At 64.0% G+C, this 56,944-nt stretch carries 51 protein-coding genes, 1 tRNA gene and 1 pseudogene (1 of these 53 cut by a window edge); 30 read left to right on the top strand and 23 right to left on the bottom strand.

Annotated elements, in window-relative coordinates:
• The 5 genes from ACP69Z_RS01555 to ACP69Z_RS01535 all read left to right on the top strand — a co-directional run.
• Positions 1–1,171, top strand: partial view of a hypothetical protein gene (locus tag ACP69Z_RS01555; protein ID WP_426265795.1) — the 3' portion only. It extends 230 nt beyond the left edge of the window; the window shows 1,171 of its 1,401 coding nt (coding positions 231–1,401); its start codon lies off the left edge, out of view; its stop codon occupies positions 1,169–1,171.
• Entirely contained in the window at positions 1,168–1,569 is a 402-nt protein-coding gene (locus ACP69Z_RS01550) for an acyl-CoA thioesterase (RefSeq protein WP_426265794.1), read from the top strand. Before ACP69Z_RS01555 ends, ACP69Z_RS01550 begins: the two co-directional genes overlap by 4 nt.
• Positions 1,570–1,785: 216 nt before the next feature.
• Positions 1,786–2,427, top strand: a complete 642-nt coding sequence (gene maiA, locus ACP69Z_RS01545; protein ID WP_426265793.1) for a maleylacetoacetate isomerase — start codon at positions 1,786–1,788, stop codon at positions 2,425–2,427.
• Positions 2,428–2,495: 68 nt separating this feature from the next.
• The gene (locus ACP69Z_RS01540) at positions 2,496–3,239 is read left to right on the top strand and encodes a class II aldolase/adducin family protein (RefSeq protein WP_426268023.1); all 744 of its coding nucleotides are present in this window, start codon (positions 2,496–2,498) and stop codon (positions 3,237–3,239) included.
• A 43-nt stretch (positions 3,240–3,282) separates the two neighbouring features.
• Positions 3,283–3,358 (top strand) — tRNA-Thr (locus ACP69Z_RS01535).
• A gap of 1,002 nt (positions 3,359–4,360) precedes the next feature.
• Here the strand turns inward: ACP69Z_RS01535 and ACP69Z_RS01530 are convergent.
• Both ACP69Z_RS01530 and ACP69Z_RS01525 read right to left on the bottom strand, forming a co-directional pair.
• Positions 4,361–4,489, bottom strand: a complete 129-nt coding sequence (locus tag ACP69Z_RS01530; protein WP_426265792.1) for a recombinase family protein — start codon at positions 4,487–4,489, stop codon at positions 4,361–4,363.
• 154 nt (positions 4,490–4,643) lie between these two features.
• A pseudogene (locus tag ACP69Z_RS01525) lies at positions 4,644–4,820 on the bottom strand (DUF3489 domain-containing protein); the annotation flags it as partial.
• A 925-nt stretch (positions 4,821–5,745) separates the two neighbouring features.
• Here ACP69Z_RS01525 and ACP69Z_RS01520 point away from each other — a divergent pair.
• On the top strand, positions 5,746–6,123 hold the full coding sequence (locus ACP69Z_RS01520) for a hypothetical protein (RefSeq protein WP_426265791.1): 378 nt from the start codon (positions 5,746–5,748) through the stop codon (positions 6,121–6,123).
• Between the two features lie 123 nt (positions 6,124–6,246).
• Here the strand turns inward: ACP69Z_RS01520 and ACP69Z_RS01515 are convergent, their stop codons facing one another.
• The 14 genes from ACP69Z_RS01515 to ACP69Z_RS01450 all read right to left on the bottom strand — a co-directional run bounded on the left by ACP69Z_RS01515 (position 6,247) and on the right by ACP69Z_RS01450 (position 18,248).
• Positions 6,247–7,218, bottom strand: coding sequence for a radical SAM protein (locus ACP69Z_RS01515; protein ID WP_426265790.1), 972 nt, complete (start codon positions 7,216–7,218; stop codon positions 6,247–6,249).
• Positions 7,219–7,739: 521 nt separating this feature from the next.
• Positions 7,740–8,309, bottom strand: a complete 570-nt coding sequence (locus ACP69Z_RS01510) for a hypothetical protein (protein WP_426265789.1) — start codon at positions 8,307–8,309, stop codon at positions 7,740–7,742.
• Positions 8,306–8,635 carry a hypothetical protein gene (locus ACP69Z_RS01505; RefSeq protein WP_426265788.1) on the bottom strand — a complete coding sequence of 110 codons (330 nt, stop codon included), beginning with the start codon at positions 8,633–8,635 and terminating at the stop codon, positions 8,306–8,308. Before ACP69Z_RS01505 ends, ACP69Z_RS01510 begins: the two co-directional genes overlap by 4 nt.
• A gap of 111 nt (positions 8,636–8,746) precedes the next feature.
• Entirely contained in the window at positions 8,747–9,205 is a 459-nt protein-coding gene (locus tag ACP69Z_RS01500; RefSeq protein ID WP_426265787.1) for a S41 family peptidase, read from the bottom strand.
• 254 nt (positions 9,206–9,459) lie between these two features.
• Positions 9,460–9,744 carry a hypothetical protein gene (locus ACP69Z_RS01495; RefSeq protein WP_426265786.1) on the bottom strand — a complete coding sequence of 95 codons (285 nt, stop codon included), beginning with the start codon at positions 9,742–9,744 and terminating at the stop codon, positions 9,460–9,462.
• Positions 9,741–10,178: a MarR family transcriptional regulator gene (locus ACP69Z_RS01490; RefSeq protein WP_426265785.1), complete on the bottom strand. Its 438-nt coding sequence runs from the start codon at positions 10,176–10,178 to the stop codon at positions 9,741–9,743. The genes ACP69Z_RS01495 and ACP69Z_RS01490 overlap by 4 nt, the downstream gene beginning before the upstream one ends.
• Positions 10,179–10,683: 505 nt before the next feature.
• On the bottom strand, positions 10,684–10,944 hold the full coding sequence (locus ACP69Z_RS01485; RefSeq protein ID WP_426265784.1) for a hypothetical protein: 261 nt from the start codon (positions 10,942–10,944) through the stop codon (positions 10,684–10,686).
• A gap of 610 nt (positions 10,945–11,554) precedes the next feature.
• Positions 11,555–11,821 carry a hypothetical protein gene (locus ACP69Z_RS01480; protein WP_426265783.1) on the bottom strand — a complete coding sequence of 89 codons (267 nt, stop codon included), beginning with the start codon at positions 11,819–11,821 and terminating at the stop codon, positions 11,555–11,557.
• A gap of 1,092 nt (positions 11,822–12,913) precedes the next feature.
• Positions 12,914–13,228: a curli-like amyloid fiber formation chaperone CsgH gene (csgH, locus tag ACP69Z_RS01475; protein WP_426265782.1), complete on the bottom strand. Its 315-nt coding sequence runs from the start codon at positions 13,226–13,228 to the stop codon at positions 12,914–12,916.
• 15 nt (positions 13,229–13,243) lie between these two features.
• Positions 13,244–13,921 (bottom strand): hypothetical protein, encoded by a 678-nt coding sequence (locus ACP69Z_RS01470; RefSeq protein ID WP_426265781.1) that lies wholly within the window; start codon positions 13,919–13,921, stop codon positions 13,244–13,246.
• Positions 13,922–13,948: 27 nt separating this feature from the next.
• On the bottom strand, positions 13,949–14,716 hold the full coding sequence (locus ACP69Z_RS01465) for a hypothetical protein (protein ID WP_426265780.1): 768 nt from the start codon (positions 14,714–14,716) through the stop codon (positions 13,949–13,951).
• A 96-nt stretch (positions 14,717–14,812) separates the two neighbouring features.
• On the bottom strand, positions 14,813–16,603 hold the full coding sequence (locus tag ACP69Z_RS01460; RefSeq protein ID WP_426265779.1) for a beta strand repeat-containing protein: 1,791 nt from the start codon (positions 16,601–16,603) through the stop codon (positions 14,813–14,815).
• A 244-nt stretch (positions 16,604–16,847) separates the two neighbouring features.
• Positions 16,848–17,819 carry a CsgG/HfaB family protein gene (locus ACP69Z_RS01455; protein ID WP_426265778.1) on the bottom strand — a complete coding sequence of 324 codons (972 nt, stop codon included), beginning with the start codon at positions 17,817–17,819 and terminating at the stop codon, positions 16,848–16,850.
• A 3-nt stretch (positions 17,820–17,822) separates the two neighbouring features.
• A complete protein-coding gene (locus ACP69Z_RS01450; RefSeq protein ID WP_426265777.1) occupies positions 17,823–18,248 on the bottom strand; it encodes a curli assembly protein CsgF in 426 nt (141 codons plus the stop codon).
• 398 nt (positions 18,249–18,646) lie between these two features.
• Between ACP69Z_RS01450 and ACP69Z_RS01445 the strand changes: the two genes are divergently transcribed.
• The 16 genes from ACP69Z_RS01445 (at position 18,647) to ACP69Z_RS01370 (ending at position 36,162) form a co-directional block, all read left to right on the top strand.
• Positions 18,647–20,293 (top strand): MASE1 domain-containing protein, encoded by a 1,647-nt coding sequence (locus ACP69Z_RS01445; RefSeq protein ID WP_426265776.1) that lies wholly within the window; start codon positions 18,647–18,649, stop codon positions 20,291–20,293.
• The gene (locus ACP69Z_RS01440) at positions 20,290–20,874 is read left to right on the top strand and encodes a response regulator transcription factor (RefSeq protein WP_426265775.1); all 585 of its coding nucleotides are present in this window, start codon (positions 20,290–20,292) and stop codon (positions 20,872–20,874) included. The genes ACP69Z_RS01445 and ACP69Z_RS01440 overlap by 4 nt, the downstream gene beginning before the upstream one ends.
• Before the next feature lie 1,867 nt (positions 20,875–22,741).
• Positions 22,742–23,506, top strand: a complete 765-nt coding sequence (locus ACP69Z_RS01435) for a DUF2569 domain-containing protein (RefSeq protein WP_426265774.1) — start codon at positions 22,742–22,744, stop codon at positions 23,504–23,506.
• A 392-nt stretch (positions 23,507–23,898) separates the two neighbouring features.
• Positions 23,899–24,117, top strand: coding sequence for a Flp family type IVb pilin (locus ACP69Z_RS01430; protein WP_426265773.1), 219 nt, complete (start codon positions 23,899–23,901; stop codon positions 24,115–24,117).
• Between the two features lie 109 nt (positions 24,118–24,226).
• Entirely contained in the window at positions 24,227–25,177 is a 951-nt protein-coding gene (gene cpaB / locus ACP69Z_RS01425; RefSeq protein WP_426265772.1) for a Flp pilus assembly protein CpaB, read from the top strand.
• On the top strand, positions 25,167–26,651 hold the full coding sequence (locus ACP69Z_RS01420) for a type II and III secretion system protein family protein (RefSeq protein WP_426265771.1): 1,485 nt from the start codon (positions 25,167–25,169) through the stop codon (positions 26,649–26,651). The genes cpaB and ACP69Z_RS01420 overlap by 11 nt, the downstream gene beginning before the upstream one ends.
• Complete coding sequence (locus tag ACP69Z_RS01415) at positions 26,641–26,931, top strand: hypothetical protein (protein ID WP_426265770.1); 291 nt, start codon at positions 26,641–26,643, stop codon at positions 26,929–26,931. Before ACP69Z_RS01420 ends, ACP69Z_RS01415 begins: the two co-directional genes overlap by 11 nt.
• 12 nt (positions 26,932–26,943) lie before the next feature.
• Complete coding sequence (locus tag ACP69Z_RS01410; protein ID WP_426265769.1) at positions 26,944–28,596, top strand: pilus assembly protein TadG-related protein; 1,653 nt, start codon at positions 26,944–26,946, stop codon at positions 28,594–28,596.
• A complete protein-coding gene (locus tag ACP69Z_RS01405; RefSeq protein WP_426265768.1) occupies positions 28,593–29,141 on the top strand; it encodes a TadE family protein in 549 nt (182 codons plus the stop codon). Before ACP69Z_RS01410 ends, ACP69Z_RS01405 begins: the two co-directional genes overlap by 4 nt.
• Positions 29,138–29,782, top strand: coding sequence for a TadE/TadG family type IV pilus assembly protein (locus ACP69Z_RS01400; RefSeq protein ID WP_426265767.1), 645 nt, complete (start codon positions 29,138–29,140; stop codon positions 29,780–29,782). Before ACP69Z_RS01405 ends, ACP69Z_RS01400 begins: the two co-directional genes overlap by 4 nt.
• Positions 29,783–29,802: 20 nt before the next feature.
• Complete coding sequence (locus ACP69Z_RS01395; RefSeq protein ID WP_426265766.1) at positions 29,803–30,999, top strand: AAA family ATPase; 1,197 nt, start codon at positions 29,803–29,805, stop codon at positions 30,997–30,999.
• Positions 31,000–31,104: 105 nt separating this feature from the next.
• Positions 31,105–32,415, top strand: coding sequence for a CpaF family protein (locus tag ACP69Z_RS01390; protein ID WP_426268022.1), 1,311 nt, complete (start codon positions 31,105–31,107; stop codon positions 32,413–32,415).
• Positions 32,412–33,413, top strand: coding sequence for a type II secretion system F family protein (locus ACP69Z_RS01385; protein ID WP_426265765.1), 1,002 nt, complete (start codon positions 32,412–32,414; stop codon positions 33,411–33,413). Before ACP69Z_RS01390 ends, ACP69Z_RS01385 begins: the two co-directional genes overlap by 4 nt.
• A gap of 3 nt (positions 33,414–33,416) precedes the next feature.
• Positions 33,417–34,400 (top strand): type II secretion system F family protein, encoded by a 984-nt coding sequence (locus ACP69Z_RS01380; protein ID WP_426265764.1) that lies wholly within the window; start codon positions 33,417–33,419, stop codon positions 34,398–34,400.
• The gene (locus ACP69Z_RS01375) at positions 34,400–35,359 is read left to right on the top strand and encodes a LytR C-terminal domain-containing protein (RefSeq protein WP_426265763.1); all 960 of its coding nucleotides are present in this window, start codon (positions 34,400–34,402) and stop codon (positions 35,357–35,359) included. The genes ACP69Z_RS01380 and ACP69Z_RS01375 overlap by 1 nt, the downstream gene beginning before the upstream one ends.
• Positions 35,359–36,162: a hypothetical protein gene (locus ACP69Z_RS01370; protein ID WP_426265762.1), complete on the top strand. Its 804-nt coding sequence runs from the start codon at positions 35,359–35,361 to the stop codon at positions 36,160–36,162. The genes ACP69Z_RS01375 and ACP69Z_RS01370 overlap by 1 nt, the downstream gene beginning before the upstream one ends.
• Here ACP69Z_RS01370 and ACP69Z_RS01365 read toward each other — a convergent pair.
• A complete protein-coding gene (locus ACP69Z_RS01365) occupies positions 36,148–36,651 on the bottom strand; it encodes a D-Ala-D-Ala carboxypeptidase family metallohydrolase (RefSeq protein ID WP_426265761.1) in 504 nt (167 codons plus the stop codon). The genes ACP69Z_RS01370 and ACP69Z_RS01365 overlap by 15 nt on opposite strands.
• 218 nt (positions 36,652–36,869) lie before the next feature.
• The gene (locus ACP69Z_RS01360) at positions 36,870–38,930 is read right to left on the bottom strand and encodes a S46 family peptidase (RefSeq protein ID WP_426265760.1); all 2,061 of its coding nucleotides are present in this window, start codon (positions 38,928–38,930) and stop codon (positions 36,870–36,872) included.
• A gap of 110 nt (positions 38,931–39,040) precedes the next feature.
• Between ACP69Z_RS01360 and ACP69Z_RS01355 the strand changes: the two genes are divergently transcribed.
• The gene (locus ACP69Z_RS01355; protein WP_426265759.1) at positions 39,041–40,294 is read left to right on the top strand and encodes an amidohydrolase family protein; all 1,254 of its coding nucleotides are present in this window, start codon (positions 39,041–39,043) and stop codon (positions 40,292–40,294) included.
• On the opposite strand, the gene ACP69Z_RS01350 is transcribed toward ACP69Z_RS01355, so the two are convergent.
• Together ACP69Z_RS01350 and ACP69Z_RS01345 are read right to left on the bottom strand one after the other, a co-directional pair.
• Entirely contained in the window at positions 40,276–42,435 is a 2,160-nt protein-coding gene (locus ACP69Z_RS01350) for a penicillin acylase family protein (RefSeq protein WP_426265758.1), read from the bottom strand. The genes ACP69Z_RS01355 and ACP69Z_RS01350 overlap by 19 nt on opposite strands.
• Positions 42,435–44,201, bottom strand: coding sequence for a M20/M25/M40 family metallo-hydrolase (locus ACP69Z_RS01345; RefSeq protein ID WP_426265757.1), 1,767 nt, complete (start codon positions 44,199–44,201; stop codon positions 42,435–42,437). Before ACP69Z_RS01345 ends, ACP69Z_RS01350 begins: the two co-directional genes overlap by 1 nt.
• A 144-nt stretch (positions 44,202–44,345) precedes the next feature.
• Between ACP69Z_RS01345 and ACP69Z_RS01340 the strand changes: the two genes are divergently transcribed.
• From ACP69Z_RS01340 to ACP69Z_RS01310, 7 genes are all read left to right on the top strand, one after another.
• A complete protein-coding gene (locus ACP69Z_RS01340; protein ID WP_426265756.1) occupies positions 44,346–45,932 on the top strand; it encodes a hypothetical protein in 1,587 nt (528 codons plus the stop codon).
• Between the two features lie 54 nt (positions 45,933–45,986).
• Positions 45,987–47,060: an FAD-dependent oxidoreductase gene (locus ACP69Z_RS01335; protein ID WP_426265755.1), complete on the top strand. Its 1,074-nt coding sequence runs from the start codon at positions 45,987–45,989 to the stop codon at positions 47,058–47,060.
• Complete coding sequence (locus tag ACP69Z_RS01330) at positions 47,051–48,163, top strand: hypothetical protein (protein WP_426265754.1); 1,113 nt, start codon at positions 47,051–47,053, stop codon at positions 48,161–48,163. The genes ACP69Z_RS01335 and ACP69Z_RS01330 overlap by 10 nt, the downstream gene beginning before the upstream one ends.
• Complete coding sequence (locus ACP69Z_RS01325; protein ID WP_426265753.1) at positions 48,145–48,930, top strand: hypothetical protein; 786 nt, start codon at positions 48,145–48,147, stop codon at positions 48,928–48,930. The genes ACP69Z_RS01330 and ACP69Z_RS01325 overlap by 19 nt, the downstream gene beginning before the upstream one ends.
• Positions 48,923–49,729, top strand: a complete 807-nt coding sequence (locus ACP69Z_RS01320; protein WP_426265752.1) for a sugar phosphate isomerase/epimerase family protein — start codon at positions 48,923–48,925, stop codon at positions 49,727–49,729. The genes ACP69Z_RS01325 and ACP69Z_RS01320 overlap by 8 nt, the downstream gene beginning before the upstream one ends.
• Positions 49,726–50,523, top strand: a complete 798-nt coding sequence (locus tag ACP69Z_RS01315) for a glycosyltransferase family 2 protein (protein ID WP_426265751.1) — start codon at positions 49,726–49,728, stop codon at positions 50,521–50,523. The genes ACP69Z_RS01320 and ACP69Z_RS01315 overlap by 4 nt, the downstream gene beginning before the upstream one ends.
• Positions 50,524–50,624: 101 nt before the next feature.
• The gene (locus ACP69Z_RS01310; RefSeq protein WP_426265750.1) at positions 50,625–52,751 is read left to right on the top strand and encodes a S46 family peptidase; all 2,127 of its coding nucleotides are present in this window, start codon (positions 50,625–50,627) and stop codon (positions 52,749–52,751) included.
• A 1-nt stretch (position 52,752) separates the two neighbouring features.
• Here ACP69Z_RS01310 and ACP69Z_RS01305 read toward each other — a convergent pair whose 3' ends face one another.
• From ACP69Z_RS01305 to ACP69Z_RS01295, 3 genes are all read right to left on the bottom strand, one after another.
• A complete protein-coding gene (locus ACP69Z_RS01305) occupies positions 52,753–54,066 on the bottom strand; it encodes an ABC1 kinase family protein (protein WP_426265749.1) in 1,314 nt (437 codons plus the stop codon).
• Positions 54,067–54,189: 123 nt separating this feature from the next.
• On the bottom strand, positions 54,190–54,546 hold the full coding sequence (locus tag ACP69Z_RS01300; RefSeq protein ID WP_426265748.1) for a response regulator: 357 nt from the start codon (positions 54,544–54,546) through the stop codon (positions 54,190–54,192).
• Positions 54,539–56,872 carry a PAS domain S-box protein gene (locus ACP69Z_RS01295; RefSeq protein WP_426265747.1) on the bottom strand — a complete coding sequence of 778 codons (2,334 nt, stop codon included), beginning with the start codon at positions 56,870–56,872 and terminating at the stop codon, positions 54,539–54,541. Before ACP69Z_RS01295 ends, ACP69Z_RS01300 begins: the two co-directional genes overlap by 8 nt.
• Positions 56,873–56,944 lie beyond the last annotated feature (72 nt).

The following is a 56,944-nucleotide window of genomic DNA, read 5'->3' as shown; positions in this document are numbered from 1 at the left end:
CCTGGTGCGCATCGGTAATTACGACGCACTGGTTGCGGCCGGCGGTGGAGCGTTGCCGGCGCGGGTGCGGCTTCAGTTCACGCCCTTCCGCGACGATATCGAGAGCGGCTACGACCCCGCGCTCATCTTCACTGACGGGTCGGTGGCGCTCTACGGCGACCAGTTCTGGGTCACGCCCGCCCGTTCCGCCGCCGAGGTGCGCGCCATGGGTCCGTTCGAAGAAGGGCCCGGAGGGCAGTCGTTCCGCACTCGCATGACCTTCACCGACCGTGCCGGACCCGTGCTCGCCAAGGGGCAGCGCGTGGCACGCGCGCAGATGAACAATGGCGGCACATACGTCCTCTTCGGCAAGGCGGCGCCGGTGGTCGGTCCAGCTATGACAACCCTGTTGGATCCGTCGCTTCCGTCCTGGATTTCCGCCTACCTCAATGCGGAAATGCCCAAGGTTCTCGGACGCTACGCGCAGGAGCTTGGTCCCTCGCCGGTCGGTCAGCCAACGCTGATGGTGACCTGGGGCGGCCTGACACCGGCGCAGCCCGACCATGCGAGCCTCAGCGGCAGTGTGCTCCCCGGCTTGGTGCTGATGGATTTCAGCGGCTCAAAGCTGCAGCAGCCGAGCGACCGTGCTGCGCAATATGCGCGTTGGTTCGTCAGCCACGAAGCAGCGCACTTCTGGCTCGGCCAAGCGGTCAGCTACACGACGCCAGCCGAAAGCTGGATCACCGAAGGCGGCGCCGAACTGCTCGCCTTTCGCGCCACGGCGGCGGCCGATCCCACCTTCAGCATGTCGGCCCGCCTCGGCGAGGCGCGCGCCGAGTGCGCTCCCTTTCTCAAGAACGGCGGGGTGCAAAGCGCCTACCGCCGTGAAGGCGACTTCCGCGCTTATTACGCCTGCGGCGCGTTGATCGCCCTGGCGGCGGAAAAGGCCAACGGGGGCGACTTCGGCGGTTTTGTCAGGGCCCTCATCGCCGGCCCCGGCAAGGATGGCGAGGTCAGCCGCGCCGAATGGCTGCAACTGCTCGACCAGCGTGCGGGCAACAAGCGAAGCAGCGCGGCCATCGCCGACTTGCTCGACCGCGCGCATCCCGATCCCGTAGCGGCGCTAGATCGCTTCGCGGCTGAGACCGGCATCGCCGCCCAGTTTGCCCCCGCTGCCAAGGCAAAGCCATGACCAACCCCAGCTTCACTCTTTCGCTCACCGCCGAGCCGCAGCACATCGACGAGCTTGGCCACGTCAACAATGCGGTGTGGGTGCAGTGGATCCAGACCGTCGCCACCAGCCACTGGTATGCCACCGCGCCCGAACAATATCGCGACGCCTACATCTGGGTCGTGATCCGGCACGAGATCGACTATCTCCGCCCCGCGCTGGTCGGGGACGTCGTGACCGGTCGAACCTGGGTCGATGAAGCGCCCCGCGGCGCCCGCTTCGACCGCTTCATGGAATTCACCAACGCGGACGGCAAGGTGCTGGTCAAAGCGCGCACCACCTGGGCGATGCTCGACAAGGCAACCGGCCGTCCCCAGCGCATCACGACCGAGATCGTGGCGCCATTCCTCGGCCAGTAAGGAAACGAAACTCCTGTCCTACAGCCCGCCCTTCTGACATGGTTTCGCGCTGATGGCCCGCTCTGCATCCCTTTCCGTCTTGCCCTCCACGAGCGCGGGGCTCGCCGCCGCTTCCGCCAAGACCCGCTCCTATGTGAACTTTGAGAACTTCGGGTGTTTCCGGCTCGCCGCCCTATGTGAACTTCGAGAACTTAGCGCCTGCGGAGCCTGCCGCCCGTGACCCGGATCATCCTCCATGACTATTTCCGCTCCTCGGCCAGCTACCGGGTCCGCATCGCCCTCAACTTGAAGGGCCTCGACTACCAGCAGCATCCCGTCAGCCTGGTCGCAAACGAGCAGCAGTCACCCGAATACAAGGCGCTGAACCCGCAGGGCTTCGTGCCGATGCTGGAGATCGATGGCGAGCGCGTGACGCAAAGCCTTGCCATCTTCGACCGCCTCGACGCTTTGGTGGAGGAGCCGCCGTTCGTTCCGTCCGATCCCCCCGGCCGTGCCCATGTCCTCGCGCTGGCGCTGACAATCGCCTGCGACATCCACCCGCTCAACAACCTGCGCGTGCTGCGTTACCTCAAGAACGAGCTTGGCCAGCCGCAGGAGGCGGTCGACAGCTGGTATCGCCACTGGGTCGCCGAAGGCCTCCAAGCGCTGGAAGGGCTATCGGCGCCGCAGGCCGGTACCTTCCTTTACGGTGACCGCATGAGCATGGCAGACATCTGCCTCGTACCGCAGCTCTTCAACGCCCGCCGCTTCGACGTGCCGCTGGACGCTTATCCGACCCTGCTCCGCGCCGAAGCTTCGGCGCTCGCCATTCCCGCTTTCGCCGCCGCCCACCCCGATGCCCAGGAGTCCGCCACATGAACCGCGTCGACAACGTCACCGCCGGCATGGACCGGCTCCGTGCTCTTCAGGACGTCCAGATCCCGAGCATGGAGGGCAAGTGCAGCGAAGAGGAGTGGAAGCTCCGCATCGACCTCGCCGCCGCCTATCGCCTGATCGCGCATTACGGGTGGGACGACCTCATCTTCACCCACATGAGCGTGCGGGTGCCGGGGCCCGAGCATCACTTCCTGCTCAACCCCTACAACCTGATGTTCGAGGAAGTGACCGCATCTTCGCTGGTTAAGGTCGATATGCATGGCAATCCGGTCGATCCGACGCCCTTCATCACCAATCCCGCAGGCTTCACCATCCACTCGGCGGTGCACATGAGCCGCGAGGATGCGAACGCTGTCATCCATCTCCACACGCCGCACGGTCAGGCCGTTGCGGCGCATGGGGAGGGGCTGCTTCCGCTGACGCAGACCGCCATGCTGGTCCGCGGCGATCTTGCCTTTCACGACTACGAAGGCGTCGCGACGGACCATGACGAGCGTGAGCGGATCGTCGCCGATCTTGGGCACAAGAACGCCATGCTGCTGCGCAATCACGGCACCTTGAGCGTCGGCAGCACGGTCGGGGAGGCGTTCATCCGCATCTATTTCCTGGAGCGCGCCTGCCAGGCTCAGATCATGGCGCTGTCGGCGGGCGAGGCGATCAACCACCCGCCCCAGGGCACCCCCGAAATCGCCGCCGAACAAGGCGCCGCCGGCCTCAAGCTCGCCGCCCAGTTCCTCGCCTGGCCCGCGCTGTTGCGAAAGGCCTACCGCCTTGACCCCAACTTCGCCACCTGACGCCTTGTGAGGGGGGCAAGACCCTGTTAGTGGCGCCCTCGCTGCCGCTTTAGCTCAGTTGGTAGAGCACCTCATTCGTAATGAGGGGGTCACAGGTTCGAGTCCTGTAAGCGGCACCAACCTCCTCTGAAGATTTCAGCTTGGCACCATTTGGGGTCGCCTATTCCTGAAACTCCGGCGTGATCTCCGCGAGTTATGGAGCCGCCGCTCGCCCGTCCTTTTAACAGAGACGAGTTTGGCGCCGGGTTTGTCGGTGGAAAGAGGGCCCGGTCTCTGGTGCCCACTTTTGCAGCCACCAGATGCAGATGCTGTTCCGATGTTAGTTGAAGCCGAGAACCCTGCGTGACCTGCCCAGTCCAGCGGCAGGTCAGTCACGCGCAGCAGCCGCCGACCGGTCAGCGAGGGTGGCTGTTCGCCCTCCACGATTGCCGCGACGATGTCTGGAGCCGGAAAGCTGATCCGCAGGAGCTGCCACAAGAGCCGCTTGCTGTAGTGGGAGGTAAGAGGGTCGACCTCCCCCGAACCGAGTGACTTTCGCGCGCTCATCGCTAGCGCGACCAGTTTGACCAGCACCGGATCGGGCGCTGCCATCGACGTTCCATTTTTCAGAACAAGCTTCAACTCGTTCCCGCGGTGGACCATCCGCAGAGGCAAACTCACGGAAGCCATCGAATTCTCGCCGATCGTAACCCGCAGGTTAGTTTCTTCGAGCTGCGCTCTTACTCGAGGCTCGAGGAGCACCCTCCGCTGCTCAGGCACCGAGCTCGTCGGCGAGCGCGCGATCGGACATCAGCTAGCCAGGCTCACAGGCACGTTCGTGCGACCCAAGCCAGTCGCCAACGGAGTTGAGTACAGCCCGATCGATCTCACCGACCGCCACTCGCCACGCGGGCGTCTTGGTCTCTCCGGGCGCAAGCCGCGTAACATAGTAGTGATGTCGCTTGCTGCCCTTGTGCGTCGACACAGGCGTCATCGGTCGCCCGTCGGGGTCGATGATCATACCGGTGAGAAGGCTCGGGTATCTGACTTGCGTGCCAAGCCTCCGCTCGTAACGGTTCTTGGAAAGGATTTGCTGAACCTCCTCCCATTCCTCGGCGCTGATGATCGCCGCGTGCTCACCGTCATGCAGGTTGCCCCGGGGCAAAGTCAGCCAGGCTGCGGGTCAGCCGATCGACCTTATACAAGACGATGACGTCGACCTTGCCCGCAGCGACGTCTGTCAAGAGCTGCTTGAGGGCGGGACGGTCCATGTTGCCGCCCGACTACCCGCCGTGTCCTAGTGCTCCCTTACCTCCTCCCAGCCTTCGTGAGCCTGGCTGAGACTGTAGGCGGCGCAGGCCTCTCGCTGTGCATCGAGGCTGTTGAAAGCTTCCTCGAGCCCCTCTTCGGTCGACTTCCGCGTGCTCAAGCCTCGACTCCGGCAATGGGCTCCTGAAGCATTCGGTAGCTTGTCGCTCCGTCTGCCCGCTCCTCGTGGACAAGTTGCGCCTTCTTGCGAACACCGCTCAGGAAGGCCCGACAGCTGTGCGGCTTCCACTGCGTTGCCTTGGCGATCTCGTCCAGGGTTGCGCCCTTCTCTCGCGAAAGGAGCCGCGACCGTCGCCGACTTGCTACGCTGCTTAGGTGAGGTTGCCATTATGGGTCTCCTTGCTTCCGGCGCACAACTGCAGCCGCTCGCACTGACCCAAGCCGCTAGACCTGCAGGTCGAGCGGCATCGCTTCGCGTTATGTCGGACAGCAATGCTCTGGTTGCGTCTTAAGTCCAGTCAGGACGGCACGGAACCACATCCGCTTTGCGGCCGTGATTGGCCGAAGGCAGACGATTGGCTTCGAGGTGAAAGGATCTGGCAACCAGCCGTTCGCTCAGCGGGGCTCGCGTCTGGAAAGACCCATACGCGGACATGCAGAGCTTGATTGCTGCGGCCCGATAGCGGACGTTCGTTCAGGCGCGGCTGACGACGGCAGTTGGCCGGAAGCAGACAGTCCGAATTCGGATGCTGAGTAGCGGAAACCGGACCTTTACTCAGCTGCCACAGAATGACTCGCTGGAAGGAGTAACTATGCCGTTCAGCGAGGAAGAAAAGCTTGGCACCAGGCGAAGCGCAAGCTCGAGAAAGAGCCTGAGTTCCGTCGCCGAGCTGAGCCCGTCACGGAATGCATCCATTGTGGCCAGCCATTCGGATACGGTGAGGGCTTTATCACTGACGAAGTGCACCTGTGTGACGTCTGCAATGGTGATTAGCCGGCAGCTCGGACGGCCAATCGCCTTTTGACTGGCTGGCTGAGGAGCGACTGCCAATGCCGCTGGCTGCTTATGTCCGCTTTCGACCCTTAGCGGACATTCAAACCGTTTTTCGTCGACGATAGGAGATCGGGCAGATGATCGATGAACGTTGCGATGAAGAGTATCTTCATTACGTGCTGAAGAGCGTGTCCCCGCTGTGGCTGCTCAATCACATCGCGGCCAACTCGAGGCGTCCCTGCTACTGAAGACGACATTGGTGCCATGAACAAACAGGCGGATGCGCGAAAGCGAATGCTAGAGAGCAATCTCGCGTTCCGAGCATCGCTTGAGCGCCTGAGCGCGATCGATGTGAAGCCAATCTGGGGGCATCAGGAGGATTATAGCTACACGTCTCGCGTCTTACTGCTGTATGTTCCAGTAGAGGCCTTAGGTCGCCTGCATGATCTTGTCGCCAACGATGCTGGCTTACTTGATCGTCTTGATCGTAAGGAAGCGGTCGAATGTTATAATCGTTGGCTGCTGCAGAACTACCATCCAGAGTGGGAGGCATATCGTCGGCAATGGCCCAGTCTGGCGAAAAATCCTTATTTCAATGCTGCTAATGACTTCGGCCGCAAGCCAAATCCATTGCAGGCTTAAAAAGTAAGGTCTTCCTCTGCGGTCTGCGCCTGTACCACATTCAGATCGAACTCTGCGTTCGATCCGCAACGGACCTTCGCTTAAGCTTCGGTTGCATCGATGATAATGGCGCTGACCAGGGCCTTACGCCGCCATCCCGAATTTATCGAACTGCTGCGTGCTAGGGCAGTCAGCGCAGTCACAGGAAGGCCTTGCCCGCTGCAGTGCCCGCAGCCGCGCCGGCAATGCATCTAAATCGGCAGGATGACGCAAGTCGTCGATCGAGAGATCGAAATGCTCCGGCGTGAAGCTGCATGGCGCTACTCGGCCGTGCTCGTCGACGAAGAGGAAGGTCTCGGCCACTCGGCAGTCCTCGATTGGGAACGGACGGCCCGCCACCGTGTCCGCGATGCGTTCCAAATAGGCCGGGCCGCCGACCAGCGTCGTGCCCTTGAGGCCGAGCTCGGTGCGAAGCCGCGGAAGCAAAGCGGCGAGCATTGCCACTTCGGCGCTGCTCAACCGGTTCTTCGGAAAGAATTCGGGCCGGTCGCGGCCACCCAACTGATTGAAGCTGATCTCGTCGACGCCCCAATCGTTGAGGTTGCGGCACAGCGTCTCGAACTGAGCGATGTTCCCACGCATCAACACGACATTCACGCGCACCTTGAGCGATGCACCCGCTTGGTTCCGCTCGGCGATCAAGGCTGGCACGTTCCGGGAGAGTTTGGTGAAAGCGCCGGGCCAACCGCGCATTGCGTCGTGAAAGTCGGCGAGGCCGTCGATGCTGATCGTGACTTCGCGATAGCGGCGGATCAATTCGGCCCGCACGCGTGGTGCGCCGAGCGTAGTGCCGTTGGTAGTAATGCTAAGATCAAGACCTAAAGCCTCTGCCCGCTCGCTGAGCTGGGATAGCGACCGCCAGAGGAGCGGCTCCCCACCAAGCCAGCTCAGCAGGACGGGTCTGCCCCTTTCCGCCTGCCATTCCCCGAGCAAATCGACAAAGCGCTCGACTTGCGTCGGATCGGCCGTCACGCGCGGGATCGAAAGGCGCTTGTCATAAGCACAGAAGGAACAAGCCAAATTACAATGATTGGAGACACGCCAAAGAACGATCATGCTGCCCACTCCATTCGAAGACGGCATGCTACGACGCGTTCGCCGTCCGGCGTTGATTGCGAGCGCTAAGGGGCGAATTGGGATAATCGCAGATGTCGATCATTCGCCATTCTTCCCATCGCCGAATGCGAAAGTAACATCATACTTTCTCGAGAGACTGTATGGTCTGAACTCAATCTTTCTGCGCTTTGCTCAGTAAGTTCCTAGCTTCGATCGTAGACCGTCACCCGTGCCGCAGGCTGCTCGTCGGCATCGGACAGGAAGAACAAGTATTCGTCTCCTGGTACGTCACGACTTGAGGACACGCGGACGAACCGGATCCGGCTGAGACTTACCTTTCGTTTCAGCCTGCCTGCCCCAGCAAAAGCCATTACGAATCTACTCCTGTTCTTCCTGATCGGGCTCGAGGACGGATCGTCAGATGGCGAGCTGCTACATTGTCTCCGATGGGCTCTACGATCGTGTCAAAGTCGCGGGCATACGTCACTATGACCAAAGAGGCGGACGGAGCTACCTAACCGTCAGCCGATCTCGTCTACGATCGCGGGGCGATCCGGATGGGCGATCAAGTAGGCACGGACGCGCCGACCACCGAACATCTTGGCATAAGCCATGCTGATCTGGTGGAGTTCGGAACGATCTTGCGCTGGGAGATCTGCGAGGAGTTCGGGCGTCACTTTGCCGTGGCGCGGTTCGACCAGGAGCCGGATCAAGGTCTCACCATCGGCGTTTCCTGCCTCGATACCGTGTATGCGTTGGAGGGCGCTGCGGGTAAGCCGCTGCTCACGCTGAACTTGTTCGGCAAACCCATGGCGTTTGATGGGATTGTGCCAGACGGGCCAGCGGGCGAGCACCGCCTCCCGCTCTCGCATTTGGCTGATAACGTGACGGGTATCGTGAACGAATTCGGCTTCACGTGCCTGCTTCGCTTCGGCCACCAGCGCGGCCGTGTGGGCTTCGAAGTTCCCCACCACCGGGCTAAGCCGGCGGGTGGCCACCTCGCCGAAATTGAGGGCATTCACCTCCATCGGCCGTGTAACTGGTCTCACCGTTGCGTACAGCGGCAAGCCGTCCGGCAAGCCATCGGTCATGGCGTGGCGTTCAACGGTCTGGTGAAATCGCAGCAGGATGGCAGCGGCCGCAAGGTCTTGGGTGCATTCCCGCTGCTTGCTCCACGAGACCGCTGATTGACCTCCATTGCGTACAAGTCGTCCAGTCCCAGCAGGCGCAGCGGCGCGACATCCATCGTCACGAGTTCGGTGTCGGGCACACCTGCCTGAGTTGCGAGCGCACGCTCTTGTCTTTGGATTTGGAAGTCGCTCAAGAAATCGGTCACCGGAGACCACAGACGTGCCTGGTCAGACAGAAGCACGGCCGCAGCTCCAAGAAAGATGGATTCACCTTTGTACTGGCTCATCGGCGGATGTGCTCCAAAGCGGCTCAGCAAAGCGGTTAGCGCGCTAGTGGCGCTTGCAACTGTAAACGAAGCTCTCCGGCTCGCTCGGGGGACGCGGTGGTGATCAGTTTCTCAAGTGCCATGCGCCTTGCTGCTTCCAGCGCGTTCGCCGGCTCCACCTTGACGTCGGGCTGCACACCCGTGCCCTCCCAGTTGGTCCCCGAGATCGGGTTCACGGCTGTCCCGGTAGGAACGAAGACCGAGAAGTGGGGTGTCGATCGGGAACGGCATGCCTGGGTTTGCCCCGCCCCAGGTGCGCTCACCGGCGATAGTGGCGCGCTTCAGCTGCTGCAGGTCATAGGCAAATTCTTCGGTGCCCGAGGCGGTTTCCCGGCTGGTCAGGACATAGACCGGCTTTTCGTTGCTCCACGAGCCGCCTGGTACGAACGGCAGGGTCCAGCTCTGGTCGACCTCCGCATGCCCACGACGACGAAAGCTGTTAAGCTTGGTGCCGGGCGGAAGCAGGTAGCTCGCCGCCATCGCCACCATTCCGGGAGCGCCGCCACCGTTGCCGCGGAGGTCGAAGATCATCGTCCGTGTGCTTGAGAAAGGCCATGGCCGCGGCGAAGGTAGGGCCCGCGAACGGTGCGGGAGCGAACATATTGATCCGCAGGTAGCCGATGTTGCCGCCAAGAACTTCGGCCTTCGGAATGTCGAAATTGTTACGCGCCACCATGTCGATTTCGGCCTGCATCCGGGCCGGGTCGGGTCTTTCGGGCTGCTCCATCGGCGGCATTGGCTCGGGAGACCAGTGAACACGAAGATGCGCGTCCTTGGCTTCCGCCTTAATGACCGCAGTCAGGGCGGCGGCACAAGCTTGAGCATCGGTGATCGAGGAAACCTCTCGCGATGCTCCCGCGACGAAGGGCGCGGGTAATCACGGGCACCTTGTCCTCGAACACGTAGTGGGCGCTGATCCGCTCGATGGCTCCCTCAAGCACGGCTTTGCGGGTTGCCGCATCCAACGGCGCAATGGCTTTGGTTGGCGAAACAGGAACCTGGGCGAGTGCTGGTACCGCGAAAGCAAGCAGCAGCGCGCCGGCAGCGCTGGCGATAACAGTACGCTTCATGAGCCTTCTCCTCGTGATGACAGCCTGTTGTTGATCGAGCGGTCACGCAGCGCGGTGTCGAAGCGATCGAGCAGATCGATGATGTCGCAGCCTAGTTCTTCGAAGAGCTGACCGAAGAGGTGGGCGAGTTGGGTATGCAGCTGGCGCAGGACCTCCGCTTCGGCATGCCCAAGTTCGGTCACAACGAGCTGCTTGCGCCGACCGTCGCCAGGATCCTTGGACACCTTGATCAAGCCACTCTCGGCGAAGGTCTGCGCCATGCGGACGATCAGCGGGTGCGAAAAGCGAAGGCGGCGGGCAACGTCGGCCACGCCGATCGGACCCGCCTCGTCGATCAGCAGCAGCATGGACGCACCACGTGGAGGCACCTCCAGCCTCTTGTTCAAAAGCTCGGCGCCGGTCTGCTGCAGGATCAACTCCGACGAACGGCGCAAGCGGTGCGCAAGAAACGCGCTGCCTTGTGCTTCGATGTAGAGTTATCTGAGAGCCTAGAATTATAGCGGTGCCGCTATCCGGACCTTGCTTGTTCGTACCGCTTTTGTTCTTCCGCCTGTATGCGCCGACTCGGACCAACTCAGCTCGAAGCACTGGCTTTAGACGCGATCGAAGAAGCGGCGGCCGCCTCCCACGTCGCTCCTGTTGAGCGTACACGAAGCTTGGCGCTTGCTCTCGCCTGGCTTCTGCATTGCAGCCGGCCCGACCAATACCTGCCTCGCTGGCCTTTTGAGAGCTTCTGGGCGGGTTTAGGCTGTGAAAGGGAGCACGACCGCTGGTCGGGCGTGAATGCGGCTGTGAACGCGATCTATGGCGCTTTGGGAGTCAGACGCGATCTCGACCGCATCAGCTGCCACGAAGCCCGAGTGAGCCGACGGAGAGCGCGGACCATTGCCCCGCGAGCAACTCAGAAGGCGAACGTCTGATAAGGTGGAAGGCGGACGCTTACAAATCTGGACTAGTCTGCACCCAGATGCGCGAAACGCCACGGTCTTTGACCCATTCTGTAGCTGCGGCGAGCGCTGCTTCCAGGGTTGTGTCGCTTGCCGGCAGAGAGGCGTAGAACACACCTTCACCCGATGCCTTGAAGCCGTAGCCCGTTCCAAGGAACTGACCGTCTTCGCTTGCCTCGATGATGAGCCAAGCGTCTTCGTCTTTCATTTGCGGCATCTGCTCGCCGGGTTGCAGGTAGATGTGTTCGATCATCACCCAGCGTTTCTCACAGTGCTGCCAATGGCAGCAATGGATGGAAAGCAGACATCGTCGCTTGACCTCTGCGTAGTCTGCGTCAGCTACTCAAAGCAGCTACAAAGCTTGCGCTTCCATCGTGAGTTCTTTGTAGAACTCGGGAAAGTCTCTAGCACATTCAAATGGAGACGGACCGCTGAACCCAGAGAACGAGATGTAGTAGCTCTGAGCGATTGCGAATGTTGATCCTTTCCGCGACATCCTCAGTATCGTTTTCACCGGAGTGTTGTGCGGAACACTGCCGGGTTTTGACCGGCTCAAAGAAGAACCTACGACAAAGTCGTCGATAGTCTCTATCTTGATGTCTCGCGGATCGAGATCGTGGCGTGCGCAGTAAGCCTGAGCTGCACGCACATACTGCTTCCAAATAGATGGATTCACTATGTCGAGCTTTGCTGATCGCGAGCAGAGTTGTTTGAACTCTCCTGCCGTCGTTTCACATCCACCTACGGTCAAAAGACTGGCAACAATCAAGAACAGACCATCGGACCTCACGTAACCTCCCGTGCTATGCCGCTGGAGGGCATATTGCTTGACTTGAAATGTCCGCACTAGGTGAAAAGCGGACTTAGGAAGTGAGCAATCCAGTCAATTCGCTGCTTCCGTCCACCAGAATGGCGACAACCGTGATCGCGGCGATCAGCGCGAGCAGTAGGGGATTTCTCAGTCGCCAATAGAACGTTGCGATCGGGAAAGGCCTTCCTTTTCTCGGCCACCATGAAAACAGGAGTTCATAGCTCCACCATGCATTTGCAATGAACAGTATGCCTGCAACGACCACCAGGATCCGGGGGAAAGTCCTGCCTGAGCGCCGACCCCCTTTGCGATCAGCCAAGCACCCAAGGAGATCATCAGGATGTTCTTGATCGCAAACCAGATGTTTTGCCCCATCCTGGTCTTGACACTTGCGCCGAGATAAGAAGGGGCTCTGAAGTCCACATTACCTCGCTGCTCCTGCGATATTGCGTCACCTCTCCGGGTAAGCGTGCGTCCAGATAGTCATACGGGCCTGCGCCAGTCCAACCGATTTGCCGGGCAACATCCGGATTGCCGCGGAGAAACCCTTCCCATTGCTCCTCCCGCACCTTTTGCCAGCCTGGCAATCGAACCACCAGTGCAGCCGGCCTGCCTCGCGTTGCCAAGAGGTGCGCTGCGACCTTGACCGCTTCAATGTCGTGGCCCTCGACGAACCATTCGTCCGGCCGGTCGAACAGCCATCAAAGCCGAGGATGTGCACGTTGCCTTCGATGGTGACCGACATTCGTCCGTAATTGTCCTGCACGACCAATGTATTGATTGTCAGGCTCGCATCAGGGGCAATGATTGCCGTGCGACCGCCAGTGTTACTGATGAGGGCGCCAGGGTATGGCAAATCGGCCGGAAATCGTCGCAATGTCGCTGCGTCGAGCCGAGCACGTCCCTCGCCTTTCCGATGGAAATACTGCCAGGATAAGCTCCTGGCGATCCTCTCCTAATCTCGTCTCCGCTCAAGTTCCTCTCTCTCTGCCGATCGCCGGAGCGCTTCTGTCTCGCGGAGTGACGCAGCTTGCGCACGCTCCTCGTCCCTGTCCTTCCACATCTTCTTCTGGCGTTTGCGCTCTTCGCTTCTGGCGCGATGATCACGAACGATCTCAAGCCCCAACACCGCGAGGGCGTGAAGGCCGGCGCCCCCTGAAGGCCCACCCGAGTTCTTTCCAATATTGGGCATTCCCTGCTTCCCGTAGCCGCTGCTCGCGCGACCGCTTCTTACTCATGACCAGTTCGGGTCGTAAGCGGATTGTCCGCTTTGGGTGGAAAGCAGACATCCGGTTTGCCGCTTACACTTTCGTGTCGGAAAGAGCTGCTCAGTTTCTTGATGTGCAGGCCTACACTCACATCTCAGGCGCTTCCGACGTGAAGGCTGTTTTTACGGACTGCTTATGAACTATCAGCGAGCTTTCTTTACCTGTTCGTACGAGCCCCCATCATGATTGACCCTCAGCGTTGCTGACCAGCCTTGAGTTGCCCCCCCCATACTGAGGCTCACTAGTACAACCCTTTGCCCTGGGAGCAGCCGAACAGTGCCAGTCTGGACTGACTGGTTCCCATCGCTGCTGCTCGCCTCAAGTTCATAGCGGGCGGTGAGCGGAACAGGGCTTTCTCCAATCACCATCAAGCGCGCCTGCTCGCCCGTGCCCTCCAGGACCAAGTTCACGGGCGGAGTCATGGTGCCTGCGGCGGCAAGAAGGAGCAGGTCGAACATGGCATTTCCTTTATCTCACCGTGGCGGCGGGTTGAGAATGGCTCCGACGATTGCTGCCGCCTGCTCCTGGCTGATCGGCGACTTCTCCTCGTCCTTCTTGACGGCAGGTTGCTGCGGCTGGCGAAGAGCGATGCTGGCGACGCCTTGATCTTCGGCAGTGCCCTCGCCCGCGGCAAGACGCCGCGCGACGTTCTGCGAAGCGCTCGACGTCGCTATTCGCTGCTCCAGCAACAGCCGTTGCTCAGGCGACAAGGGCGGGGGAGTGCGGTCGAACTCCGCGCTGCGCGTTTCGATCACCTTCGCGCAGGCAGCGGGCGACAGGCGTAGCCGTGTCGCGCGATCGCAACGATCTTCGCCTTCGATCACGGTTCGAGGCCCCGGCCGCGACTGTTCCGTACTGCTGAGTGCAGGGGCGGCCTCGGCGCTCGCCTTGCCCTTGGCGAGCTGCTGAAGAGGCTGGCGCTCGACCTCCGGATTGCTTCTGGGCGGCGCAAGCAAGGTTCGGTCGACCTTCTGCTCCACCTGCAGATCGTTGGAAGCTCCGCTGGTCAAGGGGGCCGGCACCTCTAGACTGTTGTCAACCGACGTGCTGATCTGCTTGATCTCAACCGGGCCAGGTTGAGCAAAGCCGGCGGTTCCGCTCAGCAGGGCCACCCACAGGATCTTCATCGTCATCCGCTTAACCATCTGCATCGCTCCTGCCACGACATGTTCGTGACGCTAGCGGTTGGTCTGGGTGATCAACAGCTGACCGCCCTGGACGCTCCCACCATTTTGCACGATCTGGAGATCGGACAAGTAGCTCCCTTGTTGATCCCAGGTCAGGCGATTGCCGACGCCGTTTTGGGCCACGGTCATCCGGTTGTTGTCGCCTTCCTGCGAGAGAGCGGCGAGATTGTCGCTGCCGCTCTGGGTCAGCAGCATGTCGTTGCCGCTGCCGATCTGGCTAAGGGCGGCGCCATTGAACTGCGAGCCGTTGGTGGCTTGGCGGGTCCATAACCGGTTGTCGGAGCCGCTCTGGGTCACCCACAAGGCGGTGCGGCCGCTTCCGAACTGCTCGGCTTGGATTAGCTGAGTGGAGCCGGACTGATTGATCGAGGCAAAGGCAGTGCCCGTGCCCCGCTGAGTAACATCGACCTCGTTGCCGGGACCGCCGTTCTGAAACACCGTGGCAAGGGCATTTGGGGCCGTCTGCACGATGGTTGCCGTCGCGCCTTGCCCGATCTGCTCGATGAAGGCGCCGCGGCCGCTGACCGATGGCATGGCCATGGCGATGGGCGGCGGCTTGCGGTCGATGCTGCGCCGCTCATCGCCGACATTGCCCTGCGGCTCCAGATTGCCGTTGTTGCCGTTGCAGGGATTGCCATTGTTCTTGAGGCACGGACTGCCGGGCGAAGCCTGGCTGGTCACGGCTGACGCCTCCGCCGCCGCAAAGGCCGAAGCAATCGCGGCGAAGGCCAGGAAGAGAGCGGGAGTGGCGCTGCGCATGGTCGCAATCCGATCGAACTGGTCTGCTTCGAGTTGGGGTGAATACGAAAAGGTAAGCAGGGCCTCCGCTCGATGTGGAGGCCCTGCTCGCCGTTATCAGTTACCCTGAGTGACGGTGGCGGTGTTGCCGCTGCCGTTCTGGTTGATGGTCGACATATTGTTGCTGCTGTTCTGGGTCAGAGTTGCACTGTTGCCGCTGCCAATCTGAGTCAGATTCGACACGTTGAGATCACCGGCCTGGATGACACTCGCCGTGTTGCTGACGCCGTCCTGCATGACGGTGGACGAATTGTCGTCACCGCTCTGATCGACAGTCGCCTTGTTACCCGACGAAGCGTAAGTCCCGAGAAGCGAGTTGGTCTGATTGATCAAGCTGCTGTTGCCATCGCCGCTCTGCAACGACGTGGCGGTCATCAGGCGCTCACTGCTGACGGCCGGATCGGACGAATACTGGTTGATCGTGCTGACGTTGTTGCTGCCGATCTGGTCGATCGACGCAGTGGTCACGATCGGATCCGGGCCACCGGGGGGGTTCGGCGCATTGTTGACGCTCTGGTTGATGGTCGCCAGATTGTCATTACCACCCTGGTCTACCCGCGCCGAGGCGAGCTGTCCGGCCTGCGTGATGAAGGCACGGTTGTCGTTGCCCGACTGGTCGACACCTGCAACGCCGGCATCACTGTCACCGGCCGAGTTGTCGAAGCCCGTCTGGGTAATTTCCGACCGGTTGCGATCGCCCGACTGATTGACGTTGACGTCTCCGCTGGAGCCGGTCTGAGTGGCAATGGAAACGTTGTTATCGCCGCTCTGATCGATCAGCGCTTCCTGACCATTGGTCTGGAAAGCATTGCCGTTGTTGCGGCCCTGCGTCAGCGCCGACGAGTTGTTGTCTCCGCTCTGATTGACCTGCGCCTGCGAGTTCAGCGAGTTCTGCGTGATTGCCGAGGTGTTGCCGTCGCCGGTCTGGGCAACTCCAGCAAAGCCGCCGGCATCATCCTGCTGGGTGATGTCGGACTGGTTACCTGCACCGTCCTGCAAGACATCAGCAACAGCGTTGTTCGAGCTCTGGGTAACACCCGAACGGTTGTTGGTCCCGGTCTGCCGGACGGTGGCGTCATTGGCGTTGCCGCTCTGCACAACGCCAGAGCGATTGTCGTCACCTTCCTGACCTACGTTGGCGAGGTTTGCATCACCGCTCTGGTTGATGTCAGACTCATTGCCCGGATAAGCGGACTGCGGCGGAGGCGCGTCGACGTTGCGCTGGTTCACGAAGGCCGTGGAAGAGCCGCTTTGGACGATGGCCGACCGGTTGTCGCCATAATCACCACCCTGAACGACATCGGCGATTGCGCCATCCGAACCAGCCTGCTGATCGATGGTCGAGTTGTTGTACGTGCCGGTCTGGCTGACGTCCGCTTCGGCGGCAGCCGCCTGCGTAATGGTGGAGCGGTTCAGTGTTCCGTCCTGGATAACACCGGCGCGAGCGCCGTCGGCGCTCTGCGTCACCAACGAACGGTTGTTCTTAAAGGCGTCAGGGCTGTAGCCGCCGAGGCTATTCGAACCCGACTGCGAGACATCAGCGTCGGCATCGGCCGTCTGCTGAACTTCCGAGTCGTTGCCGTCGCCGGACTGCTGAACCTTGGCCCCTGCACCACTGGTCACCTGATTGATCAGCGACTTCTGGTTGGAACCAGCTTGGCCCAAAGTCGCCTGGTTGTTGTTGCCATTCTGGATCACGTCCGAGGTGGAGCTCGAACCCGACTGGGTAACGCCAGCATTATTGTTGAGGCCCGTCTGCGTTACCGCGGACTGATTGCTTTGCGCATAGGCCGGAGTCGCCACTGCGATGGCGAGAGTGGATACAGTTGCTAGGATGAAGCGTTGCATGGTTGTCAATCCTTGTTCGAGGGTCGATAACCATGTCGCCTCTCTATGAGAGGTGACATGGGTTGGTACTCACCGTCCTTGTCGCGCGCGTTGGAGCTGCAACTCCGGCGCGCGCTTTCGTTTCGGGCCTTGGCACCGCTGCAACGGCCCCACGTCCCGCCTGGCTCACTCTGCTCTTCCGGGGGCCAGGTCCCCGGTGAGAGCTGTTACGGAGCCCTCACGAGCCCCGATCTTGTGTCGCTACCTAGCTCCCGGCAGCGGTTGATTTCTTCACCACCGCAGTTTCCCGCGGTTTGACCTTCATCGGCGCGGCGCGGCGCGCTCGCTCCATTGCCTCGCGGGCCTGCGCCGCGTTGATCAACCCGTTGCGCTCTGCGCGATACCGCTCGATCAGCGGCTGCCCGGCCCGGGCGTCGGCAAAGCTCCACACCTTGAGATCGGCGCCTTCCAGAACCAGCGCGTGCACCGCTTTCTCGATCGCCTGCTGCAGCGCGAGATGGTCGGGCTCGTTGGTGGTGAAGCCCGCCTCGGCTTCCAGAAGTTCCTTGAACGCCACGAACTTGAAGGCGCTGGCGCCGATCGCCTTGGACGCAATGGTCTTTGAAGCGGTGACCGTGGTCAGCACTTCGCCAGTGCGCACCGAAACCGCGCGAAGATACACGGTAACGGTGTCCTGGCGATATTCGGAGCGCCCGCCGATCCCGAGGAACGACGCGCCGGCGCCGCCGGTGACCGTGTTGGTGTCGTAACCGACGATTCCCCCTTCCAGCAGCACACCGGCGAACAGCATGGCCGGCAGCGCCTGCGCATTGATCTCTTTCTCGCCAAGATAGCGCTCGCGCATTTCGCGAATGATCTGCCGCTCGTTCAGGAGGTTGCGCAGCGATTCGCGCTCGACAATGGTGAACCACTGGCGATTGCCCGCGTCCTGCAGCGCCTTGGCCAGAATGGATCCGCCGCCCTGAGACACTGCGCGCGAAAGCGTTTGCCCGGTTTCCACATCGCGAAACTGTCCGGTCTGGTCGGTGAACCCGTAAACGGCCACGGCGACCGGGCGCTGCGGCGGCGGAAGTTCCTGCAAGAGAACCTGGGTTTGCGTGCGGGCCGGGAAGTGAGCGAGCGAGGTGGTTTCCGGAATGGCGTCACGCCCGCTGCCGGTTACGGACTGGCACGCGCTAAGCAACAGTGCGGCAACAAGAAGTGTTGGTTTGCGCATGGTTCAGGGCACGCTGACGAAGGTTGGAATGACAATGGTCGTCACTTCGCCGTTGCTGGTGATGGTCAGCGTGATCGCATCAATGCCACGAACGAACTCGATCGTCTGGTCACCGAACTGGATGGTCCCGCTTTCCTGCGGATCTTCCCCGAAAATCGCATCAACGATCTGCGACGATAGTGCGGAAAGAAGACGCGATTGAAGCTGCCGCGCAAAGACATCTGCCTCGCTGCCACGCGCCGGCGCATCCGGGTCCTTGGTCTTGTTCTGCGCATTGGCGATGCCCAGCAAGTGCTGCGAATTGAAGGGGTTGCCACCAAAAGTCGGATTAATGGGCTGATAGACTAAGTCTCCGGCAAGCGCCGGTGACGATATGCATACGCCAGCGATGACAGCCGCACTCAGGGCGGCTGGCCGATTGAACCGCATTGCAGTTGAACCCCTTGTTTCCTCTTCCGCGCCGAGTCGGCGGGAAGATGGTGAAAACTTAACGTCTAATTTATCGCATTCAAGCAATTTAATATAATGATTTAAATTAGCGTGCTTCAGATTGGGACTGAGCCCTCGGAGATCTAAGGCTCGCCTGCCAATGCGGGAGGCAAAGGCCGCGTAAAGGCTTCGCTCCGACGTCCATTCACATGAAACGGCGGCGATGCTGCTGGCGGAGCCCCGGGAGAGGCACTGTAGGCATCACGAGGTCGGCTGCCCCACAGCCTTTCGCGACCCCACTGTTCTTCATTAATTATGCGCCAACAGGTATCCGGAGAATCTACTGAGATGATTAATCCGCAGAGTCTTGTATGCATGCCTGCGGGGGATTGTATGACATGCCGATGGGCGCAGCATTAAAGGGCTGGTCGAGAGAACGTGGATGGTATCCTAATGCCCACGCGCCAGTGTCGGGTAGGCCACGTTTCTCGCTTCAATGGGTCGGAGTACTTGCGCTCTACGGCATCGGCTTTGTCGCGCTTCGATCTTGGTCAGCGCAATGGGCGACCTTCAACCTATTCAGCTTGTGGTTTCCGGCTGCTGGCCTGCGTTTCGCCTTTCTTTGGTTCGTCGGCCCACGAGTAACCATTTGGGCGGCCTGCGCGGAGGCGCTGGCCAGCCTAGGCTTCGGGACTGTGGATCTTGGACCACAACCGCTGCTTGGGATCGTCCGAACGGTCTCTCCCTGCCTCATCTATGGTTTGGTGATCCACCTGCTTGGCCATGGTCGGACGACCCCTGCGACCAGCGACATCAATCCCCTTTCTTTCAGCGCCGCTGCGGTGATCAGTCCCATCCTCGCCGGCCTAGGAGCCCTTGCAACCGCTTTCCCCGAACTCGATGCCACAAGCCATTCCGACCTACGCACTGTGTTCGATAGCATGCTGGTCTTTGCGCTTGGTGACCTTTTAGGAATCCTGCTGATTGCGCCGCCACTGCTGGCATTGAGCACCTGGCGGTGGCGGAGCCAGCCGCTGCGAATGTCAGGCAGCGTGCAATCGGCACATTGGATCGAGTCAGTTGTCGTTCTCGCTTCGGCTTGGGGTCTCGTGTGGCTCCTTTTCGAGCTCGGCTATGGTGTGTTGCTCGCGCCGGTTCTGCTGGCGACGTTATGGGCTGGCCTGCGTTCCGGGCGCGTTGCCGCTTGGATCGCCCTTGCCGTAAGCGCTTTGATTATCCTCCCTGTGTCGGACACCAGCTTCAATGAACTGGAACGGATACACGCGCACATGCTGCTCGCCTGTATCGCGGCCGGTGGTTATCTCGTGGGCAGTTACGCTGAGAGTCAGGAGCGATCGGCGCGGGAAATACGCCGCCGTGATCGCCTTCTGTTCCAGGCGGAGCGGCTGAAGACCCTGCGAGCCATGTCTCTGGGCGTTATACACGAGATCAGCCAGCCCTTATCTACCATTGCACTCGAGGCGAGCAGTCTTACAAAAGTGACGGCAACTGCTTCGCCAGACTACAATGCCGTCCACGAAATGGCCGAGCGGATTGGCCGCAAGACCAACGACCTGTCGGAACTTGTCCGGCGTTTCCGGCGCTTCGGTGAAGGCGGCCCGGAGGAGCGCAGCCTCGTCGGCGCGAAGGCCATTCTCAGCGACATCATCGATCTGATCCGGCCGGAAGCGGAGCAGGCCGGCGTTCGGCTTCATGTGTCGCCAGCTCCCGACGTCCTTGTCGAGGTCAGCGACGTTGAAATCCGCCAGGCGCTGCTGAATCTCGCACGCAATGCTCTTGCTGCCTCGCCTCAGCCGGGCGGCTCGCTTTGGCTCAGCTGCCGCGCAGATGACTCCAGTCTGTCGTTCACAATCGAGAACATCCGCACCGGCGAGCCGCGCCCGGCTGGCATGCGGATCGGACTGCTGATCGCGGAAGCTATCGCCAAGGTGCACGGGGGTAATCTACACTTTGACAGTCCCCGCCCCGGACGCGTGCGGTGCAACTTCGTCATTCCGATCGCCAAGAGCTCTGACAAGCAATGACCATCGTTCCGCTCATCTACGTAGTTGATGACGATAGCGACTTCGCCGCTTCGCTTACGCGAGTGTTGCGTTCGGCAGGCTATGCAACTGAGCCGTTCAATGATCCGGCGGCTTTGCTTGACGCTTATCTGTCGGCACCAGCTGATTGCGTCCTGACGGACGTCATGATGGGAGAGATGGACGGCTTCGCCTTCGCGGAGAAGCTCCGCAAGATTGACCGGTGCGTCCGCCTCATTTTTGTCACAGGGTGGCCATCAACGAGCGCTGCGGTGAAGGCGATTCGCCAGTTAGATGCTGCCGACTACCTCGAGAAGCCGGTGCAGGAAGAGGCTCTTCTGCTCGCCGTGGCAGCAGCAACCGCAGACGGCGTGCGGCGACGCACGATCCAGCAACGAACAGCCGTCCTGACAGCGCGAGAACAGCAGGTACTATCGCTACTCGTCCGCGGCTATTCGTCAAAGGAGATCGCTCGGGAGCTCGATATCAGCCCCCGAACGGTAGAAAGCCACCGTGCCCAGATCTCGAGCAAAACTGGCGCCCGAACGCTGGCAGCCATGGTCGCCCTGTCTGAGTTAACATGAACTTCTCAGCTGGCGCTCGCTTTGAAAGGGTTCGCCACCGCGCCAACCAAGTGCTGCGGAGTATTTACCTATCAGCGCCGCACATCCGCCTATGAAGCGGCCGTGCATCGTGGGCGTCTGGACTGGGCGCAGAGTAGACCTCAGAGTGCGATGTGCTGAATGTCCGCTTTGGGTCGTAAGCAGACATTCGCTGACCGGCTGAACAAACGTCAGCTTACGGGTGAGCGCCTTACAGCGCCGGGCTTCCTCTATGGGCGCCGAGCGGAATGGCCGCACGTGGCCGAAAGCAGCCTTTCCGCTCTTCGGGGCCGAAAGGTGCAAGAAGACGTCAGCTCCTAAGGCTACCAACAGCCGGCATAGCTTGGAGCGGGGGCGCACCGTTTCGTTCGGGGAGTTACTGCTGAAGCCCATCCACTCATTGCTAATCGCGCACGTGAATGGCAGCGGCTCGAAAACGAGTTTCCAAATCAGGCGGGCAACATCCGCAGATGTCGATGGCTGTTCTTGGCGGGGAAAGCCCTTCTTATCTTGAGTGCAAGCCGACCTTTGCGAATGCTCAATCGACGACCGACCGAGGGTGCAGCCTTTTAGAGCTCGCGGCTACGACAGGGCGGCCGGAATGCGCGGTGACTCCTATCAACTCGGCTGCGATGCAGTAGCGCCGACCGGAAAGCAGGCGGTTCACTTTCCACCACCAGCAGACAGGCGGTCGAGCGCTTCCTAGAGCGTTCGCAACCGGCCGAAAGCCGCCCCGCCTAACTAAAGGCAAGGCCACTCCTTGAAATCCAGACCCCTCGTCTTTCTTTTGATGATGTGGCTGAGAGCACTTTTGCGGCTGGATCACGGAAGGAAGCACACGGCGGTCGGAGCGGAACTGACTCGTGAGGTTCGGAAATCGAAGCGAAAAAACGATCGCGCAAGACCTTGCATTGATAACGACGGTACTCCGTGCTTCCCGAGATTATGACGTTTCTGACCCACTCAACGATGTCTGCGCGCTGCTTGGGAGGTCGCTGGTCGAAGTCGTCCGGAAGGTGCCACGCAATGCGTCTCCGCTCTGACGACTTAAGGAGGAGCGATCCAGCTTGGCGAGTTGTCGCACGTCCACGATGGGCCAACTTCGACCGGAAGTAACCCACGGGAAGTCGATACCGATGCTCAATGCGCTCGAGCACGCGCAGGCTGGTTGTCGAGCGAGGGGCCTTGGGGCCGGCGCACCACTCGCGGATCGTAGTTCGATCCAAGGTTTCGCCCGCGCGGGTCACGGCGCGGTGCAGGTGCCAGATTGTGTCGCCGTGTCGCGACATGTGTGCAGCGAGGGCTTCGTCGAAGCTAGCCGGGTCGAATCACCCGGTGAGGGGTTCAGGTAACTCCACGATGGGTCGGGGCTTCGGGCCACGGCGCTTGGCGGGTTGCTTCGTGGAGCTCTTGCGAGTCCGGGGCTGAGAACTAGCGGCATTCGTGGGTAGGGCCCTTCAATGAAGGTTTCCCCCGCGGCCTGATCAACGAACAAAGTGCCTGATATGATTGAATAAAGTCCCTGTTCCGACAAATAACAGGACTAGGTCTCTGCGCACGGAAAACCCGCAGAAATCCGGCGCTGGGAGTCAACGGGATCATCGAAAAAGCGTCGCATTGGCCTGTTTTGGGCCGCGATTTGACGCGAATTCCCTGTTCTGCGGGATTATCAGGGAAGATACCGATTATCGCCACACTGCGTCGCGCACCACTTCCCATTCTTCTCAGTCCCGGTCCCGGCGGAACCTCGCTGGAGGAGTGGCATTAACCATGCTGCAAGAGTTGGCGGGCACAAGGATCTCTGATCGAGAAGGATTGGGTTTGATCCGTGCAATTTCTCCGTCATCCCATGATCCAAGGCGCGCAGGCGACCCTTCATGCCCGTTCGCTGACGTTGCTGTGCGGTCTTCAGAATAACCTCGGGCGGATCGCGTTGTGGTGGATGGCAGCCATCGCTGCCGCCGCCAGCTTGCGGATCGCCATCAGTCCGCTTGCGACCTGGCAGCCGGTCAGCGTCGCTCCCTACTTGCTTCTGGTCTGTGCACCGGTGGCGAGCTGCCTGCTGGCGCTGCGCTGGTTCGCGGATGGTCCGGCCATGCCGCAGCCACGCTTGCGTCTGGCGCGGGTCGGCCGCTGGCGTGACGTGCCGCTGGCCGAGGCGGAGCGGCATCCGCTCTACGGAACCAGCGGGATCATGGTCAGTCTGTTGATCGGCATGCTGCTCAACGTCCCCGTGCGCGCGGCCGAATATCTGGTTACCATGCCGGCGATCACGCCGGCGGTGCCCGGCTGGCTTGCCGTGCTCCACCACGCCATGACGCTGGACGTGGTGATCGTCAGTAGCCTCTACGTGATCGCCTTCGCGATGGCGCTGCGGCGGGCACCGATGTTTCCGGGCTTTCTGGCGCTGGTCTGGCTGGTGGACGTGTCGGCGCAGCTGCTGATCGCGCGCGCGGTGATGGCGACCGACATTCCCGCGACGGTGGCAACGTCCTTGCACGGGGTGCTGCAAGGCAATGTAACCAAGGTGGCGATCAGCGCCAGCCTGTGGCTGCCGTACCTGCTGATGTCGACAAGGGTGAACGTGACCTTCCGGCACCGACTTCCGCGCTGAAGCGAACGCGACTCACCGCCGAGTCGGTGCAGGAGCGCGCCATTGGCGGAACGAGAAAACGCCATCCCGATCGCAAAAAAGCAGTCCACGTTTGAAACAGAAAAAAGATCCCGAGCACGTTTTTTCCTAAATTAGTGGGTCAAAACAGCATCTTAGTGCAAAAAGATGCTGCCTATTGATCGCAACCTAAGTCAATCATAACGATTGACTCTTAATGTTGGTTAATACCTTCTTAACCCAGCCGAGCGGGCCTGGGGGCACAATCGGAGACCGACACCGACTAAGGGTTGGGTACGTTTTTCGGTGTTATGTCGCCGCAAGAAACCCCTTCAGCGCGCGACGCTGTTTGGAGGCGTCCGGATGATGGACGTCATCAGAAGAGGGGATTTCCAATGACGTTCATCAACATGCTTCGTGACGAGGCCGCCGCGTCGGCCGCCGAATATGCACTGCTGCTCGCCATTGTGGGTAGCCTGGTTGCCGCTTCCGCCATCGCTCTTGGCACCAACATCGGGCACGCCATGGATGGCGCCGGAAAGAAGATCTGTAACCCTGAAGGGGCTGACAAGCTCTGCGATGAGACCACAGGGGAAGCCGTAGCTGGCGGCTAAGTGTTTGGCTCCCGCGTCCTCAACGGCGCGGGAGCTACCTTCCGATCGCAATGCAAGCTTGCCTTGTTGATCAAGAAGTAAACTGCGTCCTGAAGGGGGGGGCCACCAGATGAAGCGACAGTCACTGCTCGCGTTGGGGGTTGCGCTAGTTCTTGGAACCGTGGCCGTGTTCCTGGCGAATACCTATCTGCTAGCCGGTCGCAATGCGCAGACGCCCGACGGCATGAGCAAAGTGGCCGTCGCCAACATGCCGCTGGAGTTCGGCACGGAACTGAAGCCGGAGATGATCCGGCTGATCAACTATCCCACCGATGCGCTCCCGGCCGGCAGCTTCCACAGCGCCGCCGAGCTGACCAACGCAAAGAACCGCCGGGTGGTGATCGCGCCCATGGCGGCGAACGAAGTCATCCTCGCCAGCAAGATCTCGGGTGCGGGCCAAGGCGCGTCGATCGCCGCCTTGCTGCCCGACGGCATGCGGGCGGTATCGGTGCGGATCAACGACGTTTCGGGCGTCGCGGGATTTATCCAGCCGAGCGACAGCGTCGACGTCCTCATCACGCGGCAGATCAGCCGCGGTGATCGCGAACAGCAGGTCACCGACGTGCTGCTCCAGAACACCCGCGTCATCGCCATGGGCCAGCGCGCCAAGAACGAGACGGGCAAGCCGGCGGTGGCCAAGACCGCGACGCTGGAAGTATCGCCGGTCGATGCGCAGAAGCTGGCGCTTGGCCAGCAGGTCGGCGATCTCAGCCTCGTGCTGCGCAAACCGGGCGAGCAGGATAGCCTCGGCAGCGTCCAGACCGTCAGCCTCGACGACCTGCGCTCGGGCGTGTCGGCCGGCACGTACGGGTCGGCCATGGCCGCCTCGGCACTGGCGCAGCCGGCGCGGCGTCCGGGATGGACGCCGGTGGTGCAGCGTGCCGCGGCTCCGCGCCGCCAGGCGCCGCGTGCCGCTGCACGGGCTCCAGCGCCCGCAACGGCACCGGTTCGCAACAATGTCGACGTTGTCAGGGGGACCGCCGCGACCAGCTACGAAGTGGGGGGCATCAGTGGCCGTTAAGTCTCTGCTCGGGGCGGCGGGGGCCGCCGCGCTGCTGCTTGGCGCAAGCCCGGCGGCCGCTCAGGTCACGTCCGTCAGCGCTGCCCAAGGCATGCACGCCGGCGAACTCGTGGTGCCGATCGCCAAGAGCCAGGTGCTGCGGACCGACCGTCCGTTCGCCAAGGCGCTGATCGGCAATCCGGAGATCGCCGACGTCCTGCCGCTGACCAGCAGCTCGCTATATGTTCTGGGCAAGAAGGCGGGCACCACCAGCCTGACGCTTTACGACCGCAACAACAGCCTCATCGCAGTAATGGATGTCGCGGTCGGGCCCGACGTGCTGGGCCTTCGCCGACAGTTGGCGGAACTGGTGCCCGAAAGCCAGATCGGCGCCCGTCTGTCGAACGAATCCATCGTTCTGGAAGGCATCGTGCCAAGCGGCCCAGCAGCCGACCGGGCAGTGCAGCTCGCCAGCACTTATGCTCCAGGCAAGGTCGTCAATCTCCTGTCGGTTGGTTCCTCGCAGCAGGTCATGCTCGAGGTGCGCTTCTCCGAAGTGAAGCGATCGGCGCTGCAGCAGATCGGCATCGGCACCTTTGTCGGGTCGGATGCCGGCAAGCTGCAAGGCGCGATCGGCGGCGGCGCCGGGCTGGTCGGCGCCGGACCGCCGACGCTGGGCGCAATCACCGACAGCTTCGGCATCATCTCCCGCACGTTTCGGGCGTTCGGGTCGAACTTCAACCTGACGCTCGACGCACTGGAGCGGAAGGGGGCGATCACCACGCTCGCGGAGCCGACGCTGATCGCCTTGTCAGGCGAAACCGCCAATTTCCTCGCCGGCGGCGAGTTTCCGATACCCACCGTGCAGGGGAATGGCGGCGGCGGCACCGACAGCAATAGCGGCCGTGCCATCACCGTCGAGTTCAAGCCGTTCGGCGTCAGCCTCGCGTTCACGCCGACAGTCTTGGCCGATGGCGTGATCAACCTGGTGGTCGCGCCGGAAGTCAGCTCGATCGATCCGTCGGCGTCGGTGATCATCAACGGCCTGCGCGTGCCAGGCTTGCAGACCCGCCGCGCGAAATCGGTGGTGGAGCTTCGCGATGGCGAGAGCTTCGCCATGGCCGGCCTTATTCGCAAGGATTTTCAGGATACGATCCGTCAGGTGCCATTGCTGGGATCGCTGCCGATCATCGGAACGCTGTTTCGCTCGACCGGCTTCCAGCGCGAAGAAACCGAGCTGGTGATCATCGTCACGCCGCGGCTGGTGCGGCCGGTGCGCCCCGACCAGCTTCGCGCGCCGACCGATCGGGTGCAGCCGCCGGCGCCGGCCGATCTCTACCTTCTGGGCCGTACGGACACGGGCGTCGGGCCGGCACCGGAAGTGGGCGTCAACAATCCGCCTCCGCCGAGCGGCGCGGCATCGGGAGGCATGGCCGCCAAGAAGACGCCCGCCGGACCGGTCGGCTTTGAAGGGGATTATGGTCATGTGCTCTAGGCTGCTCGGCGCTGCCGCCGTCCTGCTGTTGGCAGGTGGATGCAATACGGTGGACCCGCGCACCGGCTCGGTCGACCGCAGCTTCGGGGAGGCGGTTGCCTGGAACAAGGCGGTGCAAACCATCACTCCGGACCCGGTCTATACCGCCGAGGACGCCGCGGCGGGGAGCGACGGCGCCAAGGCCGCGGCGGCGTCCGAACGCTATCGCACCGACAAGGTGAAGCCGCTCGAACGCATCACCAGCACGCAGACCAGCGGCTCCGGCTCGGGACCGAAGTAGGGAGGTGATGCGGTGCTTGGGATCGCGCAACAGCTGATCAAGGCAGAGCGGGCGGCCATTGCGCCAACCGTTGCCTTGTCGCTGTTCGCGCTGATCGGTGCTGCCGGCCTCGCCTTCGACTATACCCGGATGGCTGCCATGGACACCGAGCTCCAGAACGCCGCCGACCAGGCGGCGCTGGCAGCGGCGACGCAGCTCGACCGGGTGGCTGCGGATGAGGAAACCGGCGAAGAAGGGGCACGGGCGCGTGCCCTCAAGGCAGCCGCTGCTTCGGATCCCGACGATCGCCTGGCCGCCAACGTCACCCGCTTCGCCAACGATGGCGATGGCCGGGACATCGTTGTCACGCTCAGATTCTGTTCCGAGTTCGACGATGACGAGCCGAGCACCGACACGGCCTGCGACGAAGCCGACGACGATGAGGACGCGCGCTTCGTCGTCGCCACCACCACGCTCCGCACCGCCCATTATGCGCTTACTCCGATCGTCGCTGCCTTCAGCGGCAGCTCGGCCGCGCAGGCGGTGGCGGGAGTAGAAGCATCGCTGTGCAACGTGGCGCCGCTGCTGGTGTGCACCGGCAAGGATTTCCCAACCGATGACGACATCGGGCGCGGTCTTCGGATGAAGGTGGCGGGCGGTAGCAGCTGGGTGCCCGGCAATTACGGATTGCTTGATTTCGGCGCGGGCAACACGGGCGTGATCGACGCTCTGCTCGGGTTCGGGCTGAACGGTTGCCAGAACACCGACGACAACGAGACCGAGCCCGGCAACAAGAACGTCACCGACGCGGTCAACACCCGCCTCGACTATTACGCCGGAAGCCCTTCCACCAAGAGCCCAAGCGCTTGCGATACGTCGACCGGCGCTGGCTGCCCTGCGCCGAACGCCCGCAAGGACATGGTCATCGACCTCACCAGCAAGAAGGCCACGAGCTTCGAGACGGTGTCCGGAACGCCTACCGAAGCGGAGCAAGCCGCCGCAGCGCTCGCGGCTCCTGCATGTCCGGCGGACCCGAAGACCGACGGCTACGCCTTTGAAAAGACCAGCGACACCACCATCGGCTTCGCGCGCGACACGTGCCACTATAGCGACAGCTGCACAGGCGGGAATTTCGGCGATAAAGCGTGGGCGCGCGGCGCCTATCTCGCCAACAATCATCCAGGTGTCACGGCGGCGCAGATCGCGACCGAACTGGACAACGGATCCACCGGAGCGACCCTCACCCGCTACGACGTCTATCAGTGGGAGCTGAAAAGCCCGGCCACGCGCATGGGCACGAAGCGAACGGTGCAGCTCGAAGGGCCGCCCGACCCGCCAAAGGGCAAGAAGACCACCTACACCTGGAAGGTGAGGACGCAGTGCGCTTATCCTTCCGTGAAGTTCGGATCGACTGCCTATCCTGAGCAGAAGGATCGCCGGATCCTTCCGGTGGTTGCGGCGGACTGCAGCAAGCTGAAGGGGAAAGGCTCGGCGTTCGAGGATTATCAGATCCTTCGCGTCTTCGACGTCTTCCTGACCGAACCCTCCCTGCAGCGCGGACCATCGAGCGCGCCGACCACCGACGAGAAGGAAATCTATGGTGAGGTGATTGGACCCGCCACGACCGGTGAGACGGGCAACGGCTTTCAATATTACGCCCGCAGCAAGCCGTACCTGATCCGATGACCGGGCGCGTGAACCTCCTCTTTCGCGACATGCGCGGAGCCGCCGCGGCGGAAATGGCCATGGTCCTGCCGCTGCTGATCATCATCATGTTCGGCAGCATGGAGCTGGGTAACTACTTCATGCAGGAGCATGTGGTGGTGAAGCAGGTGCGGAACGGCGCACGGTTCGCCTCCCGCCTGTCGCTGAGCTCGGAATATTCCTGCCCGACCACGATCTTCGACGCCGACAAGTCTGAAGAAGAGACCGGCCTCACGCCCGACCAGCAGAACATCAACGTCACCCGGACCGGCCGGGTCGACGGCAGCGGCACTGCCCGGTTCGCGGAAGATGCCGAGCCGTGCGGCGATGCGTCCGCGGTGGCGGTCACGTACCGCTGTGCCGATCCCGACGAATTCAAGGGAATCTACACCGCGCTCGACGGCGACGTGCCGGTGGTCAAGGTGGCCGCTTCCTACCGCTACGACTCGTTGTTCAACAAGCTCGGGTTCGATGCCACCAACCTGTGCGTGACGGCGGAGTCCGAAGTTCCGGTGGCGGGTCTATGACGCGTCTTGCCGTCCGCCTGGGCCACTCCGAAGCCGCCGCATCTGCCGCCGAATTCGCCATGGTGCTGCCGCTGCTGCTGATGCTCCTGCTTGGGATCATCGACATCGGCCGCTTCATGTGGGAGATGAACCTTGCGGAGAAAGCGACCCAGATCGGCGCGCGCCAGGTCGCGGTGACCAATCCGGTGTCGCCGGGGCTCATCGAAGCCAATTTCGCAAGCGACGACATTGCGCCTGGGCAGCCGATCCCGGCGAATGCGATGCCGGACGTGATTTGCTCAAGCACGGAATGTTCGTGCGCGGTCAGCACCGGCGGGGCGGAATGCCCGCTGGAAGACGAAAGCGTCGCCACGACCGCCTTCACCAACATCGTCACGCGGATGCAGGCGATCAAACCCGACATCACCGCCGCGCAAGTTCGGGTGACCTACAGCGGATCGGGCTTCGGCTTCGCCGGGAGCCCACCGACCAAGGGCGGCGGAAGCGTCGAAGAACAGATGGAAGTCTCGCCCTTGATCACCGTCAGCATCGAAGGAGCGCAATTCACCCCGATCACGTCCCTCCTGCTCGCCAGCGTCAATCTTCCGACCGCGTCCACAACGGTCGTCGCCGAAGATCTGTCGGGCATCTACTCGAACTAGGAAAAGAGCCGTTGAGCGTCATGAACCAGCAGGAAACAGCCAGGGCGTGGCGCCTCCAAGGGCGCGAAGCCGAAGTGCAGCTGTACCTGAGCGCCGCCGAAGGCGACGTCGGCGCGCTGATCGGCGCCCGGGTTCTTGGCCTCCCGCTGTCGCTGAACATCGTGCCGGTGTCCGATTGGATCGACGCTTCCGACCTTGGCCGCGCTGCCGTGGCCGTGGTTCAGGTGGATGCGGATTCGTCGGCGTCGGTGAAACGGTTCGAGCGGTTGGTCGCCAGCGTGTCCGACACGCCGGTGATCGCCGCCGCGTTCGAACCGCCGCTGGCGCTTGTCCGGTCACTTCTTCGCAGCGGTGCGCACGACGTCTTGCCGCTGCCATTGTCCCTGGACGATCTGGAAACCTCGATCGCGCCGCTTGCCCAGCAGGTGCAGCAAAAGGAAGTGCAGGCGCTCGCCAGTTCGTCCCGTCTGGTCACCTTCTGCAAGGCGCGCGGGGGAAGCGGGGCGACGGCCATCGCAAGCCAGCTCGCCTGTCGCTTTGCTGCTCGCGAAGCCGCGGCCGGGCGGGAAGCCTGCCTGCTCGATCTCGACGTGCAGTTCGGCGACGTCGCCTTCCAGCTTGGCCTCCATCCCAAGTTCAGCCTCAGCGATGCGATCGCGGCCGGCGTCAGGCTGGACGGCGAACTGCTCCGCTCCATCACCACGCGTCACCCCAGCGGCTTGTCGGTGCTTTCGGCGCCGGAAGAGATGCTGCCGCTTGAAGCGCTCAACAACGATCAGGTTCTTGGCGTCGTCGAGCGTGCGCAGCGGGCGTACGGCACCGTGTTCGTCGATCTGCCCGCGAACTGGACCCACTGGTCGCTGTCGCTGGCCGCGAGGTCCGATCTCATCCTGATGATCGCCGATCTCAGCGTCGCCGGACTGCGTCAGGCGCGGCGCCAGCTTGATCTTCTGGAGGAGCAGGATCTTGGCAATGTGCCGCTGGAGATCGTCCTCAACCGCTATGAGAAAAGCCTGTTCGGTTCGGTCAAGCAGGCGGACGCCGTGAAAGCGCTGGGACGTGAGTCACGCTTCACCGTTGCCAATGATCCGGCAACGATCACGGGCGCGATCGAGCGCGGCGTCACAGTCGACGAGATCAAGCGCAGAAGCGCATTCGGCAGCGACCTCGACCGCATCGACAAGGCCCTCGTTTCCCTTCTCGGACGGGAGCGCTGAGGCATGTGGCAGATCCGCAAACGAGAATCTGACGTGGCACCGGCATCGGCACCGGAAGCGAGTGCGGTAGAGGAGAAGGTCACGCCCCTGGCAGAGCGGCGGCTGATGAACATCGGTGATGCCGGTGCCTTCGCGAACCAGGATGCCAACACCGAGCTCAAGGTCGCGCTTCACCAGCGGCTGCTCGACCTCATCAACCTGTCGGCGCTCGAAACCATGTCGCGCGCCCAGATCGAGGAAGAGATCGGCGAGCTGATCCAGGAGGAGATCGCCAAGCAGAACCACGCACTCAATCAGGTCGAGCGGCGGAAGCTGGTCGACGACGTGCTGGACGAACTGCTCGGGCTTGGTCCGCTGGAACCGCTGCTCAAGGATCCGACGATCACCGACATCCTCGTCAACGGCTACAATCGCATCTTCGTGGAACGCTTTGGCTCGCTCGAGCCGAGTTCGGCGCGGTTCAAGGACGACCGGCACCTTATCCGGATCATCCAGAAGATCGTCTCGGCGGTCGGCCGCCGGGTCGACGAGAGCTCCCCACTGGTGGATGCGCGCCTTGCCGACGGTAGCCGCGTCAACGCGGTGGTGCCGCCGCTCGCCATCGACGGCCCGCTGCTGTCCATCCGCAAGTTCGCCAAGGTGCCGATCTCGATGGACCGGCTGGTCGAGATCGGATCGCTGCCGCAGGCGATTGCCGAGGTGCTGCAGGCAATCGTCAAATCGCGCCGCAACGTCCTCATATCGGGCGGCACCGGCTCGGGCAAGACGACCATGCTCAACGCAATGTCGGCCTACATCGACAATCGCGAGCGCATCGTCACCATCGAGGACAGCGCCGAGCTGCAGCTCCAGCAGGCACATGTCGCACGGCTGGAAACGCGTCCGCCCAATACGGAAGGGAAGGGCGAGATCGCTCAGCGCGACCTCGTCAAGAACGCGCTTCGGATGAGGCCTGACCGGATCATCGTCGGCGAAGTGCGCGCCGGCGAAGCCTTCGACATGCTGCAGGCGATGAACACCGGTCACGACGGGTCGATGACCACCGTGCACGCCAACACCGCCCGCGATGCCGTCTCCCGCATCGAGCAGATGATTGGCATGTCGGGCATCGACATCCCGGCCCGCTCTGCCCGGGCGCAGATCGCGTCGGCCATCAACATTGTCCTGCAGCTGGTGCGCCTGTCCGATGGCCGTCGCCGCCTCATCAGTTTGTCGGAGATCACCGGCATGGAAGGCGACGTGGTGACCATGCAGGAAATCTTCCGCTTCCGGCAAACCGGGCGCTCCGCCGATGGCGATGTGCTCGGCCGGTTCGAAGCGACCGGCATCCGTCCACGCTTCCTCGACGATGCGATCAGCCACGGCATCATGCTGTCGTCCGACCTTTTCCGGCCCGAGGTGAGGTTCGACCAATGACCGACGACCTGCTTCGAGTGCTCATCCTGGTGCTGGTCTTCGCGGCGGTGTTGCTCGCGGTGGAGGTGCTGCTCGGCGGTTACCTGCGCCTGCGCAACAAGGACCGCTCGATCAACAAGCGCTTGCAGATGATCGGGCGCGGAGTGTCGCGAGCCGACACGCTTAGCACGCTCCGGCGGCACAATCTGGACATGGTCGACAAGGTCCCCGCTCCCTTGCGGGCCGTTATTCGCAAGCTCGAACGAACGCTGCTCGCGGCCGGCCTCCTCATCCCGACGGCACGATTGCTAGTCCTGATCGCGCTGGCACCCGTGCTGTTGCTGTCGTTCATCATCGTGGTGATGCTCGCCGCCGGTGCGCCGATCGGTGCCGGACGGCTCCTCCTGGTCGGCACCTTTTCCCTCGTTGTCGGTGCCTTCATCCCGCTGATGCTGCTTGGCCGCCGCGCGCAGAAGCGGCGCAAGAAGATGCAGGAGCAATTTCCCTTAGCGCTCGACGTATTCGTCAGGGGCCTTCGCGCCGGTCACCCTGTCGCAGCAGCGCTCGACCTTCTAACGGTCGAGATGCCCGATCCGATCGGGTCGCAGTTCGGCCTGGTGGTCGACGAGGTCACCTATGGCGCCGAGCTTCGCGACTCTCTCGCGGGGCTGGCGGAGCGCTGGGACCTCGACGACATGCGCATGTTCGTGGTCAGCCTCTCGGTCCAGCATGAGACCGGCGGCAACCTGGCCGAGATCCTGGAGAACCTGTCGCGGGTGATCCGTGACCGCCAGTCGATGCTGATGAAGGTTCGCGCTTTGTCGAGCGAAGGGCGCATGACGGCCGTTATCCTGACCCTGCTCCCGGTGCTGACCTTCGGCGGGCTGTTCCTGCTCAACCCCAAATTCTACCTGCAAGTGGCCGACGACCCGGTGTTCGTGCCCGGTTTCGGTGCGCTTATCCTCCTCTACTGCATCGGGTTCGTCACGATCCGGCGCATGGTCGATCTGAAGGTCTAGGCGATGCTCGAGCTGTTGGCGCAGAACCAGATCGCACGCATCAGCCTGCTGGTGCTGCTGTTCTCAGCGGTGGTGACGGGAGCCTTTGCCCTGGTCACCTGGACCTCGGCTCGGCGCGAACTGCGGCGGCGACTTGAGCCCGCCGGTGCGGCCTCAACGCCCACCGCTTTCGGGGCGGCGCCAAGCCTGCGCGGTGACCAGACCCGCAATGCCTGGAACAAGATCATCGAGAAGATCGAGCATTCCGGCCTCAGCCTTGCCGACACCAAGGACAAGGAACTTCGCCAGAAGCTCGCGGCGGCAGGCTTCACCAGCGCGCTTGCGCCGCGGGTCTATACCTTGCTCCGCCTGGTGCTGGTGATCGTGCTTCCCGCCGCCGTTTTGTTCTTCAACTGGATGTCCGCCGATCCGGCGGGCATGATCGGGCTCTATGTCGAGGCCATGATCGCGGCGCTGCTCGGGCTCTACGTGCCGGTGCTGGTGGTGCAGGCCAAGGCCGACCGCCGCCGCCAGGCGTTGGTGAATGGCTTTCCCGACGCACTCGATCTGATGCTGGTGTGCGTGGAAGCAGGCCTTGGCCTCGAAGCTGCGTTCACCAAGGTCGGGCAGGAAATGGTCACGTCGCACCCGCTGATCGCCAAGCAACTCAGCCAGTTGGTTCTCGAGCTGCGAGCCGGACGAAGCCGCGAGGATGCCTTGCGCCGCCTTGCCGATCGCGCGCAGGTGGACGAGATCCGCGCTTTCGCGACCCTGCTGATCCAGTCCACGAAGCTCGGCTCTTCGGTCGCCCAGACGCTTCGCATCTATGCCGCGGAAATGCGTGAAAAGCGCCGCATGCGGGCCGAGGAAAAGGCGCACCGCCTGCCGGTGCTGCTCTCCATCCCGCTGGTGGCGTGCATGCTTCCGGTGATGATCGGCGTCCTTATGCTGCCTGCCGCCATCCGGGTGCTGCGCAGCGTTCTTCCGGCAATGCAGGGGGCAGGCTGATGACGAGGATCATTCTGCTGACCACCGCAGTCTCGCTGCTGTCGGCCTGCGCTGCGAACCGGGACCTCACCATTCGCCCGATCGCGACGACGCTTGCGGCAGGCGCGCACTCGGCAGACTTCCGGGTTGCCGAGGCGAATGGCCAATTGCGGCTCGGCAACGTCGCCTTGGCGCTCGAGGGGTTTCGCAGGGCCTTGCGGGAAGACCCGGCAAGCACGGCCGCTTTGGTCGGCATGGCTGGCTGCTATGACCTCATGGGCCGGCGCGATCTTGCCCGGCTGAACTATGAGAAAGCGCTGGCGCTGCAACCGCGCGACCAAGCCATCCTCGCCGCTTTCGCGACGTCGCTCGGCAAGGCTGGAGCTGCCGGACAAGCCGCGCAACTGCGCCGTGAACAGGCGGCGCTGAGCACCGGGAAGCCGCAGGTCGGACAATCGCTGGCGGAGAGCGTGATGGCGCTGGATCGGGCAGGGGCTTCAGTCCTCAGCGCGGAGGGTAAGCCTGTCTGGGCGCCCGCCGCCTCACCCCCGGAGCGAATGATGGCTTCGCGCTCGGGCGCACGGCTGGAGCGCACGGGCGTCGGCGAGATGATGCTTGTGACCAGCAAGGCGGCACATTGGACGCCGCTCCCGATCTTGGCGGCGACCCGGGCAGGGGCCCGTCCGCTCGCAGCCGCACCCACGCCGCTCCGGATCACGATCCTCAATGCCGGTTCGGCGGAGGGGGCGGCCGCTCGCACCCGAACGCGCCTCCGGCAGCTCGGCTGGTCGACCATCGCCATCGCCAACGCCGCCCGCGCGCTTGATCAAAGCGAGCTGTTGTATCCGGCCGCGCTCGCCGAGGAGGGCAGGCGGCTGGCCCGTCAGTTGCCCGTGCCGGTTCAGGTGCGGCAAACCGAAACGCTCGACCGCATCGTTCTTCGCCTTGGCCGAGACGTGCCTGCCAGCAAGCGGATTTGATGCTTGCCTTTGCGTTACTGCTGGCCGCTTCGACGCCCGCCGCCGATCCGATCAAGGAAGCTAGCCATGCTTTGCAGCAAGGGCGGCCGGTGCAAGCGCGCGAGATGGTCCGCTCGGCCATGGGTGCGGGCGCGACCGGTCCGGCCGTCGATCGCCTGCTCGCCGATCTCGCCTTCGCTGAAGAGCGTTGGGCGGAAGCATCGGCTCGCTACCAGGCCCTGATCTCGGCGGGAGAGCGGAGCGGCCCTGTGTTCGAGCAGGCGTCGGTGGCGGCGCTCAGGCAGGGCGACAACAAAAAAGCGCTTTCGATTCTCGAACAAGCAATGGCGTCGCCCGGCGCGGGCTGGCGCACGTTCAACGCTCGCGGCGTGCTCGCCGATCGCATGAAAGACTGGGAAACTGCCGACGCAGCTTATGAGCGGGGGTTGAAGCTTGACCCATCCTCGCCGCAGCTCCTCAACAATCACGGCTGGTCACTGCTTCTTCGCGGGCAATGGGCCGATGCTTATCGGCAGATCAGCAAGGCGGCAGCCGCGGCCCCGGAGGACCGGCGGATTGCGGCAAACCTGGACTTGGCGGCGTCTGCGCTCGCCGCGGACCTGCCTCGACGCCGGCCAGGCGAAAGCAGCTTCGCTTATGCCGGCCGGCTGAACGATTCCGGAGTTCTCGCACTTCGCGCCGGGCAGAACGACAAGGCGCAGGCGGCATTTGCAAGCGCGCTTGAGCAGAGCGAGCACTGGTTCACCCGAGCCGCCAACAACCTCGCCCTTGCAGTGGCACCGGCTTCCTCAGCGAAGCGCTGACTTGCGGCTTGCCCGGCGACCAGCGGGCACTTCGACGAAGCGGAAATAATCCACCTCGTGCTTGATCTCGGCCAGTTGATCCGTGCTGCTACGTGCACGGGCCACAGCCAATCCGTTGCCAAAGGCGAAGTGGCTGTGATCGCCTTCATCGAGCGACTCGATCAGGCGGTACCCGCGCCCGCGAAGGGCTGCCGAAAGCCTGGCATGGCTGACACCGGGAGAGCGCACCACATCGACGGCCCGGCCGTGCAGATGCCAACTGTTGGTCGCGCCGCCAACCCGCCGATTATGTTCCGGCGTCCGCCTGAGGCTTGTGACCCGCCCGAACTGCGCAACGAAGCTGGCGACGGAGCCGAGGGTGAATGAGGCCCCACTTGGTTTCGCCTCGACCGAGATCGCGCGCTCGACATGGGTGGGGACGCCTGATGTGACCGGGCGAATGCCAAAGTCTGTCGCAGGGACGATGCTTCCAGCGAGAACCGCTATCAAAGAAAGATCCACGGAAGGCCCCCCGGCAGATCAGCTCGACTCCTTGTACACCATCTGCTGCCAGAATGCATCAAAGAGCCGAGCGCGTCGGGTCGGGTTACGGACGGTCCGATGATCTCATTGCCGACCTCCGCACCGAGAAGAGGTGATCGGTTTCCTTGGTCCAGCCCGGCCGGCCTCACGCGACGCCCTCGTTTCGGCCGGGCGTCAACGCGCTTCTATCGGACCCCAAGCTCGTGCAGCAGATGGCCCTGCCCGTAAGCGTGGCGGAGCGCAGCGGTCACCGCCGTGGTCGTCACCAGCACGCTGCGATTGATCTCAGGATCGTAGCCATAGGCGTTGCGCTGGGTCAGCACGGTGGAATCGAAATTCGCGCCGACGATCTCACCCTTGGCGTTGATGGCGGGCGAGCCCGACGAGCCGCCGATGGTGTCGGTTGACGCCGCGACGTCAAGGATGGCGGCGGCGGAAATGCGGTCTTTCGCCGCCAGCAGGCGCGGGGCGACGTCGAACGGTTCGGCACCCGTCGCCCGCTGCCACAACCCGCCGAAGGTCGTCGCATACGGCACCGTGCGGCCCTGATAGGTCCAGCCCTTGAGCCGACCATAGGTCAGGCGCAACGTGCCGGTGGCGTCGGGATAGAGGCTGGTTCCGAACACCGCGAACCGCGCCTTGGCCAGCGCCTCGCTGGCGCGGTCGGTCGGGGCCTGGACCTTGCCTTCATACTCCGCGCGGGTTGGGCGGGTGACGTCCTGGATCTTGAGCAGAAACTGGATCAGCGGATCGGTCGACGCCTGCACCGCGGGCAGGCCGCCCTCCCACAGCGCCTTGCGCACCGCCGGGTCACCGAGCTTGGTCCCGCGCGCCAGCCGGGCGGCCAGCGCTTCGGGCGATTCCTTGCCCAACAGCGGGGCGATGCGGGGATCGTCGACGGTCAGGATCTCGCGCACCTTGGACAGCCACCAGGCAAGCTGCACCTCGTCCAGCGCCGGATAGGTCGGACGGGTCGCCAGCAGGCCATTCTCGACCTGCGCCAGCCGGGCGTCGCCATATTCGGGCAGGCGCTCGGCATTGGGCCTCAGCCGCTCCTGCGTGCCGCGCACCAGATCCTCGGCCCAATTGTAGAGCTGCGACCCGCCGCCTGCGCGCACTTCCAGCATGTAATAGCCGGGGTAGAGACGGATCATCTCGGGCTGGAGATTGGAAAGGTCGGTCCACGGATCGCCGATCGACTGGCGCAGCGCCGGATCGGCCTGCACCCGCGCGCGGAAGTCCGCCTCGACCGCGGCGCGGCGGGCCATGAAGCGCGCGTCGATCAGCGACTGCTGCCGCCCGAACCCGCGCTTGTAAGTGTTCTCGACACCCGAAATCGCCTGACCCGCGATGAACGCGTTGCGCTCCCCCTCGTGGGAAAAGCGCAGCAGCCGCCCGCGCAATTCGCTGTTGATGAGCTGCTCGAGCGGCAGGGTCACATCCTGCACGGTGCGAAGCTGCGCCTGCGTCAGCAGCCGCTGGGTCGCGCCCGGGCTGCCCGACAGGAACACCGGCTGGTTCTCCTGCGGCGGGGCGGCGTTCCATCGCAGAAAGCCCGGCGTCTTCACCGGCTGGTTGTTCTCGTAAAGGCGGACGAACGCCGCATCGACCGCGAAGCGCGGGAAGCTGAAATTGTCGAGGTCGCCGCCGAAGGCCGAGGCGCGATGCTCGGGCGCGAAGGCGAGGCGGACGTCGGTGTAGCGGCGATAAGTGTAGAGTTTGAACTGCCCGCCGCGGTACAGCGTCACCACCTGGCAGCGGCGGCTCTTGTCCGAACCGCAGGCCTCGGTCTCGATTCTTCCCGCTTCGGCATCGCGCGCCTTGGTGAAGGCTTCGCCGCTCAGCCCCGCGCCCGCAGCCTGCATCCCCTGCGTGACATCGGCGATGTCGGTCAGGATTTCGGCGACCATGCCGGGGCATTGGCGCTCTTCGCCGCGCGATTGCGGGGTGAAGCCGGTCTGCACGTAATTGCGCTCGGGCGTCGACAGATCCTCGACGCAGCGTGAGGCGACATGCTCGTTGGTGAGGATCAGACCCTCGGGCGACACCAGCCCACCCGACGCACCGCCCAAGCGCACCGAGGCAAGGCGGACCTTGTCGAGCCACTTCTGGTCGATCGAGGTGCCAAGGTCGCGGTTGGCTGCGGCGATCGGGAAGTTGTCAAAGGTCCACATCCCTTCCTCGGCCGCCGCCGCACTCGGCAACAGGATGAAGGCAGAGGCGAGAAGCAGGGACGAACGGCGCAAGGTTTACTCTCCTGAAGCAATCGCTTTCCTCGTAACACGAAGCGGGGTCGCGGCAAGCTTGCGCCCGTGCAGTCGATTCGCTTGGATCGGGCCCAAAGGGGAGACGCGTCATGGTTCTGGGCTTCGCACTTTCGGCCGCGCTTGCCGCCGCGCAGCCGGCCGCCGCGCCGCCGCTGCTGTTGAAGCCCGACCGCGTGTTCGACGGGGTCGGAGCCCCGCGCGCCGGTTGGCAGGTGCTGGCGCAGGGCGACCGGATCGCGGCGGTCGGGCCCAACTTGCCTGTGCCTGCGGGAGCGCGGGTGGTGGAGCTGCCCGGCACCACCCTCATTCCCGGCATGATCGAGGGGCACGGCCACCTGTTCCTGCACCCCTACAACGAAGCCAAATGGGACGCGCAGGTGCTGAACGAGCAGCTGGCGTTGCGCACCGCGCGGGCGGTGGTTCATGCCCGCCAGACGCTGGAAGCGGGCTTCACCACCCTGCGCGACCTTGGCACCGAAGGGGCGGGCTATGCCGATGTCGGCCTGCGTCAGGCGATCGACCTAGGCATCGTGCCGGGGCCGCATCTGGTGATAGCGACCAAGGCGATCGTCGCGCGTGGTGCCTACGGTCCCAAGGGGTTCGAGCCCGGCGTCGAAGTGCCGCAAGGCGCCGAGGAAGCCAGCGGCGTCGACGAGGTGGTGCGGGTCGTCCGCAGCCAGATCGCCGCCGGCGCCGACGTGGTGAAGCTCTACGGCGACTATCGCTGGCGCGCCGGCGAGGACAGCCGCCCGACCTTTTCGCTGGCCGAGCTGAAAGCAGCGGTCGACGCCGCGCACGATGCGGGGCGTCCAGTCGCGATCCACACCTCGACCCCCGAAGGGATGCGCCGGGCGATCGCAGCGGGGGCGGACACGATCGAGCATGGCTATGGCGGGACGGCCGAGGTTTTCGCCCAGATGCGTGCGCGCGGCGTGACCCTCTGCCCCACGCTGGCCGCGGCCGACGCGGTGGCCCGCTACGGCGGGTGGAATGGCGCGGACCCGGCGCCGGCGTCCGTCAGCCTCAGCCGCAAGGCCTTCGCGCTGGCGCTGAAATCTGGCGCGCCGATCTGCGCCGGTGGCGACGTCGGCGTCTATGCCCACGGCGACAATGCGCGCGAGCTGGAGCTGATGGTCGCGGGCGGAATGACCCCGCTGGCGACGATGGTCGCGGTGACCTCGGGCAATGCCAAGGCGTTCGGCCTTACAGACCGCGGCGCGATCCGGCCCGGCCTGCGCGCCGACCTCGTCGCGGTGGAAGGCGACCCCACCGCCGACATCACCGCCACGCGCCGGGTGCGGCAGGTGATCAAGGACGGCCGGATCTATTCGCCCGGGCGGTAGGTCCGGCTGACGTGGCTGCGAAGCTCGTCCGGGTAGAAATAGACCGGCCGCAGATTGCCCGCCGCGTAGCGCGCCGCCTGATCGTTGAAGTGGGGCGAAGCGGGATTGCCGCTTTCCCCGCCCGCCATGATCGCCGCCGCGCGCACCCGCGGCCCGAACTCCACTACGGCGACGAAGCTGTTGCCGCTGGTTCCGTACCACTTCTTCGTGCCGGGCTTGGGGCCTGACCCGACCGAGGCCAGCGAGCCCCAGAGTCCCGACGCGAAGGGCAGCGGGATACTCGGCGCCGCATCGCTGAACGGATGATCGATCGCTGGCGAGATGCGCTGGAAGCGATTGATTTCGCCCCACGGCACCTGCCACTTACCGAAGTCGGCAGAAAGCCGCGCAACCGCTTCGGCCAGCGCGTCGAGTTTCTGCGCGTCGCTGGTGTCCGACCCGAGCCGCGCGAAGAAGCGATTGCGCGCTTCGTTCGGGCGCGACGGCAGCTTCTTTTGCAGCGCCTCGCCCCATAACATCGCCAGCGATTGCGCCACGCTGTCGGCGCTCCAGCGATAGTCCCAGCCACGCAGCATCGCGATCTGCGGGGCGAGTGCCGTCCGCCGTGCCGCGCCGCGGGGCGACGCATCGTACGCGCGCACCAGTTGCGGCACGAGTTCGGCGAAGCCCGGCTGGTGCGGATCGAACGCCGCCGCGCGCAACGTTTCCAGGGTCCAATCGCGCGACCCCGTCAGCAGCTGCTGCGCGTGCACCCCGCGATAATTCTCGCCGAACGTGTCCATGTAGCGCGGGAAGCGCGCCGGATCGGGGCTCGCGCTCCCCGCCGCGCGGTAGGGCCAGGCATTGGTGTTCTGCGCCCATCCGGTCGCCGGATTGATCGCATTGGGCAGCTCGGCAATCGCATGCAGCCCGCGCCAGTCGGTCGCCGGATCGCTGCCGTCGACCACGCCGGTGTAATCGAAGCGGTCGTCGCGCCGGGGCACGAATTGCGGGTGGAGATAGGCGATCTCACCCTTCGCCGTCGCGACCAGCGTGTTGTTGGAGCTGTTCGCCTTGAAGTCAGCAACTTTCTGGAAGCCGGCGAGGTCGCGGGCCTTGGTCCTCAGGTAGCTTTGCTGAAGTGCGGCAACCGGATTGTCGAGCATCGCGAAGGCGATCCAGCGGTTGCCCTCGGCGCGGATCACCGGCCCGCGATGCGTGCGCCAGGTGCGGAAAGCCCGGCTCGCCAGGCTGCCGTCCGCGGCACGATAGCGAAGCGTGATGTCCCGCGCCTGCAGCGGTCGCCACCTCGCACCGAAGCGATAGGCCGGCGCCGCCCTGCTGCGCACGTCGAACGCGAACTCGTCGACGCTGTCGACCCCGCTCGACGTGTGCATCCAGCCGAGTGTCGGGTTGAAGCCCTGGTAGATGAAGAACTGCCCCCAGGTGGACGCGCCATAGGCGTTCAGCCCTTCGCCGCTGGTCACCTGCTGTTCGGAGCGGAAGAAGAAGCTGGTGTGCGGGTTGATCAGCAGCAGCGCGTGGCCATTGCGGGTGAGGGCAGGGGCGATAGCGATGCCGTTTGATCCGCGCGGTTCGTTGTCGGGCAGGGCGGCGGTCTGCGTCGCGCTGCGGCCATAGAAAGCCTCGAGCTTGGCGAGGTCGATCCGCTCGATGTCGCCGCCGATGCTACCTTCGGTGAAGCTCAGCGCCATCCACGGTTCGAACCGGGTCAGCACCTTGGGTCGCACATCGGGATGCGTGGCGAGATAATGGTTCAGCCCCGCAGCCCACGCATCCATCAGCCTGCGCAGCCACGGCGGGCTTGCGGCATAATGCGCCTTCAGCTCAGGTTCGCTGACGTAGAGCCGCGCGCGCAGGTCGCGCCAGATCGCCTTCTCTCCCTCCGCCTCGGCAGTGCGGCCGAGCGCGGTGAGAAGGTTGGCCTCGATCCGCGGAAAGTCGTCCTCCGCCTGCGCGACCATCATGCCGAAGACCGCGTCGGCATCCTTCGGCCCGCCGATGTGGGCGATGCCCCAATCGTCGCGCACGATGGTGACGCGTTTCGCCTGTGCCGCCCATTGCTGCTTTTCCGCAGGTGACGCGGCCGTCAGCGCGACGAGTAGAGCAGGGGACGCGAGGAGGCGCGCGAAGATCGGCATCAGCCGCGCTCGCCCGCCTGGCGCGGGGCCGACGCCTCGCCCCGTTCGGCGGCGCTGTCCTGGCGCACCTTCCAGAATTCGGACTGCTGGTTCCAGCGCGGCCACTCGCGGCTGTTCGCGAGCCGCGCGCCGATCGCGTAATAGAGGTCCGCCTCCTGCACCGCGCCGCCGAGGTTCCAGTCGGGCGACCAGGCGTCGCAGGTCTGGTGATAGCAGGTGCCGGTGAAGCTCTCGAGCCAGCGCTCGCCCGCCGGCCGGCCGCCGTCCTGCAAATCGTAGGCGCCGGCCAGCGCCATGCTCAGCAGCACCGGCACGCCGCGTTTGGCGAGGGTGAAATGGTCGGCGCGGTAGAACAGGCCGCGCTCGGGCCGGCCTTCGGGCGTCACCGTCCGCCCCTGCGCCGCCGCGCCCTCGGCGAGGTAACGCTCGAGTTCGCTCTGCCCTCGCCCGATCAGCAGGGTGTCGCGGGTCGGCCCGGCCCATTGCAACGTGTCGAGCGTCAGATTCGCGGCCATCTTGGCATGCGGATACAGCGGGTTCTGCGCATAATATTCGGAGCCGAGCAGCCCGCGCTCCTCGGCCGTCCAGGCGGCGAAGACGAGGCTTCGTTCAGGCCGTGGACCGGTCGCGAACTTGCGCGCGATCTCGATCATCGCGGCCAGCCCGAGCGCGTCGTCGGCCGCACCCGGCCGCACCGTGCGCCCCTGCGCGTCGGGCGCGCCGACGCCGTACGCGTCCCAGTGGCCGCTGTAGCTGACCGTCTCGTCCGGGAAGCGGCTGCCGGTTAGCTTGCCGATCACGTTGCGGCTCTGGATCCGGGCGAGCTCGACACCCGCGCTGGCATTGAATCGCGCCTTGAGGTCTATCGGGCGGAAGTCGGCCCGGCGCGCCTGCCGCTTCAGTGTCGCGTAGTCATAACCCGCGCGGCGCAGCAACGCTTCGGCCGTCGCCTGCTGCATCCATCCTTGCAGGAGCACGGGCTGGGTCGCGCCCGCCGGAAGGACGATGTTGAAGTTTTCCCCCGCTGCGCTCTGCACCACGTTCCAGCCGTAGCCCGCACCCTCGGTCTCGTGGACGATGATCGCCCCGATCGCGCCGCGCCGCGCCGCTTCCTCGAACTTGTAGGTCCAGCGCCCGTAATAGGTCATCGTCTTGCCGCCGAACTTGCCCGCGACCGGCTCGCTTGGCCCGGCTTCGAAATCGGGATCGTTAACCAGGAACAGCGCGACCTTGCCCTTGAGGTCGGCGCCCTTGAAGTCGTCCCACCCGCGCTCGGGCGCCGTCGTGCCATAGCCGACGAACATGATCGGCGCGCCGTCGATCCGCGCGCTCTGCGTATCGCGCACGGTGCTGAGATAGATGTCGCCGGGGAAGGTCAGCGGCGTGGTGGCCGCGCCCTGCCGGACCGATAGCGTCGGCGTTTGGAGCTTGGTGCGGATCAGCGGCACCGCCTGCGTCCACCCGCCATTCTCGCCACCAGGCTCCAGCCCCGCCGCCTTAAACTGCTCGATCAGGTAAGCGACCGTCTTCTCTTCGCCCGGCGTGCCCATCGAGCGGCCTTCGAACTCGTCGGACGCCAGCACCCGCGTGATCTCCGACATGCGCTGCGGGCTGATGGCAGTGGTATCGCGGGCGACGGGCACAACGGTTGGCACTGCATCCACCGCCGGCACCGCCGCGGTCCGGCACCCTCCGAGCACGGCAAGACCCAGCACGATCGTACCAGCGCGAACGAAACTCATCGGCGTGCCCTCCAGAAACTGCATCGCCGCTCTGTTGCACCGCTTGCGCGCTCTGCCCATGCAAAATTTCGCAGGGATGCTCAAAATGCGCCGGGATGGGGAGGCGCTCTTGTTGTGGTTTGCGGCGGCTTAGGGATTTCCCAACATCTCGGCGTCACAAGGCTGCGTGTGAAAGGGACTGCAATCACCGAACGACGCGGGATGGTGTTGCCCGGTGCGCTCCTGTGGGCAGCGCTTGCTTGCCTCGGCGCGAGCTTCTTCCTTCTGTGGAACCAGCTCACCTACAGCCCGGACAGCTGGGCCCTTTATGAGCTCTCCCAAACCATCTTCGGCGGCAACTTCTACGAAGTCCGGCACATCCGGAGCTTCGAGCAGGCCGGCGCCTTCAGCAGCGCTTTTCCACCGCTCTGGCCGACGCTGCTTGCGCTGACGGATGCCCTGACCGGCCTTGGCGCAAGGGCAGGCTTTGTCCTTGCGGTGATCTCCTCCTTGCTGTTCGCCTGCGCGTCCGAGCAGTACGGCCGCCGCGCCCTTGGCGTTCGCTGGGTGGGCTTGACCGCCGCCATGCTGGTGTTCGTCATGCCCGGCTTTCGGGACGAGGTGCTCGCCGGACGAACCATTCCCCTCCAGCTCGCGCTCTATGCAACGGTGCTGGCGATCACGGCGCGCGGCTTGCTGCGGTTGCGCGAAGGGCTGCTCGTCGGCCTGACGATCGGCCTTGCAGTCATGAACCGCTTCGACGCGCTTCCCGTAGCGCTGCTGCTGCCGTTTCTGGCGCTTCTCCTGCGACCCAAGGCAACCTTTTTCGCGGGTTACATCGCCACGTTCCTGCTGACCATCAGCCCGTGGATGATCTACTCGCGAGCCCGCTTCGGCACGTGGTTCAAATCGGACAATAGCTCCATCGCACTGGGCATCGAACCGCGGCATATCGCCGAATGGTATCCCGCTCCGTCTGCCACGGCCTTTGACGCGCCGCTGGCGTGGTTCGGCAAAGTCGCGTCGAACGGGCTGGCGATGAGCGGTCACTTCGTGATCAGCCTGGGAGTGGTCACCTGCCTCGGATTGCTGGTCGTCGTCCTCAGCATCGTCCGGCAACAACCCGGCACAGACATTCGCGAAAGCGCGCCGTTGCCGCCGCTCCGCCTGCTCGTGTTCGGACCGCTTCTGATGAGCCTGACGCTTAGCGGCTATGTCGTGACCGGATACTTCGACGATCGTTATTTCGTCGCCTTGTGGTGGTCGCTGATGGTGGTCGGGCTAGCCATGCTCGTTCGGCGGCGCCCGCCGACGCATCGCGGGGCAGGTGCCGTGTCCGCAGCGCTGCTGGCGATGGTCTTCGCGTTCGTGATTGCCGTCGCCGTGCCCGCGCGCACGCTGCCGAGGCAGCCATCCTTTCCGAAGCGGGAGGGTGACGCGGCGTTGCTGCAGTGTCTTGCCGGACATCGCGGCAAACTGCTGATGCTCAGCGATCACGTCGAAGCATCGCGCCTTACCGCAGTCTATGGCCTCAAGACCATCATGATGCCGCGCAACATCGAACAGCTGCAGCGCGAGGACATCGCTGCATTCCTGAAGCGCTACCAAGTCGGCATTGTCGCCGTCGAAGCTGGGCGCGAGCCACCGTTCCAGCTTACGTCGAAACGCTTCGTTCGGATGCCGGGCTGTCCTTCCGGATGGTTTCAACAGATGGTTAACCAGTCGGTCGTACATCAGCCGAATGAAACCGTGCACGATCGAGACGAGCCCCGATAAGGTGTGTCAAAGCCCGTGCCGGCGCCTCGCTGACCATCGTCAGACGATCTGCTGATGGCATCGTGCGCAACCTACGACGCGGTGATCGTCGGTGGAGGCTTCTTCGGCTGTGAGGTAGCCCTGACGCTGCGTCGTCTTGGCTTCGGGCGCCTGTTGGTGGTCGAGCAGGAGAACGCCCTTCTGCAACGCGCATCGTTCGTCAACCAGGCTCGCGTTCACAACGGCTATCATTATCCCCGCTCGTTCGTCACTGCAGCGCGGTCGCGGTTCAACTATCTTCGCTTTGCCGACGAATTCGCCGATGCCGTGGTGGGCGGTTTCACCAAACTGTACGCCATTCCGCGCGGCTCCCGCGTCAGCGCCTCGCAGTTCAGCGCCTTTTGCTCGGCCATCGGGGCACCATGCCAGGAAGCGTCGGCCCAGGTGCGGCACCTGTTCAACAGCGAACTGGTCGAACAAGCCTTTCTCACGCAAGAGCTCGCCTTCGACGCGCAGAAGCTCGCCGCACGGACTGTCCGCCAGCTGGACGCTGCCAAGATCGAGGTCCGGCTCGGAAGCAAGGGCGTGGTCACGAGCAGTGCCGCGTCGGCCGTGAAGGTCGATGTCCGGGGCAGCGAGGTCACGACCCCGTGGCTCTTCAATTGCACCTACAGCGCGCTCGAAGGTGTCGGCGTCAGCCTCAAGAGCAGGATCAAGAAGGAGCTGACGGAGATGCTTCTGATCGAACCGCCCATGGCCATGCGCGACCTCGGCGTGACGCTGATGGACGGACCTTATTTCTCGACCATGCCGTTTCCCTCGGCCGGGCTGCATTCGCTCAGCCACGTGCGCTACACCCCGCACGCCTCGTCCGAAGAAATCGGCTGGACACCGGCAGCACCGACGCGAAGCAATGGCGAAGCAATGATCCGCGACGCCGCACGCTACATTCCCTGCCTCGCAAGCGCGCGGGTGGTCCGCTCCCTGTTCGAGGTCAAGGCTGTGCTGAGCCGGACGGAGAGCGACGACGCGCGGCCGATCATGATCGAACGGAGCGACGAGCATCCGCGCGTCGTCTCGGTGCTCGGGTCGAAGATCGACAATATCTATGACGCACGCGATTATCTGAGGGCCCAGCAGTGGAATTGACCTTCCCCTTGGCATCCGGTGACCGGGCGGAGGCTGCGGTGACCACCGGCGCTTCCCGGATGCGGCTCACCTCGGCCACGCTGGTGATGGTCGCCGGCGAGACCTGCCCCGACCCGCAGCTGGTCGAGCGCTTCGTGGATCGCCTGCAAACCTGGTTCGTCGATGTCGAAGTCACCATCGTCGCCAGCGGCGTTGGCCCTGCGGTGACGCGAGAGCTCAAGTCACTGGTCGAGCGGGTGCCGGATTCGCTTGTCGTTTTCCTCAGTGAACCGGTGCACGCCGACGTCGCCCGGCTGGTCGGTATCGATCATGCGGTCAGCGATTACGTCGTATTCGCGACGCCCACCGACGAGGAGGAGCACGCCCTCCCGCAGGTGATCGCCGAAGTCGAAGGCGGCGCCGATCTCGTCACCGCCGTCCCGAGCGAAACCGGCAAGCAGGCCGCATTGGAGCGACTGCTGGTCAGGAGCTTCGGCTTCCTTGCCAGGCACGCCAGCGGGATGGATTTCGAGCAAAGACCGTCGGCTTTCCGAGTGCTCAGCCGCGCCGCCGCGCTTTACATCGTATCGCGCCGGGAGGGCGAGGTGCTGGTTCGGGCACGCTCGCTCGGCGCGGCGTTCCCGGCGACCGAAGTCACGATTGCAGGCGCGCCGGCGCTCCGTGACCGCAAGCGCTCGCTCCGCCGGGACCTTGGTCGCGCGGTGCGGCTGATGGCGACCGGAAGCGCCGGGCTGCTTCGGGCCAGCTCCTACCTGGCGGTGCTTGGCGGCGGGGCCAGCGCGATCTACGCCATCTACGTCCTTGCCATTTATTTCCTGCTGCCCTCGGTCGAGCCCGGCTGGACCACACTCTCCCTGCAGCTGTCAGGCATGCTGTTCCTCTTCAGCGTGCAATTCCTGCTGCTTGCCGAGAACGTCATTCACTTGTCGACCAACAGCGGGGTCAGTCACCGCCGGCACCTCATCATTCGCGAGCTTCGCAGCATGAAGTCGCGCCGCGGCATGGCGTTGAACGTGGTCGACGCCAACGGACACTTCCACCTCGGCGCGCCGCCTCTTGCCGATAGCGAAAGGAGGCCGTCGCCGTGGAACGAACAGCGCTGATCGGTCACACCGGCTTCGTCGGCGGCACGCTGGCGCGCAGCGGCGGTTTTACCGACCTCTACAATTCGTCCAACATCGAGGACATTGCCGGGCGCCGCTACGACCGGGTGATCTGTGCCGGCGCACCCGGCTTGAAGTGGCTCGCCAACAAGGAGCCGGCCAACGACCGGGCAGCGATCGCCAAACTGACCCGTTCACTGGAGCGCGCCTCGATCGACGAGCTCATCCTTATCTCGACCATTGACGTTTACCCTGATGCGTCATCGGGTGCCGACGAGAGCGCGGTCATCGATCCGTCGATCAATCATGCCTATGGCGCCCATCGCTTCGAACTTGAGCAATGGTGCAGCGCGACCTTCGCTACATGCCGCATCGCGCGCCTCCCGGCCTTGTTCGGCACAGGGCTGCGCAAGAACGCGCTGTTCGACCTGCTGAACGACAAGGGGACCGAGGCCATCAACCCGCTGGCGCGTTTTCAGTGGTACCCGACGGCAAGGCTCGCCGGCGATCTCGAGATCATGCGGGAGCGCGACCTGACGCTCGTCAATCTGTTCGGCGAAGCGGAGGCGATTGGCGAGATCCGCGACCATTTCTTTCCGGACGCGCAACTCGGACCGGCTACCCAGCCGGCGCCAGCCTATGATCTTCGCACCCGCTACAGCGACGTCTTCGGCGGTCCTGATGGTTACGTCATGGATGCGGCAGCCGTGCTGCGGGCGATGGCGACGTTCGTCAACGAACAGCGGCAAGCGGTAAGCCATGGTTGAAGGCTTTGCCGCATCCAACATCGCTTGGCCGAATGACGCGCTCGATGAAGCGCTGGGTCTGCTGCCGCAACTTGGTTTCTCCGGGGTGGAGATCGCCCCGCGCAACATCTTCGACAGCTGGGATATGGACGCGCAGGAGGTCCGCGCGCTCCGCCAGCGCCTCGGCGATGCCGGTCTCACCTGTCCCTCTCTCCAAGGCATCCTCTTCGACGTGCCCGGCGCAACGCTCTTCGGGAGCAAGGAATCTCGCACTCACTTGCACGATCACCTGAGCAAGGTTGCCCGCCTGGCCGGGCTGATCGGCGCCCGTGCATGCGTGTTCGGAGCGCCCAGGCAGCGTGACGTCGGCACGCTGACGCAGGCAGAAGCAACCGCCATCGCCATCGATTTCTTCAGCGCGCTTGCGCCTGTGTTCGAGGAACACGGAACCGCCATCGCCTTTGAAGCCAATGCGGCGCATTACGGCTGCAACTTCGTCACCACGACACGGCAGGCGATCGACCTGGTCCGCGCCATCGATCGTCCGGGCGTCCGGCTCCAGATCGACACCGGCACCATCTTGCTGGAAGGCGAGGATCCGCGCGTGCTGGTCGAGGCCGCACCGCTCAGCGTCCACGCCCATGTCAGCGAGCCCGACCTGCGCCCGATCGGGCAGGGTAATTGCGATCACGCCCGGCTTGCCCCGTCTCTGAAAGCGAGCGGCTATCGTGGCTTTGTCTCGGTTGAAATGCGCTGCACGCCAGACTGGGCGGCCAATCTCGGTCGCGCCGCGGCCGTTCTGCAGGAGCATTACGCATGATGGTCCGCGAACTGCCCGAGCACGACCTCACGGTCTTTGCCGAGCGCCGTCACGCGCATGCGCTGGTGATCCCGGTCATCAACGAAGGCGAACGCATCCAGCGGCAGCTCGCGCGCATTCGTGACGCGGCGCCCAAGGTGGACATCATCATCGCCGATGGCGGCTCCACCGACGGCTCGCTCGACCACGCGCTGCTGCGGGAAAATGGCGTTCGTGCACTGCTGGTGAAGCGTGGGCCGGGCAAGCTCAGCACGCAGCTTCGCATGGCTTATGCCTGGGCGCTGGACGAAGGCTATGCCGGCATCGTCACCATCGACGGCAATGGCAAGGACGGGGTTGAAGCGATCGATGACTTCGTCGCCGCGCTCGCCGACGGCTACGATTATGTGCAAGGCTCACGCTATGTCCCCGGTGGCTTTTCCGAGAATACACCACTGGAGCGCTGGCTGGCCGGGCGCGTGATCCATGCGCCGGTGATGAGCCTTGCCGGGCGCCGCCGCTACAGCGACACCACCAACGGCTTTCGCGCTTATTCCCGCGCCTATCTCCTTGATCCCCGGGTCGCACCTTTCCGGCACGCCTTCGACCGCTACCAATTGCTCTTCTATCTCACCGTCCGCGCCGGGCAGCTCGGCTATCGCACCAAGGAAGTCCCGGTCAGCCGGGTCTACCCGGCGGCGGGACCGATCCCGAGCAAGATCGGCGGGTTCCGCAGCAAGTTCGAGCATCTTCTCGAGCTGTTCGCGGTGGCGCTGGGCTTCTATCATCCGCGCTCGGCGAAAGCGGTGGCCTAGATCCTGAAATCAAAGGAAAATGCGCAGCGTTCCGGCAGCGATTGGCGCGCGCTTGTGCTTCTGATACGGCCCCTCTCACAAGCGTTTTCACAGGACACCCCATGACCGCCAGAATCCTTGCCGTTGCCGTGACCAGCCTGCTCGCGTCCACCGCGGCTCTTGCCGAAGAAGGCATGTGGCTTCCCCGCCAGACGCCAAGCCTCGCGGCCGAGCTCAAGTCCAAGGGCTTGCAGGTGGATCCCGCAACCTTGGCGGACCTCCAGAAGGCGCCGATGAATGCGATCGCCTCGCTCGGCGGCTGCTCGGCGGCGTTCCTGAGCCCGCAGGGGCTGGTCGCGACCAATCACCACTGCGTCTACGGATCGATCCAGTATAATTCGAAGCCGGGCCAGGATTACCTCACCGACGGCTTCCTCGCGGCCAACCTCGGCGACGAACTCGCCGCCGCACCCGGCACCCGCATCTACGTGATCGAGGATCTGCGCGACGTCACTGCCCAAATGAACAAGGGCGTCACCACCCGCCTCACCGGCGCGGCGCGCTACGAGAAGATGGAAGCCAATCGCAAGGCGCTGGTCTCGGCCTGCGAGAAGCAGCCAAACCGCCGCTGCGACGTGCGCGCTTATTACGGCGGGGCGACCTATTATTTGCAGCAGCAGCTCGAGATCAAGGACGTGCGCCTGGTCTATGCGCCGGCCGGCGGGATCGGCAATTTCGGCGGCGAGACCGACAATTGGATGTGGCCGCGCCACACCGGCGATTTCGGCTTCTACCGCGCCTATGTCGCGCCCGACGGTACCTCGGCGCCCTATGCCGCGACCAACGTGCCCTACAAGCCCAAGGCGTGGCTCAAGGTCGCGACAGAAGGCGTCAAGGAGAATGATTTCGTGATGGTCGCCGGCTTCCCCGGCACCACCAGCCGCCTGGTGACCGCGGCCGAAGCCAAGTTCAATTTCGAGACCATGACGCCGGTCCAGCAGCAGCTGCTGAACGATTATTCGGCGGCGATCGAAAAGGCGACCGCGGGCGATCCCGACGCGACGATCAAATATGCCTCGATCATCAAGGGCGCCGACAATTACAAGAAGAAGTATCTGGGCGAGATGGCGGGTGCCGACCGCATCGGCCTTGCGGCGCGGAAGGATGCGGCGGAAGCCGAATATCGCGCCTGGATCGCCGCCGATCCCAAGCGCGCGGCGATGTACAATCCCGCCACGCTCGATGCGCTGGTCGCCGAAGCCAATCAGAGCGCGCTCGACAATGTCCGCATGGGCACCCTCGGGCGGGCTCAGCTGCTGAGCGCGGCGCGCAACCTGTATCGCTGGTCCAAGGAACGGCAGAAGCCCGACGCGCAACGCGAAAGCGGCTATCAGGACCGCGACCTGCTGCCGACGCAGCAGCGCCTGACCGCGATCGAGCGGCGCTATGTGCCCAAGGTCGACCGCGCGCTATTCGAGCAGGCGCTGACCGAATATCGCAAGGCGCCGGCCGACAAGCGCGATCCCGCGCTCGAAGCCAAGATCGCCGAGCTCGGCATGGACCGCATCTATGCCGATACGCAGCTCGGCGACACCGCGACCCGGCTGGCGTGGCTGAACAAAAGCCCGGCCGAATTCGAAGCCTCGACCGATCCGTTCATCCAGCTCGCGGTCGCCTCCTACCCGCGCGACATCGCCCGTGAGGCGGAAGCCAAGGACCGGGCCGGCAAGCTCCAGGCGGCACGCTCGGCCTATATGCGCGGCATGCTCGCCTTCGCTGAGAGCAAGGGCCGGACGCTCTATCCCGACGCCAACGGCTCGCTCCGTTTCACCTATGGCAAGGTGACGGGAAAGGCGGTGGACGGCCAGGTGTGGACGCCGTTCACCACCGCCGAGGGCCTGGTTGCCAAGCAGACCGGCAAGGGCGAATTCGCCGCGCCGCAGAAGGCAATCGACCTCATCAAGGCCAAGGATTACGGCCGCTGGACCGCCCCGGCGCTTGGCACCCTGCCGGTCGATTTCATGTCGACGGTCGACATCACCAACGGCAATTCGGGCTCGTCGACGCTCAATGCCAAGGGGGAGTTCGTGGGCCTGGCGTTCGACGGCACGCTTGATGGCGTGATCGCCGACTGGCAATATGACCCGACCATCAACCGCACCATACACGTCGACAGCCGCTTCATGCTGTGGACGATGGACAAGGTCGACGGCGCGCAGCGGCTGCTGCGTGAAATGGGCGTGATGTAAGCTAGGTGGCGAGCGCGGCCGCGATCAGGCCGCGCACGTCGACCTTGGCCTTGAACCGCGCGCCGAGCAGCGCCGTGCCGCTGATCTTGCGCTGGACGAACAGCAGGTCGGCGGGGGGCAGGTGCCAGCTCGCCTTGTCGGCCGCGATCGCCATGCCTTCCTCGCGCATGATCGTCAGGAAGGCCCGGTCGCCGAAGTCGAACGGGCCTGACTTGTGCAGTTCGGCCAGCACCACCTGCACCATCCGGTCGAGCGCTTCGCCGTGGCGGTCGGCCACCGCTTGCCCGATGAACCCCGCTGCCACCGCCCCGCGCTTCACCGTCTCCGCATCTCCCGCCAGCGCGGCGCCGAGGAGGGTCCTATAGCCGTCGCGGATGGGGCCTGGAACATCCTGCGCCGCGCCGAAATCCAGCAGCGCGATGCGTCCATCCTCGAGCAGGCGATAGTTGGCGTAATTGGGGTCGGTCTGCATCACCCCAAACTCGAACAGCTCGCGCAGGACCAGCGCGACGATGCGGGTCATCGCCAGATCGCGAATGTCCTGGGCCATGTCGTCGAGCGCTTCGATCGGGCGGCTTTCGACGAAGCTCATCGCCAGCACGCGGGAGGTGGTGAAGGTTTCGTCGAGCGTCGGCACCACGAACTCGGGCGCGTCCGCCAGCAACTGGCCATAGCGCTGTAGTTGCTGCCCTTCGCGGACGTAATCGGCCTCGCGCGCCAGCTGCGCCTTGGCCTCGCCAAGCAGCGGGGCGATGTCGAGCCCGGCCGGGAGCAGTCCCGACACGCGCAGCAAAGCGGCTACGTTGTCGACGTCGGCGTCGATGCTTTCCGCCACACCCGGATATTGCACCTTGATCGCGAGGCTACGCCCGTCGTGCGTCTCGGCACGATGGACCTGCCCGATGGAGGCGGCGGCGATCGGGTGCGCCTGGAAGCGCCTGAAGCGGCGGCGCCAGTCCTTGCCCCATTCGGTTTCCAGCACCTTCGAGAGCTGCTGCGGTGGCATATGGAAGGCATTGCTGCGCAGCCGGGCGAGGATGTCGCTCAGTTCCGGCGGCAGGAAGTCGCCGGTGTCGAGGCTGATCATCTGCCCCAGCTTCATCGCCGCCCCGCGCAGATGGGCCAGGCGGTCGGCGAGGCGGGTGAGATTAGCGGGGGTCAGCAACAGGTCCCGTCCGGAAGGCCGTTCGCCCGCCGCCAGCCGCCGCGCGCCTTCCGCCAGCATCCCGCCAGCCACTCCGCCCGCGAGGCGCCCGAACTGACCGGCGCGCGCCCACCGTCCGCGTGGGACCGGTCGGCTTTCGTCACCGCTCATGCCGCCCGCTGCCAGTAAAGCGGGAAGCCGCCATCGAACCAGATCGTCAGCATGCGAATGATATAGGGACGCTTGCCCAGCGAAGAACCCGGCAGAGAGGCCGTGCCTCCCTTGCCGCAACAATCAGGCCAGCAGGCCCGCCAGCGCTCTGGCGAGCTGGTCGCGGCTGTACGGCTTGGCGATCACCATTGCCTCGCGGGTCCAGCCGACCCCGCCTTCGGCATAGCCGGTGGCAAACAGAAAGGGGATGCCGCGCGCATGGAGCAGGTCGGCGACCTCGAAGCTGCGCTGTTCGTTGAGATTGACGTCCAGCACGGCGGCCGCAAACTGCTCGCGGCTAGCCAGGTCAAGCGCTTCGGCGAGGCGGAAGGCGGGGCCGACCACCTCGAAGCCGAGTTCGATCACCATGTCCTCGAGCGCGAAGGCGATCATCGGTTCATCCTCGACCAGCAAGATGCGGCGAGGCGCGGGATCAGCCATGGGCAGGCATCGGCGCATCAACTTCGCAGCGGACGCCATCGGGTTCGTAGTGGATGCGCACTTCTCCGCCCAGTTCGGCAGCCAGGCCACGCTCGATCATGCGAGTGCCGAAGCCGCGTTTTGTGGGAAGGGAAACGTGCGGGCCGCCATATTCTTTCCACGTCAGCCTGAGGCGATTGTCCTCGTTCCTCCAGCGGATCGCGACCGTGCCCTCGTCCCGCGAAAGGCTGCCATATTTAGTCGCGTTGGTGGCAAGCTCGTGGACCGCCATGGCGAGGCTCACGGACACCTTTGGCGGAAGCATGAGGTCCGGACCTTCCATCACCAGCCGTTCGTCATCCGAGCGGACGGCCGTGAAGGTGTCGCAGATGAGACGGCGCAGCGGCACCGCTTCCCATTTCTCCTGCGTCAGGATGCCGTGTGCCGCCGACAGCGCGCCGAGGCGGCCTTCGAAGCGGGCAAGCTGGGCCGACGTGGGATCGTCCCCGCGGAAGCTCTGCTGCGCAATGCTCTGGATGATCGCGAGGAGGTTCTTGGCGCGGTGGCTGAGCTCGTTGATGAGCAACTGCTGATGCGCTTCGGCAGCCTTGCGCCCGGTGATGTCCTGTAGCGCGACGATGGCGATTTCCGCCTTGCCGTCGTGGTCGAGGATCGGCGCCGCCTGGGCCAGCAGATTGACCGTTTTCCCGTCCGGGCGGCGATACAGAAGCTCGTGATCGATCACGGTCTCCTGGAAGGTCACGGCTCGGTACAGCGGGTATTCTTCGCTGCCGATTGGGTGACCCTCGGCGTCCACCCCGCCGTAGCGGTGATACGTATTCGTAGACTCGGGCAGGATCGAGTGACCGAGCATGTCTTCCAGCGCCTGGTTGAACAGGAAGATCTCTCCCGAGGGCACGCGGGCGATGATGACGCCGACCGGCATCTGGTCGATCACGGCGCGAAGCTGTTCTTCGCTGCGGCGGACGCGCTCAATGCTTTCGCGCCGCTCGTCGACGTCGATCACCGAGCCGACATAGCCAAGGAAATTGCCGGACCCGTCGAAGCGCGGCGCGGCGGCGTCGATGCACCAGCGATAGGTGCCGTCGGCACGGCGGACCCGGAAGTCGGTCTCGTAGCGGGCTTGCGCTTCATTGGCGGAGAGGAAGGCGCGTTCCGCTTCCGGGCGGTCGTCTTCGTTCACCGCGTTGAGCCAGCCGAAGCCCTCGCCTTCATGCTCGCCCTGGCCGGTGAACTCGTACCAGGTCTTGTTGAGATAGGTGCAATAGCCCGTCTCGTCGGTGACCCACAGCATGACCGGGGTCTGATCGGCGATGTTGCGGAAGCGGTCTTCGCTTTCGCGCAGGATCGCTTCGCTGCGGACCCGGACGATATGCGCCCAACTGCGTTCGGTCGCTTCGGCGACCAGCGCCTGCTCGTCCTCGGTCCAGTCGCGCGGCATATTCTGGTGCACCGCCATCATGGCCGCGAGCTTGCCGGCGCGGACATAGGGCATGCAGATGGTCGCCTGGATGCCGATGGACAGAAACTTGGCGCCTTCTTCCTCGCCAAGCTCCCCGCGGACGTCACGGATGATGAGCGGCGTGCCACCGTGCATCGCCTGCGCTGCGGTGTCGCCGAAGGTGTCGAGGCTGTAGCTGCCGACAATGCTTTGCGCGCCCTCTGCCGACCAGTCGCCGCGGATCGTGAAGGCGTCCTGGTCGATCTCCATGTCGGCGTAAGCGACGACGGAGGCCTTCATGTGCTGGCCGATCAGGCGGGCGGTGACCGCCATGATCTCGTCGGGGGCGGCAAGGTCGTTGATCGCCTGGGACAGCCGGTCGAACAGGTCGAGCCGCTCGGCACGAGCCTGCAGCGCGCGTTCAGCGGCAACCCGGGTGGTGGTGTCGATCACGATGGCGAGCACCCCCGCCGGCTTGCCGTCGTCGCCGAGCACCGGCGAATAATCGAGGTTCATCGACACATTCTCAGGCCGCCCGTGGCGGTGCAGCACCAGCTCCTGGTCGCGGAAGGACAGGGTGCCGCCGGCAAGGCCGACCTTCATCACGTGGTCGTTGAAGTCGGCAACCTCCGGCCAGCCTTCGCGCACTTTGCTGCCCAGCAGCTCCGGATGCCGGCCGCCCGCGAACACCGAATAAGCGTCGTTGTAGAGCATGATGCCATCCTCGCCCCACAGCATGACGATCGGCACCGGCGTGCGGAGCAGCAGGCCAGTCGCGGCCTTGAGGCTCTGCGACCATTGGGCAACCGGACCGAGTGTCTCGGACCAGTCACGCGTTTTGATAAGGGCGCCACATTCGCCGCCGCCGTCCAGGAAAGTTGGCATCGTCCTGAGCGCTAGCCTGTCCGGAGCCGCTCGAAAAGGCAGACTTTCAGGCGAATGCGCAACTCGTTAGTC

The sequence above is a fragment of the Sphingomonas sp. LHG3443-2 genome, assembly GCF_049896405.1.
In the GTDB taxonomy this organism is placed as follows: Bacteria; Pseudomonadota; Alphaproteobacteria; order Sphingomonadales; family Sphingomonadaceae; genus Sphingomicrobium.
This window is presented reverse-complemented; position numbering and strand designations above follow the sequence as displayed.

What these genes read in the sequence shown, in the direction of transcription:
- ACP69Z_RS01440 (WP_426265775.1), top strand. Translation starts at nt 20,290, where the DNA reads ATGACCATCGTTCCGCTCATCTACGTAGTTGATGACGATAGCGACTTC.
- ACP69Z_RS01445 (WP_426265776.1), top strand. Translation starts at nt 18,647, where the DNA reads ATGCCGATGGGCGCAGCATTAAAGGGCTGGTCGAGAGAACGTGGATGG.
- ACP69Z_RS01395 (WP_426265766.1), top strand. Translation starts at nt 29,803, where the DNA reads ATGAACCAGCAGGAAACAGCCAGGGCGTGGCGCCTCCAAGGGCGCGAA.
- ACP69Z_RS01520 (WP_426265791.1), top strand. Translation starts at nt 5,746, where the DNA reads ATGAACAAACAGGCGGATGCGCGAAAGCGAATGCTAGAGAGCAATCTC.
- ACP69Z_RS01550 (WP_426265794.1), top strand. Translation starts at nt 1,168, where the DNA reads ATGACCAACCCCAGCTTCACTCTTTCGCTCACCGCCGAGCCGCAGCAC.
- ACP69Z_RS01335 (WP_426265755.1), top strand. Translation starts at nt 45,987, where the DNA reads ATGGCATCGTGCGCAACCTACGACGCGGTGATCGTCGGTGGAGGCTTC.
- ACP69Z_RS01320 (WP_426265752.1), top strand. Translation starts at nt 48,923, where the DNA reads ATGGTTGAAGGCTTTGCCGCATCCAACATCGCTTGGCCGAATGACGCG.
- ACP69Z_RS01500 (WP_426265787.1), bottom strand. Translation starts at nt 9,205, where the DNA reads ATGATCTTCGACCTCCGCGGCAACGGTGGCGGCGCTCCCGGAATGGTG.
- ACP69Z_RS01530 (WP_426265792.1), bottom strand. Translation starts at nt 4,489, where the DNA reads ATGGACCGTCCCGCCCTCAAGCAGCTCTTGACAGACGTCGCTGCGGGC.
- ACP69Z_RS01300 (WP_426265748.1), bottom strand. Translation starts at nt 54,546, where the DNA reads ATGGCTGATCCCGCGCCTCGCCGCATCTTGCTGGTCGAGGATGAACCG.
- ACP69Z_RS01355 (WP_426265759.1), top strand. Translation starts at nt 39,041, where the DNA reads ATGGTTCTGGGCTTCGCACTTTCGGCCGCGCTTGCCGCCGCGCAGCCG.
- cpaB (WP_426265772.1), top strand. Translation starts at nt 24,227, where the DNA reads ATGAAGCGACAGTCACTGCTCGCGTTGGGGGTTGCGCTAGTTCTTGGA.
- ACP69Z_RS01415 (WP_426265770.1), top strand. Translation starts at nt 26,641, where the DNA reads ATGTGCTCTAGGCTGCTCGGCGCTGCCGCCGTCCTGCTGTTGGCAGGT.
- ACP69Z_RS01380 (WP_426265764.1), top strand. Translation starts at nt 33,417, where the DNA reads ATGCTCGAGCTGTTGGCGCAGAACCAGATCGCACGCATCAGCCTGCTG.
- ACP69Z_RS01405 (WP_426265768.1), top strand. Translation starts at nt 28,593, where the DNA reads ATGACCGGGCGCGTGAACCTCCTCTTTCGCGACATGCGCGGAGCCGCC.
- ACP69Z_RS01390 (WP_426268022.1), top strand. Translation starts at nt 31,105, where the DNA reads ATGAACATCGGTGATGCCGGTGCCTTCGCGAACCAGGATGCCAACACC.
- ACP69Z_RS01370 (WP_426265762.1), top strand. Translation starts at nt 35,359, where the DNA reads ATGCTTGCCTTTGCGTTACTGCTGGCCGCTTCGACGCCCGCCGCCGAT.
- ACP69Z_RS01515 (WP_426265790.1), bottom strand. Translation starts at nt 7,218, where the DNA reads ATGATCGTTCTTTGGCGTGTCTCCAATCATTGTAATTTGGCTTGTTCC.
- ACP69Z_RS01385 (WP_426265765.1), top strand. Translation starts at nt 32,412, where the DNA reads ATGACCGACGACCTGCTTCGAGTGCTCATCCTGGTGCTGGTCTTCGCG.
- ACP69Z_RS01470 (WP_426265781.1), bottom strand. Translation starts at nt 13,921, where the DNA reads ATGCAGATGGTTAAGCGGATGACGATGAAGATCCTGTGGGTGGCCCTG.
- ACP69Z_RS01455 (WP_426265778.1), bottom strand. Translation starts at nt 17,819, where the DNA reads ATGCGCAAACCAACACTTCTTGTTGCCGCACTGTTGCTTAGCGCGTGC.
- ACP69Z_RS01465 (WP_426265780.1), bottom strand. Translation starts at nt 14,716, where the DNA reads ATGCGCAGCGCCACTCCCGCTCTCTTCCTGGCCTTCGCCGCGATTGCT.
- ACP69Z_RS01345 (WP_426265757.1), bottom strand. Translation starts at nt 44,201, where the DNA reads ATGCAGTTTCTGGAGGGCACGCCGATGAGTTTCGTTCGCGCTGGTACG.
- ACP69Z_RS01400 (WP_426265767.1), top strand. Translation starts at nt 29,138, where the DNA reads ATGACGCGTCTTGCCGTCCGCCTGGGCCACTCCGAAGCCGCCGCATCT.
- ACP69Z_RS01510 (WP_426265789.1), bottom strand. Translation starts at nt 8,309, where the DNA reads ATGACCGATGGCTTGCCGGACGGCTTGCCGCTGTACGCAACGGTGAGA.
- ACP69Z_RS01375 (WP_426265763.1), top strand. Translation starts at nt 34,400, where the DNA reads ATGACGAGGATCATTCTGCTGACCACCGCAGTCTCGCTGCTGTCGGCC.
- ACP69Z_RS01310 (WP_426265750.1), top strand. Translation starts at nt 50,625, where the DNA reads ATGACCGCCAGAATCCTTGCCGTTGCCGTGACCAGCCTGCTCGCGTCC.
- ACP69Z_RS01450 (WP_426265777.1), bottom strand. Translation starts at nt 18,248, where the DNA reads ATGCGGTTCAATCGGCCAGCCGCCCTGAGTGCGGCTGTCATCGCTGGC.
- ACP69Z_RS01350 (WP_426265758.1), bottom strand. Translation starts at nt 42,435, where the DNA reads ATGCCGATCTTCGCGCGCCTCCTCGCGTCCCCTGCTCTACTCGTCGCG.
- ACP69Z_RS01495 (WP_426265786.1), bottom strand. Translation starts at nt 9,744, where the DNA reads ATGAAGCGTACTGTTATCGCCAGCGCTGCCGGCGCGCTGCTGCTTGCT.
- ACP69Z_RS01315 (WP_426265751.1), top strand. Translation starts at nt 49,726, where the DNA reads ATGATGGTCCGCGAACTGCCCGAGCACGACCTCACGGTCTTTGCCGAG.
- ACP69Z_RS01430 (WP_426265773.1), top strand. Translation starts at nt 23,899, where the DNA reads ATGACGTTCATCAACATGCTTCGTGACGAGGCCGCCGCGTCGGCCGCC.
- ACP69Z_RS01505 (WP_426265788.1), bottom strand. Translation starts at nt 8,635, where the DNA reads ATGAGCCAGTACAAAGGTGAATCCATCTTTCTTGGAGCTGCGGCCGTG.
- csgH (WP_426265782.1), bottom strand. Translation starts at nt 13,228, where the DNA reads ATGTTCGACCTGCTCCTTCTTGCCGCCGCAGGCACCATGACTCCGCCC.
- ACP69Z_RS01460 (WP_426265779.1), bottom strand. Translation starts at nt 16,603, where the DNA reads ATGCAACGCTTCATCCTAGCAACTGTATCCACTCTCGCCATCGCAGTG.
- ACP69Z_RS01485 (WP_426265784.1), bottom strand. Translation starts at nt 10,944, where the DNA reads ATGATCGAACACATCTACCTGCAACCCGGCGAGCAGATGCCGCAAATG.
- ACP69Z_RS01540 (WP_426268023.1), top strand. Translation starts at nt 2,496, where the DNA reads ATGGAGGGCAAGTGCAGCGAAGAGGAGTGGAAGCTCCGCATCGACCTC.
- ACP69Z_RS01295 (WP_426265747.1), bottom strand. Translation starts at nt 56,872, where the DNA reads ATGCCAACTTTCCTGGACGGCGGCGGCGAATGTGGCGCCCTTATCAAA.
- ACP69Z_RS01435 (WP_426265774.1), top strand. Translation starts at nt 22,742, where the DNA reads ATGATCCAAGGCGCGCAGGCGACCCTTCATGCCCGTTCGCTGACGTTG.
- ACP69Z_RS01305 (WP_426265749.1), bottom strand. Translation starts at nt 54,066, where the DNA reads ATGAGCGGTGACGAAAGCCGACCGGTCCCACGCGGACGGTGGGCGCGC.